50 protein-coding genes and 1 pseudogene (1 of these 51 running past the window's edge) are annotated in these 57671 nt (G+C 69.4%); 28 read left to right on the top strand and 23 right to left on the bottom strand.

Annotation, left to right across the window (positions count from 1 at the left end):
• The coding region (locus VGZ32_RS19220) for a fascin domain-containing protein (protein ID WP_414642566.1) at positions 1-343 on the top strand (343 nt) is incomplete at its 5' end.
• A 204-nt stretch (positions 344-547) separates the two neighbouring features.
• Here VGZ32_RS19220 and VGZ32_RS19225 read toward each other — a convergent pair.
• The 3 genes from VGZ32_RS19225 to VGZ32_RS19235 all read right to left on the bottom strand — a co-directional run bounded on the left by VGZ32_RS19225 (position 548) and on the right by VGZ32_RS19235 (position 5379).
• A complete protein-coding gene (locus VGZ32_RS19225) occupies positions 548-2431 on the bottom strand; it encodes a glycoside hydrolase family 76 protein (protein WP_326887467.1) in 1884 nt (627 codons plus the stop codon).
• 117 nt (positions 2432-2548) lie between these two features.
• Positions 2549-4387, bottom strand: a complete 1839-nt coding sequence (locus VGZ32_RS19230) for an arabinofuranosidase catalytic domain-containing protein (RefSeq protein ID WP_326887468.1) — start codon at positions 4385-4387, stop codon at positions 2549-2551.
• Positions 4388-4683: 296 nt separating this feature from the next.
• Positions 4684-5379 carry a DeoR/GlpR family DNA-binding transcription regulator gene (locus VGZ32_RS19235; RefSeq protein ID WP_326887469.1) on the bottom strand — a complete coding sequence of 232 codons (696 nt, stop codon included), beginning with the start codon at positions 5377-5379 and terminating at the stop codon, positions 4684-4686.
• Positions 5380-6177: 798 nt separating this feature from the next.
• On the opposite strand from VGZ32_RS19235, the gene VGZ32_RS19240 reads away from it, so the two are divergent.
• The 4 genes from VGZ32_RS19240 to VGZ32_RS19255 all read left to right on the top strand — a co-directional run bounded on the left by VGZ32_RS19240 (position 6178) and on the right by VGZ32_RS19255 (position 11042).
• Positions 6178-7284 (top strand): ABC transporter substrate-binding protein, encoded by a 1107-nt coding sequence (locus tag VGZ32_RS19240; protein ID WP_326887470.1) that lies wholly within the window; start codon positions 6178-6180, stop codon positions 7282-7284.
• 163 nt (positions 7285-7447) lie between these two features.
• Positions 7448-9064, top strand: coding sequence for a sugar ABC transporter ATP-binding protein (locus VGZ32_RS19245; RefSeq protein WP_326887471.1), 1617 nt, complete (start codon positions 7448-7450; stop codon positions 9062-9064).
• On the top strand, positions 9061-10026 hold the full coding sequence (locus tag VGZ32_RS19250) for an ABC transporter permease (RefSeq protein ID WP_326887472.1): 966 nt from the start codon (positions 9061-9063) through the stop codon (positions 10024-10026). Before VGZ32_RS19245 ends, VGZ32_RS19250 begins: the two co-directional genes overlap by 4 nt.
• Positions 10023-11042 (top strand): ABC transporter permease, encoded by a 1020-nt coding sequence (locus VGZ32_RS19255; protein ID WP_326887473.1) that lies wholly within the window; start codon positions 10023-10025, stop codon positions 11040-11042. The genes VGZ32_RS19250 and VGZ32_RS19255 overlap by 4 nt, the downstream gene beginning before the upstream one ends.
• 24 nt (positions 11043-11066) lie before the next feature.
• Here VGZ32_RS19255 and VGZ32_RS19260 read toward each other — a convergent pair whose 3' ends face one another.
• The 8 genes from VGZ32_RS19260 to VGZ32_RS19295 form a co-directional block, all read right to left on the bottom strand.
• Positions 11067-12056: a LacI family DNA-binding transcriptional regulator gene (locus VGZ32_RS19260; protein ID WP_326887474.1), complete on the bottom strand. Its 990-nt coding sequence runs from the start codon at positions 12054-12056 to the stop codon at positions 11067-11069.
• A 621-nt stretch (positions 12057-12677) separates the two neighbouring features.
• The gene (locus VGZ32_RS19265) at positions 12678-15794 is read right to left on the bottom strand and encodes a carbohydrate-binding protein (protein ID WP_326887475.1); all 3117 of its coding nucleotides are present in this window, start codon (positions 15792-15794) and stop codon (positions 12678-12680) included.
• Between the two features lie 428 nt (positions 15795-16222).
• Positions 16223-17779, bottom strand: coding sequence for a sugar ABC transporter ATP-binding protein (locus tag VGZ32_RS19270; RefSeq protein WP_326887476.1), 1557 nt, complete (start codon positions 17777-17779; stop codon positions 16223-16225).
• Complete coding sequence (locus tag VGZ32_RS19275; RefSeq protein ID WP_326887477.1) at positions 17776-18780, bottom strand: ABC transporter permease; 1005 nt, start codon at positions 18778-18780, stop codon at positions 17776-17778. Before VGZ32_RS19275 ends, VGZ32_RS19270 begins: the two co-directional genes overlap by 4 nt.
• The gene (locus VGZ32_RS19280) at positions 18777-19865 is read right to left on the bottom strand and encodes an ABC transporter permease (RefSeq protein WP_326887478.1); all 1089 of its coding nucleotides are present in this window, start codon (positions 19863-19865) and stop codon (positions 18777-18779) included. Before VGZ32_RS19280 ends, VGZ32_RS19275 begins: the two co-directional genes overlap by 4 nt.
• A 3-nt stretch (positions 19866-19868) precedes the next feature.
• Positions 19869-20957: a mandelate racemase/muconate lactonizing enzyme family protein gene (locus VGZ32_RS19285; protein ID WP_326887479.1), complete on the bottom strand. Its 1089-nt coding sequence runs from the start codon at positions 20955-20957 to the stop codon at positions 19869-19871.
• Between the two features lie 50 nt (positions 20958-21007).
• Complete coding sequence (locus VGZ32_RS19290; RefSeq protein ID WP_326887480.1) at positions 21008-22084, bottom strand: sugar ABC transporter substrate-binding protein; 1077 nt, start codon at positions 22082-22084, stop codon at positions 21008-21010.
• Positions 22085-22121: 37 nt separating this feature from the next.
• Positions 22122-23231 (bottom strand): enolase C-terminal domain-like protein, encoded by a 1110-nt coding sequence (locus tag VGZ32_RS19295; RefSeq protein ID WP_326887481.1) that lies wholly within the window; start codon positions 23229-23231, stop codon positions 22122-22124.
• 323 nt (positions 23232-23554) lie between these two features.
• Here VGZ32_RS19295 and VGZ32_RS19300 point away from each other — a divergent pair, with 323 nt between their 5' ends.
• Positions 23555-24367, top strand: coding sequence for a FadR/GntR family transcriptional regulator (locus VGZ32_RS19300; protein ID WP_326887482.1), 813 nt, complete (start codon positions 23555-23557; stop codon positions 24365-24367).
• A 53-nt stretch (positions 24368-24420) separates the two neighbouring features.
• Here the strand turns inward: VGZ32_RS19300 and VGZ32_RS19305 are convergent, their stop codons facing one another.
• Entirely contained in the window at positions 24421-24918 is a 498-nt protein-coding gene (locus VGZ32_RS19305; protein WP_326887483.1) for a VOC family protein, read from the bottom strand.
• Positions 24919-25064: 146 nt separating this feature from the next.
• Between VGZ32_RS19305 and VGZ32_RS19310 the strand changes: the two genes are divergently transcribed.
• The 5 genes from VGZ32_RS19310 to VGZ32_RS19330 all read left to right on the top strand — a co-directional run bounded on the left by VGZ32_RS19310 (position 25065) and on the right by VGZ32_RS19330 (position 28214).
• Entirely contained in the window at positions 25065-25796 is a 732-nt protein-coding gene (locus VGZ32_RS19310; RefSeq protein WP_414642567.1) for an AraC family transcriptional regulator, read from the top strand.
• A 161-nt stretch (positions 25797-25957) separates the two neighbouring features.
• Entirely contained in the window at positions 25958-26128 is a 171-nt protein-coding gene (locus tag VGZ32_RS19315; RefSeq protein WP_326887485.1) for a hypothetical protein, read from the top strand.
• Between the two features lie 174 nt (positions 26129-26302).
• The gene (locus tag VGZ32_RS19320; protein ID WP_326887486.1) at positions 26303-26758 is read left to right on the top strand and encodes a hypothetical protein; all 456 of its coding nucleotides are present in this window, start codon (positions 26303-26305) and stop codon (positions 26756-26758) included.
• An 8-nt stretch (positions 26759-26766) separates the two neighbouring features.
• Positions 26767-27228: a nucleoside deaminase gene (locus tag VGZ32_RS19325; protein WP_349263664.1), complete on the top strand. Its 462-nt coding sequence runs from the start codon at positions 26767-26769 to the stop codon at positions 27226-27228.
• Between the two features lie 191 nt (positions 27229-27419).
• Positions 27420-28214 carry a class I SAM-dependent methyltransferase gene (locus VGZ32_RS19330; RefSeq protein WP_326887489.1) on the top strand — a complete coding sequence of 265 codons (795 nt, stop codon included), beginning with the start codon at positions 27420-27422 and terminating at the stop codon, positions 28212-28214.
• Positions 28215-28321: 107 nt separating this feature from the next.
• On the opposite strand, the gene VGZ32_RS19335 is transcribed toward VGZ32_RS19330, so the two are convergent.
• The 8 genes from VGZ32_RS19335 to VGZ32_RS19370 all read right to left on the bottom strand — a co-directional run bounded on the left by VGZ32_RS19335 (position 28322) and on the right by VGZ32_RS19370 (position 34557).
• On the bottom strand, positions 28322-28837 hold the full coding sequence (locus tag VGZ32_RS19335; RefSeq protein WP_326887490.1) for an SRPBCC family protein: 516 nt from the start codon (positions 28835-28837) through the stop codon (positions 28322-28324).
• Positions 28834-29154: a metalloregulator ArsR/SmtB family transcription factor gene (locus tag VGZ32_RS19340; RefSeq protein ID WP_326887491.1), complete on the bottom strand. Its 321-nt coding sequence runs from the start codon at positions 29152-29154 to the stop codon at positions 28834-28836. Before VGZ32_RS19340 ends, VGZ32_RS19335 begins: the two co-directional genes overlap by 4 nt.
• A gap of 69 nt (positions 29155-29223) precedes the next feature.
• On the bottom strand, positions 29224-29934 hold the full coding sequence (locus VGZ32_RS19345; RefSeq protein WP_326887492.1) for a hypothetical protein: 711 nt from the start codon (positions 29932-29934) through the stop codon (positions 29224-29226).
• A 133-nt stretch (positions 29935-30067) separates the two neighbouring features.
• A complete protein-coding gene (locus VGZ32_RS19350; RefSeq protein ID WP_326887493.1) occupies positions 30068-30202 on the bottom strand; it encodes a hypothetical protein in 135 nt (44 codons plus the stop codon).
• Between the two features lie 42 nt (positions 30203-30244).
• Positions 30245-31300 carry a LacI family DNA-binding transcriptional regulator gene (locus tag VGZ32_RS19355; RefSeq protein WP_326887494.1) on the bottom strand — a complete coding sequence of 352 codons (1056 nt, stop codon included), beginning with the start codon at positions 31298-31300 and terminating at the stop codon, positions 30245-30247.
• Between the two features lie 22 nt (positions 31301-31322).
• Positions 31323-32243 carry a sugar phosphate isomerase/epimerase family protein gene (locus VGZ32_RS19360; RefSeq protein ID WP_326887495.1) on the bottom strand — a complete coding sequence of 307 codons (921 nt, stop codon included), beginning with the start codon at positions 32241-32243 and terminating at the stop codon, positions 31323-31325.
• A complete protein-coding gene (locus VGZ32_RS19365; RefSeq protein ID WP_326887496.1) occupies positions 32240-33436 on the bottom strand; it encodes a dihydrodipicolinate synthase family protein in 1197 nt (398 codons plus the stop codon). Before VGZ32_RS19365 ends, VGZ32_RS19360 begins: the two co-directional genes overlap by 4 nt.
• The gene (locus VGZ32_RS19370) at positions 33433-34557 is read right to left on the bottom strand and encodes a Gfo/Idh/MocA family oxidoreductase (protein WP_349263666.1); all 1125 of its coding nucleotides are present in this window, start codon (positions 34555-34557) and stop codon (positions 33433-33435) included. The genes VGZ32_RS19365 and VGZ32_RS19370 overlap by 4 nt, the downstream gene beginning before the upstream one ends.
• 320 nt (positions 34558-34877) lie before the next feature.
• Here VGZ32_RS19370 and VGZ32_RS19375 point away from each other — a divergent pair, with 320 nt between their 5' ends.
• From VGZ32_RS19375 to VGZ32_RS19405, 7 genes and pseudogenes are all read left to right on the top strand, one after another.
• Positions 34878-36311 (top strand): aldehyde dehydrogenase family protein, encoded by a 1434-nt coding sequence (locus VGZ32_RS19375; protein ID WP_326887498.1) that lies wholly within the window; start codon positions 34878-34880, stop codon positions 36309-36311.
• A gap of 127 nt (positions 36312-36438) precedes the next feature.
• Entirely contained in the window at positions 36439-37752 is a 1314-nt protein-coding gene (locus tag VGZ32_RS19380; RefSeq protein WP_326887499.1) for an ABC transporter substrate-binding protein, read from the top strand.
• Between the two features lie 50 nt (positions 37753-37802).
• The gene (locus VGZ32_RS19385; protein WP_326887500.1) at positions 37803-38795 is read left to right on the top strand and encodes a sugar ABC transporter permease; all 993 of its coding nucleotides are present in this window, start codon (positions 37803-37805) and stop codon (positions 38793-38795) included.
• Positions 38792-39688 (top strand): carbohydrate ABC transporter permease, encoded by an 897-nt coding sequence (locus tag VGZ32_RS19390; protein WP_326887501.1) that lies wholly within the window; start codon positions 38792-38794, stop codon positions 39686-39688. Before VGZ32_RS19385 ends, VGZ32_RS19390 begins: the two co-directional genes overlap by 4 nt.
• On the top strand, positions 39685-40638 hold the full coding sequence (locus VGZ32_RS19395) for an aldo/keto reductase (protein ID WP_326887502.1): 954 nt from the start codon (positions 39685-39687) through the stop codon (positions 40636-40638). The genes VGZ32_RS19390 and VGZ32_RS19395 overlap by 4 nt, the downstream gene beginning before the upstream one ends.
• A gap of 139 nt (positions 40639-40777) precedes the next feature.
• A pseudogene (locus VGZ32_RS19400) lies at positions 40778-40873 on the top strand (VOC family protein); the annotation flags it as partial.
• Positions 40874-41015: 142 nt separating this feature from the next.
• Entirely contained in the window at positions 41016-41840 is an 825-nt protein-coding gene (locus VGZ32_RS19405) for an SAM-dependent methyltransferase (RefSeq protein WP_326887504.1), read from the top strand.
• Between the two features lie 123 nt (positions 41841-41963).
• Here VGZ32_RS19405 and VGZ32_RS19410 read toward each other — a convergent pair whose 3' ends face one another.
• On the bottom strand, positions 41964-42212 hold the full coding sequence (locus VGZ32_RS19410; protein WP_326887505.1) for a hypothetical protein: 249 nt from the start codon (positions 42210-42212) through the stop codon (positions 41964-41966).
• Positions 42213-42272: 60 nt separating this feature from the next.
• On the bottom strand, positions 42273-44951 hold the full coding sequence (locus tag VGZ32_RS19415) for a LuxR C-terminal-related transcriptional regulator (protein WP_326887506.1): 2679 nt from the start codon (positions 44949-44951) through the stop codon (positions 42273-42275).
• A 209-nt stretch (positions 44952-45160) separates the two neighbouring features.
• Here VGZ32_RS19415 and VGZ32_RS19420 point away from each other — a divergent pair, with 209 nt between their 5' ends.
• The 4 genes from VGZ32_RS19420 to VGZ32_RS19435 all read left to right on the top strand — a co-directional run bounded on the left by VGZ32_RS19420 (position 45161) and on the right by VGZ32_RS19435 (position 50084).
• Entirely contained in the window at positions 45161-45841 is a 681-nt protein-coding gene (locus VGZ32_RS19420) for an SDR family oxidoreductase (protein ID WP_326887507.1), read from the top strand.
• A 274-nt stretch (positions 45842-46115) separates the two neighbouring features.
• Complete coding sequence (locus tag VGZ32_RS19425) at positions 46116-47177, top strand: MBL fold metallo-hydrolase (RefSeq protein ID WP_326887508.1); 1062 nt, start codon at positions 46116-46118, stop codon at positions 47175-47177.
• Positions 47178-47277: 100 nt separating this feature from the next.
• Positions 47278-48162, top strand: a complete 885-nt coding sequence (locus tag VGZ32_RS19430) for an oxidoreductase (protein ID WP_326887509.1) — start codon at positions 47278-47280, stop codon at positions 48160-48162.
• A gap of 509 nt (positions 48163-48671) precedes the next feature.
• Positions 48672-50084: a ricin-type beta-trefoil lectin domain protein gene (locus tag VGZ32_RS19435; protein ID WP_326887510.1), complete on the top strand. Its 1413-nt coding sequence runs from the start codon at positions 48672-48674 to the stop codon at positions 50082-50084.
• Between the two features lie 135 nt (positions 50085-50219).
• Here the strand turns inward: VGZ32_RS19435 and VGZ32_RS19440 are convergent, their stop codons facing one another.
• Positions 50220-51149: a DUF3048 domain-containing protein gene (locus VGZ32_RS19440; RefSeq protein WP_326887512.1), complete on the bottom strand. Its 930-nt coding sequence runs from the start codon at positions 51147-51149 to the stop codon at positions 50220-50222.
• Between the two features lie 368 nt (positions 51150-51517).
• Between VGZ32_RS19440 and VGZ32_RS19445 the strand changes: the two genes are divergently transcribed.
• The 6 genes from VGZ32_RS19445 to VGZ32_RS19470 all read left to right on the top strand — a co-directional run.
• Positions 51518-52495, top strand: coding sequence for a LysR family transcriptional regulator (locus VGZ32_RS19445; protein WP_326887513.1), 978 nt, complete (start codon positions 51518-51520; stop codon positions 52493-52495).
• Positions 52496-52668: 173 nt separating this feature from the next.
• Positions 52669-53661: an amidohydrolase family protein gene (locus VGZ32_RS19450; RefSeq protein WP_326887514.1), complete on the top strand. Its 993-nt coding sequence runs from the start codon at positions 52669-52671 to the stop codon at positions 53659-53661.
• Positions 53662-53711: 50 nt separating this feature from the next.
• Positions 53712-55172, top strand: coding sequence for an aldehyde dehydrogenase family protein (locus VGZ32_RS19455; RefSeq protein WP_326887515.1), 1461 nt, complete (start codon positions 53712-53714; stop codon positions 55170-55172).
• A gap of 456 nt (positions 55173-55628) precedes the next feature.
• Complete coding sequence (locus VGZ32_RS19460; protein WP_326887516.1) at positions 55629-56705, top strand: aminotransferase class V-fold PLP-dependent enzyme; 1077 nt, start codon at positions 55629-55631, stop codon at positions 56703-56705.
• 521 nt (positions 56706-57226) lie between these two features.
• On the top strand, positions 57227-57556 hold the full coding sequence (locus VGZ32_RS19465; RefSeq protein ID WP_326887517.1) for a cytochrome P450: 330 nt from the start codon (positions 57227-57229) through the stop codon (positions 57554-57556).
• A gap of 107 nt (positions 57557-57663) precedes the next feature.
• On the top strand, positions 57664-57671 hold the start of the coding sequence (locus VGZ32_RS19470) for a FadR/GntR family transcriptional regulator (protein ID WP_326887518.1). It continues 724 nt past the right edge of the window; 8 of the gene's 732 nt are visible here — the first part of the coding sequence; its start codon is at positions 57664-57666; its stop codon lies beyond the right edge, outside the window.

Genomic DNA, 57671 nt, shown 5'->3' on the forward strand with positions numbered 1-57671 from the left:
CAACGCCGGCGCGTCGCCGCTGATCGCGAACCGCACCGCGATCGGCGGGTGGGAGACCTTCGACCTGATTCAGAACAGCGACGGCAGCATCAGCCTGCGCGCGCACGCCAACGGTGACATCGTCACCGCCGACAACGCGGGAGCTTCACCCCTGATCGCGAACCGCACCGCCATCGGACCGTGGGAAGAGTTCACCCTCATCGCGAACAACGACGGGAGCGTCAGCTTCCGCGCGCACGCGAACAACGACATCGTCACCGCCGACAACGCCGGTGCGTCGCCGCTGATCGCGAACCGGACGACTATCGGACCGTGGGAGGAGTTCGACCTCATCTTCGACTGATCGGATGAGCTGCGGAAGATACTGCTCGCCGACGGTGCGGCGTCGGCCGAGCAGGGAGAAGCAGTTCAGCGCGGTATTAGTTGATCATCCAGTATTCGTCGGTGCTGCCGTTGCAGGCGTAGATGTCTGCGATGGTTCCGCCAGCGGTCAGGCCCCACCGACTTCAGATCGGTGGGGCCTGACCGCTCATCCGGTGGCCGTCTGTCAGGGTTCTGATGTGGCGGCGAGGAGGGCTTCCAGGGCGCTCGCCTGGGTGCGCCAGTCGCGGATGTTGGGATCGGCGCTGGAGTCCTGGCCGGACCAGCGCTCACCGAACTGGTCGAGGGTGTTGCGGTCGGCGTTCCAGAGCGAGCCGGCCTGCGCCGAGATGAACCCGTTGTAGGCCCCTGCGGTGGCTGAGTTCAGATCGCCGAGGTACCGCATGAAGATGCCCTTGAACTGCTTCTGGTTGTCGTCGCAGGTGGCGTTGAGACTGTCGCAGGACTCTGTAAGCAGTCCGCCGGAGACCAATGCGGTGGAGTTGATCGCGGAGTCGGCGAGATGGCGCGCCTCGGTCAGATCCGCGGCGGCGCCGGTGGCGCGGTACATCTCGACGGCCGCTCCGATCGCAAGGCCCTGGTTGTAGCTCCACACGGTGCCGCCGTTGTTCCCGCACGACGAGGTCAGTCCGTCGTTGACCAGCCCGGAAGAGTTGATCATTCCGCTGGACAGGAACCAGTTCCACGCCCTGCTCGCCTGCCCGAGCCAGGTCGTGTCGCCCGGGATGCGGTCGTGCAGCGAGGCGGTCAGCCGTACGTACAAGCCGTTGGTGATCGCGTTCTTGTACACCCGCTGCTGATCCGACCACAGGCCGCCGCCGCAGCTGCTCGGGTCCCACAGGGTGCTGACGTGGTTGGCGATGGTGACCGCTTCGTTGAGGTACGCCGGGTTGCGGGTCAGGTCGTACGCGTCGATCCAGGCGAGCCCCCACCACTCCGTGTCGTCGGTCGCCTGGCTGATGAAGTCGCCCTGGATGGGGTCGCTGCTGCGCGCCCCGGCCGGGAAGGCGACCTTGTTGACCTGGAAGGTGTGGTCCACGATCCACGAGTACCGGGTGTCCCCGGTCTGCCGGAGGTAGTCGATCACGCTGGTCAGCGCGACGGCTGAGTTCCACCAGCTCGACGGCCACCAGGCGTTGTAGGGGTCGTACGACCACATCAGGGCGTCCGCGGCCGCGCTCGCCTGGTTGGAGCTGGCGCGCGCCCACGCGGTGCAGCTGCCGTTCTCGCCGGTGACGGCCCGGCCGCAGGCGCGCACGGCCCCGCCGTACAGCTTCCCGAGCGGGTCGTCGATGTTGATCTCGACGGTGTTGGTGCCGGTCGCGCCCGCGGGCACGCTGACCCGTCCCTTGGACGAGCCGTCGGGCCAGCTGTTGCCGCCGTCCCAGGAGCGGTCCATCCAGATCTCGTCGCCGGGCGCGCCGTTGGAGATGGTCGCCCACGCCATCCCGCTGTCGTCGACGTGCAGCGCGATGTCGCGCCCGTTCAGGGTCGTGTCGGGCACCGGTTGGTGATTGCCGCTGGCGGTGGCGGGATTGGCGCCGTCGCAGCGTGCCGCGCACACGGACAGGTGGGCCCAGCTGGTGCAGACGACTCCCTGCGCGTCGCCGCACGCGCGTACGACCGCGCGCCGGTGGTTTGAGGGGTCGTACATGTTGTACATGAGGGTGCGAGTACCGGTCCAGGTGCCTGGTATCCAGGCCTTGCCGAGCAGGCCGTCCCAGGTGTTGCCGCCGTCCCAGGACCGGTCGATCCACACCGAGTCGTTGAGGACGCCGTTGTCGATGCTCGCCCAGGCCATCCCGTCCGGGTCCGAGACGTGCAGCTCGATGACCCGCCCGTTCTCGTACATGTTGGGGACGGGGAAGGTCTCCTGCTGCGCGAGCGACGGGTCGCGGGTGTCGCAATAGACGGCGCAGACGGTGGTCGCCGCCGCGGCGACCGGGAGCGTCGCGTGCAGCGGCGCGAGGGTCGAGACGACGGCGGTCAGCAGGGTCAGGACTCTGAATCCGAGGGTGTTCTTGCTCTTACGTGCCTTTCTGAATGGCATCGGTCACTCCAGGCGTTATAGAGCGCTCCGGCTGCGCCGATGCCGAGTGCTTGATGATGGGTGAGCTGCTGTGTTCGGGCGCCTTCCGCCGGGAGGCGCCCGAACACGTCAGCGTTGTCAGGTCAGGTGGAACTGCTGTGCAGGGGTGCCGTTGCAGGTGTAGATCTGTAGACGGATGCCGTTGGAGGTGTTGGCGCCCGGGTCGTCCAGGCAGAGTCCTGACTGGGGATTGAGCAGCGATCCGTTGGATTGCTGCTGCCAGACCTGGCCGCCGACGTTGTTGCAGTCGTACAGCTCCACCTGGGTGCCGACCGCGGTGCCGTCGCCGTTGATGTCCAGGCAGCGGCCGAGGGTCTCCAGCGAGCCGTTGGCGTTGTGGTACCAGTGCTGGTCGACCGCGTAGACCTGGCAGTCCCACAGCTGGACGGGAGTGAGGTTGACGCCGGTGTCGTCGCCGGCCACGTCGACGCACTGGCCGCCGGGGCTGTTGATCACGCCGCCGCCGTTGACGGAGAACTGTTGTGCGGGGGTGCCATTGCAGGTGTAGATCTGCAGACGGATGCCGTTGGAGGTGTTGGCGCCCGGGTCGTCGAGGCAGAGTCCTGACTGCGGGTTGAGCAGCGATCCGTTGGGCTGCTGGACCCACTTCTGGCCGCCGACGCCGTTGCAGTCCCACAGTTCGACCGGAGTGCCTACGGCGGTGCCGTCGCCGTCGATGTCCAGGCAGCGGCCGAGTGTCGAGAGCGAGAGGTCGGAGTTGTGGGTCCAGTGCTGGTCGACCGCGTAGGACTGGCAGTCCCACATCTGGACTTGGGTATAGTCGCCGCCGGTGTCGTCGCCGGACACGTCGACGCACTTGCCGGCGGGAGCGCCGATCGTGGCGGCGGTGGCGGGCTTCGCGCTGTTGCCCGAGTACCCGACCGAGTCGATGTTCGCCTGCACCGCGTTGTCAGCCGCGTCGGACGGATACCCGGCCGTCATCACGCCTTCGAAGAAGGATCCGATCGAGCCGTTGCTGTTGTCGCCGCCGGTGCCCAGCACGATCGAGCCCTCCTGATGCATGGGCTGATATCCGTTGCTCGGCAGGGGGCCGTTGTACCACGTGGATAAGCCTCCGCCTTGTGCGTTGCCTCCCTTGAGCGCGAAGGTCCGCTGACCGTCGTTCTTGAGCATGGCGGTGACGAACATGCTGGTGTTGCCTTGGTCGTTCGTGTTGGAGCCGGCCCCCTGGTACAGGCCGTTCTCCAGGTCGGCCGCGACCCACGGCGCCGTGCCGGAGCACGGTGGGAAGAAGCAGGTGGTGCCGAAGTTGACCGCGTCCATGTGGCCGTTGCCGTTGTCCGAGATCGTCGCCTCGACGTTGCCGTAGTCGAAGCAGCAGCCGTTGTTGACGTGCGTGCCGCTGGCCACCATGTACATGCCCTCGGGCTGGCCGTTCTGCGCCACGCCGGACCCGACGTGGTGGCGGTAGCCGGTGCCCGGGCCGATGTAGACCCCGAACACCTTCTGGCCGCCCGCCACGATGGGCAGCGCCGCGCCGTTGGACCCGACGTCCTGGCCGCCGGCCGCGCCCGGACCCTCGATCGTCAGGTCGTTGTGTTGCGGGGACTGGTCGTAGATGGTCGTGATCACGCAGTTGGTGTTGGCGCAGAACACGTCTTGCGTCGCGGCGTTGGCGTATCCGCCGGGCGACAGCGTGCCGATGTCGGTCGTGGCGCCGTCCGAGTGGCGTTGGACCTGGTAGAGCCGTCCGCTGTAGTTCGCGTAGAGGGCGCGCACGGTGCTGTGCGCCGCCGCGCACGGGGTGCCCGCGGAGCCGTAGATGTCACACGGCAGCGATGTGGCCGCCTGGGCGGCGGACGGGATGGCGACCAGCAGGGCGACGAGCATGGCCAGGATCGTCCCGGCGGAGGATATGCGCCATCGCCAGCGCGGGACGCGCGGGAAAGCGACCATGGTGGACCTCTTTCTGGTGTGGGTGATTCGGGTTCAGGGCGCGCGAAAGCAACGCCCGTCGCACTGCGCGGCGCCGTGGGTCGCAGGGGCTTGCGATGTTTTCGTGCTCTGGTGGTGGCGAGACGGGCGCCGCTGCGCGGCAGCCGCCGACGGGGTAGGTTCCGGCGGCTGCCGCGGGCGCCGGCGCTCCCGGGTTTGCGGCCCCTGGGCAGCAGGGGCGCGGAGCGCGCGGATGCCGACGTCGCTGTCGGGTCGGATGGTGGACGGTTCGTGGGCTGAGTTGGCGGATTACTGGCTCAGTGGTTGATCACCTCGCAGAAGTCTGTGAGCGCGCCGAAGCTGCGGAGCCCGCGTGTGCCGAGCCGGGCGGGTTCGACCAGCAGGACGTTGCGTCGGGAGAGCTGGATCGACGTCTTGCGCAGCTCGGCTTCACCGAGGTCGTCGACGGTCGCGCCGGTCAGCGGGTCCAGCCCGACGCAGTCGAAGTAGGACGCGTCCAACCGCAGTCCGCGCAGCGAGGCGGCCGCCGGGCTGCCGTAGACCGTGCCGGACGGAGACAGCACGCCGCTCAGCAGCACGACCTCCGGTTCGCGCCGCTCGTGCGCGCCGTCGACGGCCTGGGCCACCGCGAGCGAGTTCGTGACGATGCGCAGGTCCGCGCGGTGGCTCAAGCGGTGGGCGAGCGCCTGGATCACCTGGCCGCCGAACAGCCCGACGGATTCGTGCTGCGTGACGGTACGCGCGGCCGACGCGGCGATGGCCTCTCGTTCGGGCTTCCGCTGTCCGAATGCGCGGTCGCCGGGCAGCAGCGCTCCGCCGTGCACGTTGACCGCGTCTCCGGCGTCGATGAGGGCGCACAGATCGCGGCGCACGGTCGCCCGCGACACTCCGAAGCGGTGTGCCAGGTCTCTGATGCGCACGCCGCCGGAGCGCGCGAGTTCGGCGCGGATGAACTCATGGCGCAGTTTGGTCGGGGCGCGGCCACCTCCCATCGTTCTTCATCCCTCTCGTCGGCTGGCGGCACCGCCGCCCCGCGGCCGCCGTCGTAGGGCCGGTTGTCGGACGCGCCGCCGGCGCCGGACCGGGTGGGTGCCGAAGTCCTCTGTCGCGTGCGCTCGGGCACATCGGGCCGTCGGGTATCGCGGCAGTTGGATTTCGACCGGACCGGGGCAGGCGTCATCAGCTCGGCACGAGGCGTCTCACGCACGCGCTTCGTGGGCGCGGCGCGGGACGGCTCTGGCAGAGCTCCCGGTTCCGGTCTGGCGTGGGCAGAAAGACGGCGTGGGGCGGTGCACCGCGTGGATTGGCCGTCACGCGGCGGGTGGTCACTACATCGTTGTAACGCCTCATTGAGGCACCGCCGACGGCGGGCGTCAAGGCCGGTCCGGCGAGGCGGTGGTGGGGCACCGCAAGTATGGCTCCGGAAACGTTTGCGGTAAAGACCGAAGTTTTCGATAATGCCGTCACCAGTACGGACTGCGCGCGCGGCGATGACAATCCGCCTCCGGTGTCGGCGCGTGCGAGCTGCTTCGATGTCCGCTGAATGGGTATCTATCACCTCAAAGAACTACATAGCGACCAACTCGGAAGGCGCCCGTGCATCTCGGTTCGGTCTCATTTGGCCCCGGCCCAGCGCGCTTGTCCGGCGACCAGTTGACAGCGCTGGGTGAGCATGCCTCAATGAAGCCCGTTACATCGTTGGAACACGTGGCTACGTCGGACGGCCGCCGCCTTGCCACGTACTCGCCCCCGCTACCCACAAGCAGCATCGACGAGGATGTGATCGGCGTATGAGCGCATTCCCACGAGGCAAGGCCGTCCCGGCAACTGCCCTGGCTGCCCTATGTTTGGCCGCTACCGCGTGTACCAATTCCGGAAGCACGGGCACGGGGAACACCGCCGCGGCCGGCAACAACTCCGCGGCCGCGCAGCAGGTGGCGAGCCCCACGGCGAGCGCCGGTCCCGCCTGCACGGACCAGACGTACAACGGCGGGGTCCCGCAGCTGAACATCACCGACGGCAAGACGATCGTCGGCTTCTCGCAGTCGGAGTCCACCAGCAACCCGTTCCGGGCCACCGAGACCGCGAGCATCGAGGAGCAGGCCAAGTCGCTCGGCGTCAAGCTGATCGAGCGCAACGCGAACGCCGACGTCAACGCGCAGAACTCGCAGATCGAGGACATGATCGCGCAGGGTGCGCAGGTGCTGATCGTGGCCCCGGAGAACTCCGCCGGGCTCGGCCCCGCGCTGGCCGAGGCGAAGGCGAAGAAGATCCCGGTGCTGACCATCGACCGCACGGTCACCGGCACCGCCTGCTCCGACTTCATCGCCTTCATCGGCTCGAACTTCTACGGGCAGGCCCAGATCGCCGCCGACGACCTCGCACAGGCCACCGGGAGCACCGCCAAGGTCGCGATCCTGTCGGGTACCCCCGGAAACAACGTCTCCACCGACCGGACCGACGGCTTCACCGCCGAGCTGAAGGCGAAGTACCCGAACATGACGGTCGTCGCGTCGCAGACCGCGAACTTCGACCAGACCGACGGCCAGAAGGTCATGGAACAGCTGCTCCAGGCGCACCCCGACATCAACGCGGTCTACGCGGAGAACGACGAGATGGCGCTCGGCGCGATCCAGGCGATCACCGCTGCGGGCAAGACCCCCGGCAAGGACGTCAAGATCGTCTCGATCGACGGCATCCAGCAGGCCGTGCAGGACGTGGCGGACGGCAAGGTCGTCGCCGACATCGAGACCAACCCGCGCTTCGGCCCGCTCGCCTTCCAGTCGCTGCAGAACTTCTACGGCACCACCGGCGTCCAGCCCAAGGTCATCATCAAGGACAACCACTTCACCGACGCCAACGCCCAGACCGCGCTGAACGGCGGCCTCGTGTACTGACGCGGACACGCGGAAAATAAGACGACCGGCCGTTGTAGGCCGGTCAGCGCACAGCGGGCGATCGACCTGAGACGACCGGTCGTCTCAAAGGGCGCGGCGGGTCGTCCGGTGTGTCGCGTGGCTCCTGGCGCCGCGTCCGCCGACAGCAATCGAGGGAGGAACGATGCCGGAACCCCCGGAACCCGCCGCCGGCGCGGACAGCCCCGTGCTGGAGGCGGTGGGGCTCGGCAAGAGCTTCGCGGGCGTGCGCGCGCTGCGCGGCGTGGACTTCAGCCTGCGCTCGGGTGAGGTGCACGCGCTGGTCGGCGAGAACGGAGCGGGCAAGTCCACGCTGATCAAGGTGATCACCGGCGTGTACCGGCCCGACTCGGGCACGGTGCGGCTGTCGGGGGCGCCGCGCTCGTTCCGGAACCCGCTGGAGGCGCAGGCCGCCGGGATCTCGACGATCTACCAGGAGGTCAACCTCATCCCCCTGATGTCCGTCGCGCGCAACCTCTTCCTCGGCCGCGAGCCGCGCCGCTTCGGACTGGTCGATCTTCGGGCCATGAACCGCTTGGCGACGGAGACGCTTTCGCGGTATGGCGTGCGCGTGGACGTGACCCGTCCGCTGCACACGCTCGGGCTCGGCGCGCAGCAGATGGTCGCCCTCGCCCGGGCCGTGCAGCTCGAGTCGCGCGTCGTCATCATGGACGAGCCCACCTCCTCGCTCGAGCCGCGCGAGGTGAAAACGCTCTTCTCCGTCATCAGCGCCCTGCGTTCACAGGGCATCGCGGTGGTCTTCGTCAGCCACCGACTGGACGAACTGTACGAGATCTGCGACCGGGTCACCGTGCTGCGCGACGGCGCGGTGGTGCACACCGGGGAGCTGGCCGGATTCGGCCGGCTCGAGCTGATCTCCCTCATGCTCGGCCGCGAGCTGTCCGAGGTGCGCGCGGAGGGCGCGACCGCCTTCGACACGGCTGGCCACGCGGCGCACGGCGGCCAGCCCGCGCTGCGCGCCACCGGGCTCGAGATGCGGCACCGGCTGCACGGCGTCAGCCTGGACGTACACCCGGGCGAGGTCGTCGGCCTCGGCGGCTTGCTCGGCGCCGGGCGCAGCGAGACAGCCAAGGCGATTATCGGCGCACTGCCCACCGACGGCGGAAGCGTCGAGGTCGACGGCAAGCGGCTGCACCAGCGCAGCCCGGCGTCCGCGATGCGCGCAGGCGTGGTGATGCTCGCCGAGGACCGCAAGGCGGAGGGGATCATCCCGAGCCTGTCGGTGCGCGAGAACATCGTGCTGGCTGCTCTGCCGCGGATGTCCCGCGCGGGTGTGGTCTCGGCGAAGAAGCAGGATGCCGTCGTCAAACTGTTCATGGACCGACTGCGCATCAAGGCATCCAGCCCCGAACAGCGGGTCAGCGACCTGTCCGGCGGCAACCAGCAGAAGGTGCTGCTGGCCCGCTGGCTGTGTATGAACCCGAAGGTGCTGCTGCTCGACGAGCCGACCCGCGGTATCGACGTGGGTGCCAAGGCCGAGGTGCAGGCGCTGATCGACGAGCTTGCCCGCGAGGGCCTGGCCGTGCTGCTGATCTCCTCCGAGCTGGAGGAACTGATCGAGGGCTCGGACCGGATCGTCGTGCTCAAGGAGGGCGCGGTGATCGGCCGGCTCGACGGCGACGAGGTCACGGAGGAACGGCTGATGCGGACCCTCGCTGCAGAGGCGCCGTCGGATGCCTCGGATAGCTCGGCAGTCGAGGCGCACGCGGAGCAGACCGGCGACGAGGAGCGCGAGCGATGAGTTCGATCACGTGGGCACCCGAACGCGTCAGCCGCGACCGGCTGCTGCGCTGGTTGCAGGACTACGGCGTCTACGGGGCCTTAGTCGTTTTGCTGGTCGTCGCGGTGGCTCTGAACACGAACTTCCTGTCGGCGTCCAACTGGCGGGTCCAGCTCTTCCAGCTCGCCCCGACCCTCCTGGTCGCACTCGGGATGGCGCTGGTCATCGGCACGGAGGGGATCGATCTGTCGGTCGGCGCGGTCATCGCGCTGGCGGCGGCGGCGATCCCGCTCTACATCGGCTACGGCCCCTGGGCGGCGATAGGCATCGCGCTGCTGCTCGGCGCTGCGTCCGGGATCGTCGGCGGGTCGATGGTGGCCATTGCGGGCGTTCAGCCGATCGTGGCCACGCTGTCGCTGATGATCGGCGTGCGCGGCCTGGCGAACCTGATGAACGGCGACGTCGCCAAGCCGGTCGGTGACAGCACCCTGCTGGGCCTCGGCGAGAACACCGTGCTGGGCGTCCCGGTGATGGCGTGGATCGCGCTGGCCGCGGCCGCGGTCACCGGCCTGGTCATGCGGCTGACCACGTTCGGGCGGCAGCTGGTCGCGATCGGGGACAACCGCCCGGCCAGCCGGCTGGCCGGGCTTCCGGTACGCAGGGTGCTGATCACGGTCTACGTCGTCTCCGGCGTGCTGTCCGCGCTCGCCGGCGTGCTGATCGTCGGGCACGGAGCGGAGGCCGACCCGGCGAATCAGGGCTTGAGCATGGAGTTGAACGCGATCACCGCGGTGGTGGTCGGCGGCACGCCGCTGACCGGCGGCCGGGTGCGAGTGCTCGGCACTGTCGCGGGCGCGCTGTTCATGCAGCTGATCACCGCGGTGCTGACGCAGCACAACGTGCACGAGTCCTACACCCAGATCGTGGAAGCGGCCATCATCTGCTTCGCCGTCTATGCATCGCGGGAGCGTGGCACCCGATGAGCAGCAGCACCTTGAACCGAACGCTGCCACCGGGTCCCGCGGCGCAGCCGGCCGAGTCGGCGCAGGCGCCCACCCTGCGCGAGCGGATCTCGTACCAGGTGCAGCGGCGCGGCGCACTCGCCGTGCTGGTCCTGGTCGCGGCGCTCGCCTCGGCGCTCTCGCCGACCTTCCCCACCTGGTCGAACATCAGCAGCATCCTGGGAAACAACGCCTTCGTCTGGCTGCTCGCGCTCGCCATGACGTTCGTGATCACCACCGGCGGCATCGACCTGTCGGTCGGCTCGCTCTACGCGCTCGGCGGAGTGCTCGCCGCCCGCGGCGCGCAGACCGGCGCCTGGGCGGCGGTCCTGCTGCCGCTCGTGGTGTGCGCGGCCTGGGGCGCGGTCCAAGGCCTGTTGGTGGCCAAGGCGCGGATGGCGCCGTTCATCGTCACGCTGGCCGGACTGCTCGGCGCGCGCGGCCTGCTGCAGGCGATCACGAATGAGGGCTCGACGACATACCTGGTACCGCAGGGCTCGTGGTTCCGCGACCTCGGTCAGGGCACGTGGACGCCCGTGCTGATCGTCACGGCGCTCTTCGTCCTCGGCTGGCTCCTGCTGGAGCGCACCCGCTTCGGGGCCTCGCTCACCGCCATCGGCGGCAACGAGACCGCGTCCAGGCTGCTGGGCTTGCCGGTCGACCGGGCGAAGGTGCTGGTCTACCTGCTGTCCGGGACACTGGCGGGAATGGCCGGCGCGCTGGGCGGCTCGCGCCTCGGCTCCGGGGTGACCACGATCGGCCTCGGCTACGAACTGACCGCCATCGCCTCCGTGGTGATCGGCGGCACTCTGCTGACCGGCGGCTTCGGCTCGGTCGGCGGCACCGTCTGCGGCGTGCTGCTGCTCGCGGTGATCCACAACCTGATCGACCACTACTTCTCGCAGTACGGCTCCGCGTTCACCGACGCGGTCAACGGCGGCTTCCTCGCCGCCGTGGTCCTGCTGCAGACCGCGCTCAGCCGAATGCGCCGACTCTGACTCGGGGCGGGAGCGCGGACGCCGTCACCGGCGGCGGCTGCTCTCCCGCACCACCAGCCGATAGCCCGGCTGGATGAGCCGACCGGCCTCCTCATAGCCGTCATTGATCCGCCTGAGCAGCGCGCCGACCGCCTCCTCCGCGATCTTGGTCTTGTCCGGGGCGATCGTGGTGAGCGAGGGGATGGCGTACTCCGCCTCTTCCACGTCGTCGAAGCCGACGAGCGCGATGTCGTCGGGCACGCGCAACCCGGCGTCGTAGATCGCCCGCATCGCGCCGAGCGCCATCATGTCGTTGAAGCAGAACACCGCGTCCGGCAGCTGCGGAAGCTTGAGCAGCCGGCGCATCGCCTCCGCGCCGTCGGGGCGGCGGTAGGACCGCACCGGAGGGAAGAGCGCTTGATCCACCAGCAGCCCGGCGTCGCGCAGCGCCTCGGTGTATCCGAGCAGCCTCTGCTGCGCAGTCGCGCGCGGCGAAGGGTCCTGCCAGCCGATCGCCCCGATCCGGCGGTAGCCCCCGTCGATCAGGTGCCGCGTCACGTCGCGGGCCGCGGCGACGTTGTCGATGTGGACGTGGTCGCACACCAGCCCGTAGTCCGCTTCGCCGAGCAGCACCAGCGGGACGCTGCGGTCGCGCGAGGCCAGCTCGTTCTGGTCGAGGCTCAGCGGGCTGAGGATCACCCCGTCGATCATCGGGTCGCCGAGGCCGGAGGCGATGCGCAGCTCCGCGGCCGCGTCGCCGGCGGTGTCGTCCATCAGGACGGTGCAGCCGTGCCGCCGGGCCGCGGCGATGACCTCGACGGCCAGCTCGGCGAAATAGGGGTTCGGCATCTCCGGGAACGCGAGGGCCAGTACGCCGCTGCGGCCGGTGCGCAGCCGGCGCGCCATCATGTTCGGGTGGTAGCCGAGCGCGTCGATGGCCTGCTGCACGCGTCGGCGGGTCTCGTCGGCCACCCTCGCGGTACCGTTGACCACGTTCGACACGGTCTTGACGGAGACCCCCGCGGCTACCGCCACGTCTCGCAGGCGCGCGGCGCCCGGACGCGCCAGTGCCCGATCGGCGCTCACACGCGCCCCGTCCGCGCAGTGCGGGCGGGGGCGGACGGCGTCGCAGAACGTGCCGCGGAGCGGTGGGCCGTCCGAGCGCCGTTTCCTGAGGTCATCACGCCTGTGCTCCGTCCGATCCGTCTCCGCGAGGAGGTCGTGGCTGTGCGGTGACCCGCGGGCCTCGCTGTCCCGATTATCGGCCATACGCGGGCTTTGCGCACAGGAAAACATCCGATCACCGCTACTCGGATTACAACGTTAGAATACCCGGTCCGCTGGCTTCCGCGCCAATGTTGTGCTGGTTGCGAAGGACTATTTGGCGTGTGCTGGCCGGATTGCCTGCTTTACATCGATTACCGAGCGACAGGCTTCGCGCCCGCAGTGGTCAACCGGCGGATATGAGCAGTGCTGCCTACGGTACTGCGCCAGGATCGCCGACCCGCACCCGGCCGGTTCGCTATCCGACCCGACGACTAACGCATCGGCGCCTGCACCCGACGAATCGGGTGCAGGCGCCTGCGCTGTCTCGTTGATCTCTTGCTGGCGCCAGTCGGCGGGTGCCGGTGCGGAACCGCTGACAGGCGGGATGGGTTACGGGTAACTGGTCAGGTCGTTAGCCGAGGTGTTGGTCGGTGTCGGACCGCCCACACCGTTGATGATGTTCTCGATCGCGCCGGCGTTGGTGATCGACACGGTCACCAGGTCGTGCCAGTTGGCGCCTGAGGCGGACGAGGTGAACGCGTTGTCGGAGACCACGCTGTTGTTCGTGCTGAAGAAGCAGTACACGCCGAGGCCGTAGCCCTGGAAGCCCGTGGCCGAGCCGGACACGGCGAACGACGGGTAGCCGCGCGCCGAGCCGTCCATCCACGCGCTCTGATTCGGCGGGTCGTACGGCATTTCGCTCTGGTAGAAGTAGTCCTTTCCACCGCTGCCGTTCCACTGCACCTGGACCTGCTGGTAGTGCTCCACCGCCAGGCCGTACATGGCGACGTTGGCGCCGTTGACCACCAGACCGTTGGCGGCTGTGTTGGTGTTCCAGCCGACCGTTCCGCCATTACCGTGGTCCGCTCGCCACAGCCACAGGTCGTCGCCGATCACGTTGTTGCTGTTGACCACGAGGGTCTGGTTGGCGCTGCCGACCGTCGCGCCGCCGATCCGGGCGAACACGTCAGAGAGCACGGTCGGGTCGGAGGCGTGGCTCGCGCTCGACCCGGGCGGGCCGATCTGCACGAGCACCTGCGAGTTGGTCGTGCCGGCGTCGAAGATCAGCCCGCCGATCCGGATGCCGTTGACGTCCGCGGTGGACAGGATCGTGTTGCCGCCGTTGGACACCAGCGTGGCCAGGCCGAGACCGAGCACCACGGTGTCCGGGTTGGTCACGTTGATGGTGCCGTTGATCTGGTAGATGCCCGGGGTGAACAGGAGGTTCTGTCCAGCCGCGAGCGCGGCGTTGATCTGCGCCACGGTGTTGCTCGGGTTGGCGATGAAGAAGGAGCTGATCGGCAGCGAGCTGCCGGGGGTGTTGCCGTTGCTCCAGCTGGCGCCCTGCCGGTTGGCCTGGTTGCCGGGCACGAACACGTTCCAGTTGCCGGAGGAGTCGACGTAGAGGTAGGGCTTCTCCGAGATGTTGGGCGTGGTGTTGACGGTGGTGAACGGCGGATTCGGGAAGCTCTGGCCGGGCACGCCGGTGGAACCGGTGAACACCATGTTCCAGTTCGAACCCGTCCAGGAGCCGAACTGGTCGTTGCGCAGCATGTACTGCTGCTGGCTGCCGGAGCTGACCTGGCCGGTGACCACCGAGTCGCCGACGAAGCCGCCCGACGAGTAACCGTTGAGCGACAGCGCCAGCGAACCGTTGATGTCCATCCGCCGCAGCGGAGTGGCCTGCGAGGTCGCCCACACGGTGTTGCCGGAGGACGGCGAGTCGGTCAGGTTCTCCGCGTCGCGCCAGAAGTTGATGGTCGCGTTGCCGCCGTTCCAGTTGGCGTCCGCGTGCACGCCGCCGCCGGTGATCGTGGTCTGCGTCGGGGACTGCCCGAGCCCGAGCACCTGGGTGTAGAAGCCGACCGGGACGTCCACGTTGTACGATCCGGGCTTGAACAGCATGGCGTAGCGTCCGGTGCCCATCTCGCTGCTCTGCTGGCTGTTGAAGACCGAGTTGATGTCGTTCTGGATCGTCGCGCTCGACATCGACGGGTCGAAGACGTACACGTTCGGACCGAAGTTCGGCGTACCGCCGCAGCTGTTTCCGCAGCCGCCGCTCGGCACCACGAGGCTGAACGCCTGGGCGGCGGTGCCGTTGCAGGTGTACTGCTCAAGCTGCACGCCGCTCGTCGTCGAAGCGCCGGGAGTGTCGATGCACAGACCGGAGTTGTCGGCCACGAAGGTGTAGTTGCCGTTGGACTGCTGGTTGGCCGCGAACAGCTCGTTGGTGTTGCTGGTGCCGCCGTAGGCCCACATCTGCAGCAGGGCCCCGCTGGCGGTGGCCGTCACTCCTCCGGTGATGTTCCATGCCTCGCCGGCGCCCTGAGCGTTCTGGTTGAGCACCTCGTATTCGCCGGTTGCCACCGGGACGAACTGCCACAGCTGGCTCGAGGCCCCGGTGCAGGAGAGCTGCTCTACGGCGGTGCCGCTCGCCGTGCCGCCGTTCGCGGCGCTGGCGCACAGGCCCGAGTTCTGGTTCACCACTTCATACCAGGCCGACGTGTTGATCCCGGCCGAACCGAAGGACAGGTAGTTGATGTTCCAGCCGCCGTTGTCCTGGTTCAGGGTCAGCGTTTGTGTTCCGGCCGGGAGGGTGACGCTGGCGGTGACTGTCGTCCAGGTCTGCCATCCGCCGGTCGCCGGGACGTTGATGTTGCCGGACAGGTTGGTGCCGGAACTGTTGGCGATGTGCAGGCCGTCCGTCACGCCGTTGGGTGAGGCCAGGCGCACGCCGAGCGAATAAGTGCCCGCAGAAGCCACGTTGACGGTGTACTTGAACCACTGACCGGCCGCGGTCCAGCCCACGTCATCGCCGCCGCCGGTGTCCGTGGTGGCCTCAAGATCCACCCCGTCCGGCCGGTAGCTGTTGGCCGAGCCGTTGGTGGACGTGACGTTGTAGGCGACTCCCTGGCCGCCGGTGTCATAGTTCTCGGCCTGCACCGTGCCGGGCACCGGAGCGGCCGTCCCGTTGAAGGGGCCCTCGTTGCTGCCGTTGCTGGCAAAGGTCAGGTAGTTGATGTTCCAGCCGCCGTTGTCCTGGTTCAGGGTCAGCGTTTGTGTTCCGGCCGGGAGGGTGACGCTGGCGGTGACTGTCGTCCAGGTCTGCCATCCGCCGGTCGCCGGGACGTTGATGCTGCCCGAGAGGTTGGTGCCCGAGCTGTTGGCGATGTGCAAGCCGTCCGTCACGCCGTTGGGCGAGGCGAGCCTGACGCTCACCGTGTACGACCCGGCCGACGCGGCGTTGACGGTATAGTTGAACCACTGTCCGGCCGCGGTCCATCCGACGTCATAGCCGCCGCCGGTGTCTGTGGTGGCTTCCAGGTCGACGCCGTCGGAGCGGTAGTTGTTGCCCGAGCCGTTCACGGTCGCGACGTTGTAGGCGACTCCCTGGCCGCCGGTATCGTAATTCTCGGCCTGCACTGTGCCGGGCACTGCGGCAGCCGTCCCGCCATAGGGAGAGCCGGTGGCGGCGTGGGCGACGGTGGGACCGCCGATCAGTGCCAAGGCGGAAACGACCGCCAAGGCTATGGTCGCGCGTCCCGCGCTGCTGGCCCGACGCGGTCTCGCGTGTCCAGGCGCGAGGATTCGCGCGATACGGAAGTGTCTCATCTTCTCCTGCCTCATACCGGACTACGTTGTCCTTCGACTTCTGGAGCAGTCTGAGTTCCGCGGCGCGGGATCACCGGATCCGCGTCGGGGGGAAAGCCGTGGAGCATCGGGCATCGGCCGCGCCCCGGCCGGCCCGCAACCGCTGCGCCAAGCGGCTGGAGAACTGCGGTGAGCGCCCCGCATAGTGCGGTGAGCTGGACAGCAGCACTTAATTCAAGATGTGATTTAACGCGCGATTCATTGGCGCGTCAAGAGATTGGGGGCTCGAACATGTGATGTTTGGCCGCGTGCGTTTTTGCGCAATGTCGGGGTTTCGGCTTCGGTCAGACGGCCGCTCCGGAGTGAATCAGATTGATGACGGCCTGGCTGGTCGCCCGGTAGTCGTGGTCGTTGTCGAGTTCGCCGACGACGCGGTAGTCGTTCATCACGTCGATGCGGTCGGCGAGCGTGACCATCTCCGGCAGGTCGGAGGAGATGAGCAGGATGGCGAGGCCGGTGTCCGCGAGGGCGAGGATCAGTTCGTGGAACGCCGCCTTGGTGCGCACGTCGATGCCGACGGTGGGTTCGTCGATCACCAGGATGTCGCAGTCGGCGGCCAGCCATTTGGCCAGGCTCACCTTCTGCTGGTTGCCGCCGGAGAGCTGGCCCGCCAGCTGGCGGGGGTCGGCGATGCGCATGCCGAGCCGCTCCCGGTAGGTCTCGACCAGGGACCGCTCGTCGGACTCGCGCACCAGGCCCGCGCGCGCGATGCGCCGCCACACGGTGACCGCGACGTTGCGGGTGATCGGCTGGTCGAGGAAAATCCCTTCCTCCTTGCGGTTCTCCGTGACGTAGCCGATGCGGTAGCGGTGCAGGGCGTCGCCGACGCTGCGGATGCGGGCCGGCTCTCCGTGCACACTCAGCGTGCCGGAGGTGATCCGGTCCAGCCCGAGCACGGCGCGAATCAGTTCACTGCGGCCCGCGCCGACCAGGCCGTAGAGGCCGAGGATCTCGCCGGGCTGCACGTGCAGCGACACGTCGCGGTGCCCTGATTCGGTCGAGACCTCGCGCAGTTCCAGCGCGGCAGTCGCCTGCCGCTCGACGCGGCGGGTCTGCAGTGTCAGGTCCGCGTGCGCGCGGCCGACCATCAGGCTGACGATCTGGTCGCGGGAGTAGTCGGCGAGCGGCTTCGCCTCGGCGACGCTGCGCCCGTCGCGCAGGACGGTCACCGTGTCGGCGACCGCGAAGACCTCCTCGAGCTTGTGGCTGACCAGCACGACGCTGTGGCCCTGGTCGCGCAGCCGGCGCACCACCGTGAACAGCCGGTCGGCCTCGTCGCCGGTCAGCGACGCGGTCGGTTCGTCGAGCAGCAGCACGGTGCTGTCGACGGCCAGCGACTTGGCGATCTCGACCAGCTGCATCTGGGCCACCGACAGCGACCCGACCGGCCGGTCGACGTCGAGGTGCACGTCGAGCTGGTCGAGGCAGCGGCGGGCCAGCGCCCGCATGGCCGGGCGGTCGACGAAGCCGAAGCGGGTGGAGACGGCCTGCAGCGCGATGTTCTCGGCGACGGAGAACGCGGGGATGAGGTTGCGCTCCTGGTGCACCACGCCGATCCCGGCGCGCTGGGCGTCATGCGGCCGGGCGAAGCGGACCGGCGTCAGACCGCCCGCGCCGTCGGAGACCAGCAGTCGGCCGCCGTCGGGCTGGTAGACCCCGGTCACGATCTTGATCAGGGTGCTCTTGCCGGCCCCGTTCTCGCCGAGCAGCGCGTGGACCCTGCCGGGCTCGAGGGCGAGCGACGCCTCGTCGAGGGCGCGCACCCCGGGAAACGTCTTGACCAGCTTCTCGGCGACGAATCTCGTGCCCGGACTCGTGTCCTCGGTCATGTCTCCAGTCATGTCCCGGTCCCCTTGTGCCGCGTCCGGAGCTGGGTGAGCAGCACGGCGCCGAGCACCACGGCGCCGACGATGAGGCTTACCCAGCTGGGGTCGATGGAGTACTGCGCCTGCGCGACGTCGACCAGCCGAATGATCAGCGCGGCGAGGCAGGTGCCGGCCACGCTGACCGCGCCGCCGACCAGCGCCACGCCCCCGATGATCGGGGCGGCGAAGCTCGGCAGCAGCAGGTCGTCGCCGATGGTGGCGTTGACGGAACCGGACAGCGCGACCTCGACCACCCCGGCGATGCCCGCGAGCAGCCCGGACAGCAGGTGCGCGAGCACGATCGAGCGGTCATTGGAGATGCCGGACAGCCGCGCCGCGAGCGGATTGCCGCCGGTGGCGAGCAGCTGGCGGCCGAGGGCGGCCCGGCGGAAGAAGAGCGCGACCAGCACGGCGACGATCACCGCGACAAGGAACGGGTTCGGCACGCCCAGGATCGAGCCCTGGCCGAGGCGGACCAGGTCGGGGGAGTAGCCCTGGAACGTGGAGGTGCCGTGCACCCCGTAGCGCAGCCCGTCGATGATGGTCATGGTCGCCAGGGTCACGATGAACCCGTTGATCCGGGTCAGCACGACCACCAGCCCGTTGACCGCGCCGACCGCCGCGCCGACCAGCACCGCCGCGACGACCGCGACGCCGGCCGGCAGCCCGGCCCGGACCATCAGCCACGCCGCGATCATCGAGCAGAAGCCGGTGAGCACCCCGACGCTGAGGTTCATCTGCCCGACGCCGAGCACCGCCATCTGTGCGAGGCCGACCAGGATCGGCACGGCCAGGTACTGGAAGACAGACCTGAGCGTGTCGCCGTGCAGCAGGTTGCCGTGGGTCGTGCTCGCCAGCGCGGTGAAACCCACGACCGCGATGAGGGCGAGAGTGAACTCCGGAGTGCGCACGAGCTCCCGCAGCCGCGCGCGCCGGAAGTCGGGCGGCAGGCCGGCGTTGCCGGTGGCGGTGGTCATGGTCGGCTCCCTCGCCGCTCGGCGATCACGTGGCGCAGCCGGTCCAGCGACAGCGCGGCCACCAGGACCAGGCCGATGTAGATGTTGAGCGCCTGGACCGAGAAGTTCAGCAGGTTCAGCCCGGTGCGGATGACCTCGGTCAGCGCGGCGCCGAGCACCGTGCCCAGGACGCTCACGGCCCCTCCGGCCAGCAGCGTCCCGCCCAGCACCGGGGAGAGGAACGACGGCAGCAGGAAGGAGTTGCCGATGTCGGCGGAGAACGCGCCGCTGTTGATCGCGAGCAGGAAGCCGGCCAGCGCGGACAGCAGCCCGGACATCGCGTGCGCCTGGATGATCCGGCGCGAGGTGGGGATGCCGGACAGCTGCGCGGCCTTCAGGTTCGAGCCGGTCATCAGCATCTCCCGGCCCACCCGGGAGACCCGGAAGAGCAGCCCGACCGCGATGACGGCGACGAGCGCGATCGGAACGATCAACGGCACCGGCGGCCCGCAGACGTTGCCCATGCAGTAGTTGCTGAAGGTGTCGATGCGCAGCGTATCCATGCCCGCGGGGTGGACGCTGAACGCCACCCCGTCGCCGACGTGGCTGTAGAGCAGCGAGACCAGCCCGACCAGTGCGAAATCCAGCGCGAGGGTGACCACGAAGGAGTTCGCGCCGGTCGTCACGATGATCCATCCGGCGGCCGCGCCGACAGCCGTGCCGACCACGAGGCCGACCACCATTCCGGGCCACAGTGGCAGGTTCAAGTGCTGATATGACCAGCCCATCGCGAACGCGGAGATCGCCGCCATGCGGGGGACCGCGAGATTCATGTGCCCGAGGGAGAGCACGCAGAGCTGGGCGAGCCCGACCACCGCGAACACGCTCAGGTCGGCCTGCATCGGCACGAGCGTGAGGTACGTGTTGAGGAACGACGGGCGCAGCGAGGAGAAGACCAGGACGAGCACGACGAGGACCGCGAACAGGCCGAAGCGCGGGTTCGCCCAGAACGGCAGGCCGCGCCGGGCCGCGGCGGCGGACTGCGTCGGCGGCGGCTCGCTGTCCGGCGGGGTCGCGACGTCGGGCTCGGGCAGGGACGCGGGCATCGCTCAGGCCACCCGGCGGTCGTCGATGGCGTCTAGGTCCCAGGCGATGCCCAGCCCCGGAGCGGTCGGCACGAGGGCGTGTCCGTCCTCGACGGTGAGCCGCGTGGTGGTGATCGCGGTCAGCTGCGGGATGTACTCGAGGTAGCGGCCGTTCGGCACCGCGGCGCACAGGCTCACGTGCAGCTCCATCAGGAAGTGCGGGCAGATCGGGATGTTGTGCGCCTCGGCGAGGTGCGCCGCCTTCAGCCACGGGGTGATGCCGCCGATGCGCGCGGCGTCGGCCTGCACGATGCCGGCCGCGCGCCGCTGGATGTACTCGGCGAACTGGCCGACCGAGTACAGCGATTCGCCGACGGCCACCGGGATGCTGGTCGACGCGGCCAGGCGCGCGTGCCCGTCGACGTCGTCGGCGGGCAGCGGCTCTTCCAGCCAGTAGACGTCGACCGGTTCGAGCAGCCGGGCGATCCGGATGGCGTCCGCGGCGGTCAGCGACTGGTTGGCGTCCACCATCAGGTCGACGCCCGGCCCCACCGCCTCGCGCACCGCGGTCAGCCGCTCGACGTCCTGCGCGGGATCGGGCTTGCCGATCTTGATCTTGACGCCGCCGCGGCCCGCCGCGACCGCCGCCTTGGCGCCGCCGATCAGCTCGTCGACCGTCAGATGCAGCCAGCCGACTTCGGTGTCGTACAGCGGGACGCGGTCGCGGGCGCCGCCGGCGGCGATCCACAGCGGCAGATCCGCGCGGCGGCAGCGCCAGTCCCACAGCGCGGTGTCCACGGCGGCCAGCGCGAGCGAGGTGATCGCGCCGACCGCCGTGGCCCGCGTCGAGCCGAACAGGTCGTGCCAGATCGCCTCGATCTGGCGCGCGTCGCGGCCGTGGAGCCTCGGCAGCAGGTAGTCGCGCAGCAGCGCGAGGATCGCGGTGCCCCCGGTGCCGATCGTGTAGCAGTAGCCGCGCCCGGAGAGCCCGTCGGCGGTCGTGATCTCGACGAAGACGGTCTCCTGTTTGAGGAAGGCCTGCACCGCGTCGGTGCGGACCGCCTCGACGGGCAGATCGACGAGATACGCCTGGGCGTCGGTGATCGTGGACACGGACCTCTCCGGAAGGGCCTTGAGGGGCTCGGCTGCTTCGACCTCTGCTTTTATTGCTTGCAGGACAGGTACGTGCTGTCGAAGGCGGCCTTCAACTGCGCGGTCTTGGCCTGCCGTTCGGCGTCGTACGAGTCGACGTTGGCCTTGGTCACCACGAACGAACCCGAGTCGATGGCCACGCCCGGGGTCTTCATGGTGCAGCCGCCGGCCAGCTTCATCAGGCCGTAGGCGCCGACGTAGGCCTGGCCGACCGGGTTCTGCACCACCGTCGCGGCCACCGAGCCGCTCTTGATGCCGGCGATGATCGTCGGGTCGTCGTCGATCGCGATGACCTTGATCGGCAGGTGCGCCTGGGCGACCGCCGCCGCGGAGGCGACGGCGGGGTTGTAGGCGGTGTTGACGATCGCGTTGATCTGCGAGCCCTTGGCGGCCAGCAGGTCGCTCACGGCCTTCTGCGCGGTCTGCAGGTCGGTGTCGATGTCGGTGACCGTCTGCAGCAGCTTGACCTTGCCGCCGGTCTCCGCCACCGCCTTCTCCACGCCCGCGATGCGCCGCTGCGTGTTGGAGTCGGTGTTGTTGCCGGTCAGGTGCACGAGGTTGCCAGATCCGCCCATCTGCGCGATCGCCGTCTTGGCCGCCTCGTACGCGGCGGTCTCGACATCGGTGGACAGGCAGAAGTCCGCGGCGTCGTAGTTGCCGGCCGGGCAAGAGCCCAGCGAGGCGACGAGCAGGTGCTTGCTGGTCAGATCGCTGAAGGTGGAGTTGATGTTGTCGGGCGAGACGCCGAAGACGCCGAACGCGTCGTAGCCCTGGGCGGCCAGCGACTGCAGCAGGTCGTTCTGCTTGGTCTGGTCCCAGCCGGCCGTCTCGTTGAAGGTCACGCCGCCGAGCCCGAAGTCGGTCTTCGCCTGCTGCATAGCGGTCTTCCACGGCTGGAAGTACGGATGCGGTCCGCCGGGTACGAACGCGACCTTGACCTGGGCGGGAGACATCGAGTCGGCCGGGGCGCCGCCCGCCGAGCCGGTGGTGGTCTGCTTGGCGCAGCCGGCCGCGGCCAGCGCCGCGGACAGGAGTAGGGCGGCGAGCGCTGTGAAGCGTTTGCGCGTGGACGGGATCGGGCTGCGCATGACAGTACCTCTCTGTAGTGACTGCGCGGGTCGGAGACTATTCAGATGTAGATGTTCCGTCCTCGACATAAGCTGCCAGAGTCCGTGGATACGCCAGGCCCGCGGGCAGGGCGATCCCCGGGTCGAGTGGTGCGTGGACGTAGCCGGCCTTGTCGACCTCCGGCTTCTTGACCACCGGGTTGGCCGTGACCATGGATTCGTGGAAGGTGGTGTTCGGGATCGTCATCGACAGGTGCCGGCTGGGCATCTCGTCGCCGAGCACCTCCGCGCGCAGATGGAACGCCTCCGCGAGATGGGCGGTGCGGATCGCCCCGGTGATGCCGCCCCGCATCGACGCGCTGGCCCGCACCCCGAAGGTGGCGGCGCCCGCGACGATGAAGTCGGCGGTGTTCATGTGCGCGCCGTCCGAGGTCTCCGCCACCAGCAGCGGGATTTCGACAGCCCCTGCGAGGCGCTGGTACGCGCTCACGCTGAACTCACGCATCGGCTCCTCGTACCAGAGGAAGCCGGCGTCGGCGAGCGCGCGCCCGAGGTGGACCGCGTCCGGCAGGTCGAAGCCCGCCGAGCCGTCGTACATCAGGGGGACGTCGTCGCCGACGTGCGCGCGCAGCCGGTGCGCCAGCTCCGCGTCGGCGCGTACGTCGCCCCAGGCGTGCAGCTTGATCGCCTGGTAGCCCAGTTCCAGGCACTGGGTCGCCACGTCGAGGTACTCGGCGACGTCCCGGAAGGTGACGGTGGAGGCGTAGGCGGGGATCCGCTCGCGGAATCCGCCGAGCAGCCGCCAGGCCGGCTCGCCGGCCAGCCGGCCGGCGAGGTCCCACAGGGCTATGTCCACCAGGCCCAGGGCGGGCAGCGGCAGCTCCTCGGTGCGGTCGATCTCCCAGATGCGGCGCCAGAGGTACTCGCGCTGCAGCGGATCGGCGCCGACCAGCTGCTCGCGCAGCACCCGGTCGACCAGGTCCTCCACGGCCGACGCCATGCCGGGGCGGGTGGCGAGCGCGACTCCCGCCACGCCGTCGTCGGTGCCGATGCGCAGCACCGCGGCTTCGCCGTCGGGGGCCGATCCGAGCAGGCCGTGCCGCCAGACGAACGGGGGGCGGGCGCCGGGCAGCGGGACGCGGAAGCTCTCGACATGAGTGATGCGCATCGGTGGTATGCCCTTCGCGAGGTCGTCAGGTGCGGCGTCGTCAGGTGCGGCGTCGGCGGGTCGCCGTGCGGGGATTCGTCAGGGCAGCGGAGACTGGTCTGTCTGCCGTGGAGGCCGCGTTGTGTGCGGCTCTCCACAGCGCGGCGTCTGCCTTACGAGCTGATACGGAGCATGAAGTCACCTGCCGCAGCGGGCGTTTGCGATGGTCTTGCCCGCTGCGGTTGGCCAGAACGTAATTCGTAATATGTATCATGTCAAGGGTGTCGCACAGACTTACGACTTCTATGCTGTAGCCGTCGGCTGAGAGCGGTGGGTGGAGCAGGGTGAGCACTTCGAGCGCGTTTCACGATCAAGCGGACGGGGCGCCGGGCGGTGCGGCCCCGTTGTTGGGCTGGCCGCGCCGGCCGCAGCGGCTCGCCACGGCGGTCGTGTCCGATCTCGCCGACCGCATCGTCGGTGGTGAGCTGCCCGTCGGCAGCGCCCTTCCCATCGAGCCGGTGCTGTGCGAGATGTTCGCGGTCAGCCGCACCGTCATCCGCGAGGCGGTGAAGTCGCTGGAGGGGATGCGGCTGGTCACCGTGCAGCAGGGCTTCGGCACGACGGTGCGCGACGCCGACGACTGGGACCTTCTGGACCCGGTCGTGCTGGCGGCGTCCATCCGCCACGACAACGAGCAGGCCATCCTGGAAGACCTCGTCGACGTGCGCTGCACGCTGGAGAGCCACATGGCTAGCCAGGCCGCGCTGCGCGCGGACGAGGAGCAGATGCGGCTCATCCGGGCCGCCCTCGACCAGCTCTACGCCGAGGAGGGCGACCCGGCCCGGTTCCTGCGCGCGGACCTGGAGTTCCACTACGCGATCATGGCCGCGTCCGGGAACCGGCTCGGGCGGGCCGTCGTGCAGACCATCAACGCACAGGCGTTCCAGAGCCTGCGCTACATCGGCGAGCCCACCCTCGACGACCTGCGGGAATCAAACGTCGCGCACCAGGCCGTCTTCGACCAGTTGGCGGCCAAGGACGAGCAGGCTGCGGCGAAGGCGATGACCGATCACATTCGCGGCTCGTGGGTTAAGCGGCGACCGGACACGCGTGGCCGGGCGGGGAGCCGCGCGCGAGACGCTCACGGGAGGCCGTAAGCGAGGAGCCCTGCACCGTTCGTACGGTGCAGGGCGCCATCGTCCGGTTGGTCTCAGGCCTGCTGCTCGGCCCACTCGGCCACCCGCCGGGCACTCTCCTCTTCCGACAGGTCCTCGATCCGGGTCATGATCGACCATCGCACGCCGAATGGGTCGCGGATGCTGGCGAAACGATCGCCGGACACGAACGTCGACGGCGCTTCGCGGACGGTCGCACCGGCGGCCTCAGCCCGGGCGACCACCGCATCGACGTCGGGACAGTAGAGACCGAGCGAGTAGCAGTCGCCCTCTCCGTCAGGAGCGGCCACCAGACCGAAGTCCTTCATCGGTTCACCCAGTTGGAGCAGTCCGTTCCCGAAGTCGAGCACCGCGTGCCCGACGATCCCGCCTATTTCCGTCACGTCCACGACACGCGCGCCGAAGACGTCGCGGTAGAAGCCGATCGCCCCGCGTGCGTCCGGGATGACGAGGAACGGGGTCAGGCTGGTGGCGCCGTGCGGCGTTCCGTTGCTGGTGTGCTCGCCGTGGGCGGCTTGGAAAGTCTCTGTCATGGGCCGTGAGCCTAGGTGCGTCCACCGCGGGCGGGCTTGGAAATACGCGACAACCGCGTAGCGTGGGGCGGGTGAGCCTGGTGCATCGCGGGGTGCTGTATCCGGCGCGGCTTCCGACGTTCCACCGCATCCCGGCGCCCGAGCGCGTGGCCTCGCTGGTGCGGTGGTTCTGGATTCCCGAGTGGCAGATCGCACCGGGCCGCTCCTCCCGGCAACATCTGATCGCATTCCCGGCCTGCAACCTTGTAGTTGAACCGGACACGGTCGGATTGGCCGGTCCCTCGACCCGTAGCTCCCATCGCGATCTCACCGGCACCGGCTGGGCCGTCGGAGCCCTTCTGCGGCCTGCGGCGGTGCCCTCCTTCGCCGAAGACCCCGCGGCCATACGCGATCGCTACCAACCGATGGAACTCACCGCGCTGCACGACCGCGTATCCCAGGCGATGAACGGATCATCTGATCAAGCAACGCGCCACCGTCTGGCCGTCGACGCATTCGCGGACTGGCTGATCGAAACCGTTCCGGCGCCGACGCGGGATGCGCTGCTGGCCAACGCCATGGCCGAACTCATCGACAGCGATCCGGACGTGCTGCGGGTTGAGGACGCCGCCGCGCTGCTGAACGTGTCCGCCAGGACGCTTCAGCGACTCGCGCGCCGCTATGTCGGACTGCCGCCGTTGATGATGATCCGCCGGCGGAGGCTCCAGGAAGCAGCCGAACGCCTTCGCACCGACCCGAGCATGAACCTGGCGGCCGTCGCCGCAGACCTCGGCTACACGGACCACGCCCACCTGGCCAACGAGTTCCGCTCGGTCCTCGGGCTGACCCTCAGCACCTATAGACAGCAGGTTTCGCCAGCCGCCCAGTCACTCGAGTGAACGGGCAGCTGCGTCAGCATCGAAATGCCGTCCCTTGCACGGTTCATGGCCCCGCTCTCCCGGTGGTACTTCGTGCCTCGCCTGGTGATCGATGGCAGCGTGCTGCTCCTCGGCGGCATCGGCTTCGCGCTGGCCCAGCGCCCTCGTCAGTCACCCGCCGCATGACCGGCTCGGTTTCCCCCAGCAGCACCGGCCATCCCGCCATCGGGCTCAACGACATCGTCGTCACCCTGACCGGCGCGGGCCGGGCCGCCCTGGCCGAGGAGATAAACCAGCTCAAGCGCCTGATCAGCCAGATCGAACGCACCGACGCCCTGCCGGAGCCGGAATAGGCCGTCATCGCGCAGTGCGGTGCCCGGCCCGCCGCAAACGGCCATTGGTTTGTCAGGGATCGGTGACGGGTAATCACGCGTTGTCGAGGCGCCCCGGAGCATCGAAATCCGCAAGCGGTTCGCGCGACTCCTGTGGGGATTCGAATGCTGCAACCTCGCCGCCTTCGGCCTTGGTTGTACGAAGGCGTCTACGACAAGGCCGACCGCCAACGACATCTGCGGTCCATTCGGCAGTTGAAAGAACGCGATTCGATGGCCTTCGAGCACGATTACCTGTATTCGTGCCTGTCGATCCTGGACACGAAAGCGCAGTCGCTGCTCTCGTTCGACGCGATCGTCCTGGCGGCCTCGTCGATCGCGCTCGGCACTTCGCCGAATCCGTTCGGCGTCGGCGATGCGCTGATCGTGCTCGCACTCGTGATGAGCGGGATTTCCTCGTCGCTGTGCCTTCTCGTGGTCGCGATATATTGGACCGAAACCTCGCAGCTCGAAGACGAGGAAGAAGTCTTCTACCATCTCCTGCACATCCGGAATTCGCGGACGATCGCGTACCGGGTATCGTGGCTGACGGCGCAGTTCGCCGGGTTCATCCTGGTCCTCGGTGTCATCCTCGCCAAAGTTGGAGCGTGACGGTAGCGATGAGCGGCGACCCCAGCGCGGAGGAAATCCGCCTTTTCGAGCTCGCGCTGGCCGAAGCGCGAAGCGGTTTGACAGAAGGCGGTATCCCCATCGGGGCGGCGCTCGCGGCCGGCGGGGACGTCCTCGCGGTCGGACGCAACGAGCGGGTCCAGCGCGACGATCCCATCGCACACGGCGAGATGTCCTGCCTGCGCAACGCGGGCCGACAGAAGTCGTACCGGGACATGACGCTCTTCACGACCCTGTCCCCGTGCCCGATGTGCACCGGCGCGGTGCTGCTGTTCGGAATCCCGCGCCTCATTGTCGGCGAGGCGCGCACGTTCGCCGGGGACCTATCGGTGTTCCAGCGCAATGGCGTCGAGGTCGTGCTGCTCGACGACAAGCGCTGCGTCAGCCTGATGGAGGAATTCCAGCAGCGTTACCCGGCAGTCTGGGCGGAGGACATCGGGGTCCCCGCCTGAGCGGCCTGCCCCGGAGCATGAGTCGGATCGCCGAAACCGCCCGAACGCCGTGATGTCAGCGGTTGGTGTCGGCGGTGATGTGCTCGAAGAGGCCCGCCTGGATACGGGTGCGTACGCCTGTCGTCTCGGCGAACGTGTCCCACATGCGGGCGGCTCGCGAGCGCACCAGATCGCGGACCTATGGTGGTGTCGTGGTCGATGACACCTGGGCTGGTTTGGCTGACCAATTCGCCGACGGGGCCTATGCCTCCGTGAAGGGGCGCGTGCGCACCTATGTGATCCACCAGCAGTTGCTGGAGCACCTGCCGCCGCCTCCCGCAGCCGTGCTCGACGTCGGCGGTGGCGCGGGCCATCAATCCTTTCCGCTGGCCCAAGCCGGCTACGACGTGACGTTGCTCGACCCGTCGCCGGGCATGCTGGACAAGGCCCGGCAGCGACTCCAGCGGCTGCCTGCCGAGACGCAGCGACGCGTGACGTTCGTGCACGCCGACGGCGCGAACGCCGACGAGGCGGTGCAGGGTCGACGCTTCGACGCCGTGCTGTGCCATGGCGTGCTCGGATACCTCGAGCAGCCGGAGCCGGTCATCGACCAGCTGTGCCGGTGCGCCGCTGACGGCGGCATCGTCTCGATCATGGCGGGCAACGCCAACGCCGCGGCAGTGCGCCCGGCCCTGGAACGACGCTGGGACGACGCCCTGGCGTCGTTCGATGCCAGGAGCGAGATCGGCGTGCTGGGACTGCCGACTCGCGCCGACACGGTGGAGGAACTCAGCGAACTGGTGAGCAGCCGCGGCGTGGAGCCGCTGCGCTGGTACGGGGTCTGGCTGTTCGTCGACTGGCTCGACTTCAGCGGCGCCGAGCTGGACCCGGGCGATTCACAGCAGGTGGCGGCCGCGGCCGCGGTCGAACTCGAAGCCAGCCGGCGAGACCCCTACCGCCAGCTGAGCCGCATCTTCCACCTCGTCGGACGCAAAGGCCCGAGCTGACCCGGCATCAGCAGCGTGCTGCAGTCAGCCCGCGCGTGCCCGCCGCGCCGAAATCGGGTCGAGATGACGTCGGCGCGATCCGCGACGAGAGGCGCGCGCTGCCGTGCCTACTGCGCCAGCGTCTTGCCGGTCTCCAGAAGGCTCTTCAGGTCGCTGAGGATCCACGGCCAGCCGCCGCCGGCGCCCTGGGTCTCGCCCTCGCCCGCGACGAGCGCCGCCAGCTGCGGTGCGCCGGCGAGTTCGTGCACGACGGTCAGCCGGGTCGCCGCGCCGACGGGCTCAAGCTCGTAGGTCAGCCGGGTGAAGCCTTCGGTGGCTACCGCGGGGTCCATCAGCAGTCGCCAGGTCATCACGAGCCGCCGGGGCTGGTCGACTTCGACGATCTCGCCGTCGATGATGACGTCGGGCACGGGCCAGGGTGCGTCGACGGCGGCCTCGACCATCGCCTCGCTCGGCCGCGTCTGGTACGGGGCCCCGGCGCGCAGGTCGAAGTCGGTGCGGCCGCCATAGCCGAACCGGTCCGTCCACTCGGGCTTGGTGATCGCGTCCCACACCTGCTCGGGCGTGGCCTTGATGTACACGCGGTAGACCTGGGTGGTGTCCGCGTGGCGCGTCTCGCTCATGATTCCCGCTCCAATTCCGTCTTGAGATCGACGAGCGCCGTGGCCTGGCGCTCGGTGTACTTGTCGATCCACCGGTCGTGAATCATCCGAATCGGCACGGGGTTGAGATAGTGCAGTTTCTCCCGGCCGGACCGGCGGCTGACCACCAGGCCGGCGTCCTCGAGCACGCGCAGGTGCTTCATCACTCCGAAGCGCGTCATCTCCAGGTCCGACTCGAGTTCGGTCAGCGTGAGCCCGTCCCGCGTGAAGAGCTTGTCCAGCAACAGGCGGCGGGTCGGGTCGGCCAGCGCCTTGAACACGAGGTCGTCGTCGGCCATGCCACAAGAATAGGTGACAAAATGGTCACGTGTCCAGTGCGGCGCGCGAACTCAGCGCCGACGGCCGCCCTAGTGCAGGTTCGCGGCCAGCAGCTTGGCAAGCGCGATCTCACGCTCGAGCTTGAGGTCTCCCGGGCCGACTTCGATGTAGAGGTCGCCCTTGAGCGCGACGACGACCGTGTCGCCGCCCGTCTGCGTCATGGTGAGGGCCGAGTCGCCGATGCCGGGGGTGGCGGCGGCTGCCCACTTGCAGTCGCCGATGCAGCCGCGCTCCGAGCGGGGCATCGACTGGGTCTTGGTGTCCGCGAAGTCCTGCGCCGCGGTCTCGTTCGTCCAGGTGGTCGGATCGGTGCCGATCACCACGGACACGTCGAGCTGGCCGCCGCCGCCCGGGGTCGTGAACTGATACCGGCAGCCCTCGTAGCCGCGGAAGCCGAGCGCGGACTGGGTGTCCAGCACCGCGCTGCTCACCGGGAAGCCGACTGCGGTGCCGAGTTGGTCGAGGCTCACCTCGGACGGCCCCGGCGAGCCGTAATCGCCTTGGGCCGTCAGGGAGGCGCAAGCGACCGGAAACGCTGCGGCGCCAGAGCTCTGAGGCGCCGCGGGCGTCGAAGCGGACTCACTCGGCGCGGTACCACCCGGCGCGGGCGGGCTCGCCGAGAGCGAGACATGAGTGTCGGCGATCGGCGTCCCGCTACCGGTCGCGCAACCCGCTGCCAAGACGCTGACGCACGCGCCGAGTACCGCCGACCACGTGACGAACCGGACTGTCGCTGCCACAGCGCCTCCCACCCTCAACAACGCTTCGTCGTCCACGGCACACTACGAGGCGCAGACGCCGGACCCCCCGGATGAGCGGCATCAATGTCCGAAGAGGCAGCGCACCAGACACGAGCGGGCAGCGGTGTGGACCCTACTGCGCGTCGCGTCGCGCTAAGGCCTCCATGACGACCAGTTCTTCCCGCTCATGCCAGGCCAGCCGCCGAAGCAGCTTGGTGCTCGTCCATACCTGGCCGCCCTCGCGCCGCTGCCGCGTTCCCGCGCCCACGCCCCCTGCCCGCGGGCGTGCGCAGGGGGGCGTGGGCGCGGGTTACGGCTCGGCGCGATTGGCGGTGGGGTTTGTGCTCTCGCGCATGATCACCCTTCCGCTCACGCGGGTGACCGACTGCTCGCCGGTGTCCGACGCCAGCGCCATCTCGATCGCCCGGCGTCCCATCTCCTGGAGGGGGAGCGCGACCGTGGTGAGGCCGGGTTCGTGGTCGCGCAGGGTCGGGATGTCGTCGAACCCTGCGACCTGGACGTCTCGGGGCGTGCGCAGACCGGCCTCCCGCAGGGCGGCGATCGCGCCCAGCGCCATCACGTCGTTGACCGCGAAGATGCAGGCGCCCCAGCGGCGTTGCGGGTTCAGCGACGCCACGACCTGCTGCGCCGCCTCATAACCGCCGTCACGGGTGAATTCGCCCGGCACGACTGCCAGGGGCTTGATTCCCTCGCGGCGCAGCTCGCGCAGGAAACCGGCGGTACGGTCGACCGCGGTGGCCAGTTTGGGCGGGCCGGCCAGCACGACGAACTGCCGGGGCGCGTCGGCCTCGGCGGTCAGGGCTTTGGCGAGCGCGGCGGCCCCCGCACGGTTGTCCGGCGCGATGGTGTGCGTGCCGGGCAGCGGCTGGCCGATGACCGCGACTCTGCCGCCCAGCCCTCGATAGCGGTCCAGCAAGCCGGTCAGCCGCTCCTGGTCGCGCAGGCCGTCGTCGGTGTTCAGCCGCGATCCCACGAGCACGATCGCGTCGGTGCGGTGGCCGATGAACGCGTTCACCGCGCGGATCTCCTGCTCGGTGCTGCGCAGCGTGGTGGCGAGCAGCACTTGGCGGTCGCGCTGGTACGCCTCTGCCTGCACTCCCGCCGCGATGGAGGAGAAGTAGGGGTCTGCGATGTCGTGGACGACCAGGCCGACGAGGCCGGTCTGGGACCGCGCGAGGGCCTGCGCTTGGGCGTTCGAGATGTAGCCGAGTTCGTCCGCCGCCCGGCGCACCGCCTCGACGACCGCGGGGGAGGGCCGGCGAGCGGAACCGTTGAGCACGCGGGAGGCCGTCGGCTGGGACACGCCCGCACGCAAGGCCACGTCGGTGAGCGTCACCCCTCGCACTGAGCCCGCCTTCCCGCGCTGGTCATTGGGGAATCAATGTATCGCTGTCGGCGGAGGGGGCGGGGTTCTCGTGATTGGTGGTCGGCAGGAGGCTGGGCGCGACGAGGTCGAGGTAGCGGTCGACCAGGGTGGCGATCACCTCGTGACCGTCGGCCGCCCAGATGTCCTCGTTGAAGATCTCCACCTCCACGTCGCCGGTGTATCCGGCCTCGGAGACCCATCGGCCGATGGTGTCGAAGTCGATGTAGCCATCGCCCATCATGCCCCTCGACAGAAGGGCGTCGGGCGCGATCGGGAGATTCCAGTCAGACACCTGATAGCAGGCCAGCCGGCCCCCCGCGCCGGCCCGGGCGATCTCCGTTTCGAGCCCGGGATCCCACCACACGTGGAAGGTGTCGACGACGACACCGACGACCTGCGGCTCGTGCGGCGCGGCGAGGTCGAGCGCCTGCCGCAGCGTGGAGATCACCGCGCGGTCGGCGCAGTACATGGGATGCAAGGGTTCGAGTACGAGGCGAACCCGGCGTTCGGCGGCGTAGGGGGCGAGGTCGGCGACGAGCTCGGCGACGCGCTGACGCGCGCCGACGATGTCACGGCTGCCCTGCGGCAACCCGCCGACGACCATGATGAGTTCCGAGGTGCCGAGCGCGGCGGCCTCGTCGATGGCTGCTCTGTTGTCGTCCAGAGCGGCGCGACGTCCCTCGGGGTCCCGTGCGGTAAGGAAGCCGCCTCGGCAGAGGGACGAGACGCGCAGCCCTGCGTCCCTGACGACGCGCACGGCGGTCGAGAGTCCGGCTTCTGCTACGCGGTCTCGCCAGAGGCCGACTGCTGGCAGGCCGGCGCGTGCGGCTCCGTCAACCGCCTCCTTCAACGTCCAGCGCTTGGTGGTGGCGGTGTTGAGGGAGAGCCTGGATAGGGGAGAGGCGGAGGTGGTGGTGGTCATGCGGGCCACCCGTGGACGGCTAGCAGGGTGCGCATGCGGTGCGCGGCCAGTTCCGGATCGCACAGCAGTCCCGCCTGATCGGTCTGCCGGAAGACCTCGACCAGGTGCGCGAGCGGCCGGGCTCCGTGCAGGCCGTCGAGCATCGTGAAGCCGGGTTGGTGGCCGTTGAGCCAGGACACGAAGGCGATGCCGGTCTTGTAGTAGCGCGTGGGGGCGGCGAAGATCGTGCGGCTGAGGGCTTGTGTCGAATCGAGGATCTTGCGCGCCTGCTCGCTGTCGCCTGCGTCGAGCGCCTGCACGGCCGCCGACGCCGCGGGGTAGGTCGCGGCGAAAATGCCCAGCAGTGCGTCGGAATGGTGCGTACCGTCGCCGACGATCAGCTCGGGGTAGTTGAAGTCGTCGCCGGTGTAGAGCCGCACACCGGCCGGGAGCCTGCGCCGCAGGGTGGTCTCGTGGGCGGCGTCGAGCAGGCTGACTTTGATGCCGGCGACCTTGTCAGCGTGTGAGTTGATGAGTTCGACGACCGTCGAGGTCGCGGTGCTCACGTCGGGCGAGCCCCAGTATCCGGCGAGTGCGGGATCGAACATCTCGCCGAGCCAGTGCAGGATCACCGGCTGGTCGACTTCGTCGAGGAGGCGCCCATAGACCCGGAGGTAGTCGTTGGCGGACGTTGCGACGCGCGCCAGTGCGCGCGAGGCCATGAGCACGACGCCGGCCCCGGCTTCGCGCACGACCGCGATCTGCTCGCGGTAAGCATCGGCGACGCGGTCGAGGCCGGCCGAGCCGGAGGGCGGTGCGCTGTCCGCGAGTTGGTCGGTACCGGCGCCGCACACCAGCGCTCCACCAGCGTATTTAGCGGCGGCCGCGCTGCGTACGATCAACTGACGCGTGGCGGCCCAGTCCAGCCCCATGCCGCGCTGGGCGGTGTCCATGGCGTCGGCGACGCCCAGGCCGTACGACCAGATCTCGTGACGGTAGGCGAGGGTCGCGTCCCAATCGAGGTCGCCCGGCGCGCCGGGCGTCGTGTCAGCCCACGTACGCGGGATGACGTGTGCGGCGGCGTAGACGCTGCGGCTGGCGAGGGGCCGGGACGGCCGGGGCCAGGCGGCGGGCGGGCCAAGCCGCACGAGCTCCGGGTTTCCCTCGCGGTCGGGGAGCAGGACCGATGCCGGCGCGGCGTTCGCGGCGGTCACAGGGCGATCTCCGGAATCTCCACCCGGCGGCCCTCCCTGGACGACTTCAACGCCAGTTCGGCCAGTTGTACGCCGCGTGCGGCCGACAACAGGTCGTGGCGGTGCGGGCGGCCGGCCGCCACGTCGCACAGGAACTCCTCCCACTGCACCTTGAAACCGTTGTCCAGGTCGGCGTTGTCCGGCACTTCCAGCCACTGCGCCCGGAACTGCTCGGTGGCGGGCAGGTCCGGATTCCACACCGGCCGCGGGGTTTGCGAGCGTTGCTGGGCCACGCACCTGCGCAGCCCGGCGACCGCCGATCCGAGCGTGCCGTCGAGCTGGAACTCCACCAGTTCGTCGCGGTGCACCCGAACCGCCCAGGAGGAGTTGATCTGCGCGATGACCCCGCCTTCGATCTCGAAGATGCCGTACGCGGCGTCGTCCGCGGTCGCGCGGTACTCGAGCCCCTCCTCGTCCCAGCGGACCGGGATGTGCGTGACGGCCTTGGCGGTGACCGCGCGGACCGTTCCGAGCAGGTTCTCCATGACGTAGTTCCAGTGGCTGTACATGTCGACCGTGATGCCGCCGCCGTCTTCGGCGCGGTAGTTCCACGACGGGCGCTGGGCCGGCTGGACGTCGCCCTCGAAGACCCAGTAGCCGAACTCCCCGCGCAAGGAGAGCGCACGCCCGAAGAAGCCCTCTTCGACCAGCCGGCGCAGCTTGACCAGGCCGGGCAGGTAGATCTTGTCGTGCACGACTCCCGCCACGACGCCGGCCTCGCGCGCGAGCGAGGCCAACTCGACGGCCTCCGCGAGTGTCGGGGCGGTCGGCTTCTCGGTGAAGACGTGCTTGCCGGCCGCGATCGCGTTCTTCACCGCAGCCGGGCGCTGCGCGGTGACCTGGGCGTCGAAGTAGACGTCGATCGACGGGTCGTCGAGCACCGCGGACAGGTCGGTGGTCCAGTGCTGCAGTTGATGGCGCTGCGCGATCTCGCGCAGGCGATCCTCGTTGCGCCCGACGAGTACCGGCTCCACCCCCAGCCGCGTGCCGTCGGGCAGCAGAACCCCGCCCTGCTCGCGGATCTGCAGGATCGAGCGGGTCAGATGCTGCCGGTAGCCCATGCGGCCGGTCACGCCGTTCATGGCGATGCGCACGGGCCTTGAGGCAGATGTCGCCGTCACAATACCTCCGCCGGGCCGATTGGGAATGCGAATTCCACGTTAGGCGTGCCGCGCCACGCCCGTCAACATGATGTCTTACGCGGCAGGATGTTTTCATGCGCCGTACTTGTGACGTTCGTCCTGGTGTGAGGCGCGATCACGCCATCGGGCCGCTACCTCTTGACACGTCTCGGCCACGCCGAATACGTTTCCGGGAAGGCGCATTCCGGAGCCGCCTGAGCAATCCGCAGTGAACACATCCGCAGTGCACATACCCACAGTGAACACGCAGAGGTGTCCCGATGAGTTCTCCGAGTACCGGGGCGGCGCAGTACACGGCTGAGGTCTACATAGGCGGCCGGTTCGAACCGCCCGCCTCCGACTGGCTGCCGGTCCTCGACAAGGCGGCGGGCCAGCCGTTGGGCCGGTACGGCAACGCGTCCGCGGAGCAGGTGGATCGCGCCGTCGCCACCGCGCGGCGGGCTCAGCCGGAGTGGGCGGACACCGACGCGAACACCCGCTGCGACGTCCTGCGCGCGTTCGCCGCGGAGCTGGAGCGGCGCCGCGACGAGCTGCTGACGCTGATCATCCGGGAAACCGGCGGAACCGCGGAGAAGGCCGACGAGGAGCTCGGGCAGTCGATCAACCAGCTGCTCAACTCCGCGACGCAGCTCACGGAGAACGCCGGGTCGATCCTGCCTCCCTACAAGCAGGGCAAGATGTCGCTGTCGCGCGCCGTCCCGCTCGGCGTCATCGGCCTCATCGTCCCCTGGAACTACCCGATGAGCCTGGCTATGCGCGCACTGGCACCGGGCCTGGCCTACGGCAACGCGGTGGTGCTCAAGCCCGCTGAGCTCACGCCGATCGCGGGCGGCCAAGTGCTCGCCGAAGCCGCGCACGCCGCCGGTGTGCCGCACGGCCTGTTCGCGGTGCTGCCGGGCGACGGGCCGACGACGGGCAGCACCCTTTACCACCACCCCGGCCTGGACCTGATCCACTTCACCGGCTCCTTCGAAGTCGGCGCCGCGATCACCGAGTACGCCGGGCGCGTGGGCAAGCCGGCTGTCACCGAGCTCGGCGGGGACAACGCCTTCGTCGTGCTCGATGACGCGGACGTCGACCAAGCCGCCAGTTGCGCGCTGTGGACCTCGCTCTGGTACCAGGGGCAGACCTGTATCAGCGCTGGACGACACATCGTGCACCGGTCGGTCGCCGACGCCTACACCGAAGCCGTCGTGGAGCGGGTAAGGAAGCTGCGAGTCGGCGATCCCCTGCGCGACACCGTCGACCTCGGTCCGGTGATCACCGCCGGGCAGCTCGCCCGCTTCCACGAAGGGCTCGTCGAGCCGTCGATCGCGGCCGGGGCGAAGGTCGCCGTCGGCGGCGGGCACGACGGCCTGTTCTACCAGCCGACGGTGCTGACCGACGTCACGGCGGACATGCCGATCTTCCGCGAGGAGACCTTCGGTCCGGTCATGCCGATCACCGTGGTGGACTCGGAGGCCGAGGCCCTGGAGCTGGTCAACCGCCACAGGACCCTGATGAACTCGGTGTTCACCGGCGACCCGCTGCGCGGGTACGCCTTCGCGCAGCGCGTCGCGAGCAACGAAGTGCACGTCAACGACGGCTACGCGCGCCACGGCGGTGAGGGGCAGCTCGCCTCGTACACCCGGCGGCAGTGGATCGGCGTGCAGACCACGCCCGTGACCTATCCGACCTGGGCGCAGGGCTCCTGATCCCGCGGCGGACCCCGCTAGCAGGGCGCCGAAGCCCGCGACATCACAGCTCGCGACATCACAGCTCGCGACATCACAGTCCACGTGGGGGGACCCCTAGCACGTCACTGTCAAAGGAGACATCGAAGTGCGCAAGACTCACGCGAGGACCGCCGCGGTCCTCGGCCTGGCCGTCACGGCGGCGGTTCCCTCGGTAGCGGGCTGCAGCTCGTCCGGCTCATCGCCCGCGAGCAGCGGCCCGGTGACGCTGGCCTTTGTCAACTGGGACGGCGGTATGCAGGCCGTGGTGGACCAGTGGAACAAGGAGAACCCGAACATCCAGGTGAAGCTGAGCAAGCCCGCGGGCACCGGGTACACCCTCTACAACAAGCTGATCACCAACAACGCCGCCGGCACAAACCCGGACGTCACCGAGGTCGAGTACCAGGCCCTGCCGGCGCTGATCTCGAACAAGGTGATCGTGCCGGTCGACCAGTACGTCGGCGACCTCTCCGGCCAGTTCAGCAAGGCCTCGCTCGCGCAGGTGCAGTTCGAGGGCAAGACCTACGGAGTCCCGCAGAACATCTGCCCGATGGTGTTCTTCTACCGCAAGGACATCTTCGACCAGCTCGGGCTCACCGCCCCGACCACCTGGGCGCAGTACGCCCAGGACGCGGCCGCCGTCCACGCCCACAACCCCAAGCAGTACATCGGCAACTTCTCCGCGGTCGACTCGGGCTGGTTCGCCGGGCTGGCCCAGCAGGCGGGCGCCAACTGGTGGACGGCCTCCGGCACGACGTGGAACGTCGGCATCGACGACGCGGCCACCCAGAAGGTCGCCGACTACTGGAGCAACCTGATCCAGCAGGGACTGGTCAGCCCCGAGCCCAACTGGTCGCCGCAGTGGAGCACCGACATGGACAACGGCACCATCATCGGCTGGGTCAGCGCGCAGTGGGCCCCCAACCAGCTGCCGTCCATCGCCAAGGACACGGCCGGCAAGTGGGTCGCCGCGGCGCTGCCCGCCTGGACCGCGGGCGACTCGACCGTCGGCATCTGGGGCGGCGAGACCGAGGCGGTGACGTCGAACTCGAAGCACCCGGCCGAGGCGGCGAAGTTCGTGAAGTGGATGAACTCCTCCGCGGAGGGCGTCAAGCTGCTGATCCAGAACGTCGACGTGTTCCCCGCGTCGCTCGCGAACCAGAGCCAGGACGCCCTCAAGACCCCGCCGCCGTTCATGTCGGACCAGCCCGACTACAACACGCTGATGGCGCAGGCGGCGCAGAACGTGCGCACCTTCCAGATCTGGGGTCCGAACGCGAACGTGACCTTCGACGCGTACTCGAACGACTTCGCCGCGGCCCTGCAGAACAAGAGCCCGCTGTCCGGGGCGCTGACGCAGATGCAGCAGGCGACCGTCAGCGACATGAGGCAGCGCGGCTTCAACGTCACCACCAGCTGAGCCGAACCGCGCGCCACGCCACGACACGGGAAGGAAAGCAACTTCAGATCATGAGCGCCATCGGAGACCGGTCCGGCACGCCGCCCCCACCGCAGACGCTGCTCGACAGTGCGAGCGTCCAGCCGGTCTCCGACAGCCCCGAGCCGCCCGCCCGGGTCCGGCGCCGACGGCACCGGTCGCTGCTGCCGCTGTTCCTGCTCGCGCCCGCCGTGCTGCTCTTCCTGCTGTTCACGGTCGCCCCCGGCGGCTACGCGATCTATCTCAGCTTCATGAGGATGAAGGTCGGCGGCGGCCTGCTCGGCGACCAGAACCCGACGCAGGTCTTCGCCGGACTGCAGAACTACCACGCCGCCTTCGCGGACTCGGAGTTCTGGCACAGCATCCTGCGGATGTTGTTCGTCGCGGTTATCGGCGTGCCGGCGACGATCGTCTTCTCCACGCTGTTCGCCCTCTGCCTCGACGCGAAACGGGCGCGGCTGGTCGGCTTCGCGCGCTTGGCGATCTTCCTGCCGTACGCCGTGCCCGGTGTGGTCGCGACGCTGCTGTGGGGCTTCATCTACCTGCCCGCCACGAGCCCGATCGGCGGCGCCACCTTCGACTACTTCGGTTCGCGGTCGGTGTTCTTCTCCGTGGCGAACGTCGCGGTGTGGGGAGTTCTCGGCTTCAACATGGTGGTCGTCTACACCTCGCTGCGCGGCCTGCCCCGCGAACTGTTCGAGGCGGCCGAGATCGACGGCGCGAGCGAGCTGCAGATCGCGCTGCGCGTCAAGCTGCCGCTGCTCGCCCCGACGCTCACGCTGGTCACGGTCTTCTCCCTGATCGGCGCGCTGCAGCTGTTCAACGAGCCGAACACGCTGAAACCCATCACTAACGCGATCAGCTCCACCTGGGTGCCATTGATGCGGGTCTACACCGACGCCTTCGTCACCAACGACATCTACAAGGGCGCGGCCGCCTCGTTCCTGCTGATCGTCCTGACCGTCACGGCCACGGTGCTCGCCAACGCGGTACTGCGCCGGATCTCGCGAAGGAGTGAGCGATGACGGCCGTCGCGACCGCCCTGCGACCCGCCCCGCCGGCCCGCCGGGCGCCGGCGCACCGCTCGCGGACCAACCTGATCCCCACGGTCATCCTGCTGGTCGGCGCGCTGTACTGCGTCCTGCCCGTGGTGTGGATCCTGATCGCCTCCACCAAGACCAACGGCGAGCTGTTCTCCACCCCGCCGTTCGAGCCGACCTTCCACGGCGGCTTCGTCACGAACATGCGGGCGCTGTTCACCTACGACAACGGCATCTTCTACCGCTGGGCGATCAACTCGGTCATCTACGCCGTCGGCGGCGCCGCGCTCTCCACGATCGTCTGCGGCGCCGCGGGCTACGCCCTCGGCAAGTACCGGTTCCCGGGCAGCGTGGTGCTCTTCCGGCTCATCGTCGCGGCGGTGTTGCTCCCGCAGATCATGCTGGCGATTCCGCAGTTCCTACTGCTGGCGAAGTTCGGGATGACCAACAACTACGCCGCGGTGCTCCTGCCGCAGCTGGTCAGCCCGTTCGCCATCTATCTGTGCAAGATCTACGCCGAGGCCTCGGTCAACGACGAGGTGATCGAGGCGGCCCGGGTCGACGGGGCGACGGAGTGGCGGATCTTCCTGTCCATCGGCGCGCGGTTGTTGTCCCCGGCGCTGGTGACTGTCTTCCTGCTGCAGTTCATCGGCATCTGGAACAACTTCCTGCTGCCCTATGTGATGCTCAACAGGGATCAGCTCTTCCCGCTCACAGAAGGGCTGTACGGGCTGCTGATCATCACCGGCGGCCAGGCGGCGCAGTACTCGATCGTCATCGCGGGCGTGCTCGTGTCGATCGTCCCGCTGGCCATCCTGTTCCTCTCGTTGCAGCGGTACTGGCGGGTCGATCTCATCTCCGGAGGCGTGAAGGCATGACGGCAGAGCCCGGCGAGCGCATGCGGGAACTCCCTCGCGTCGGCTTCGGCGCCGCCGCCATCACATACCCGAACGTCCCCGCCGCGCAGGCCGAGGATTGTCTCGAGGCGGCCTGGGAGAGCGGGATGCGCTACTTCGACACCGCCCCCATGTACGGTGGCGGACGGTCGGAACGCCTCCTGGGCTCGATGCTGCGCAGTCGGCCGCGCGGCGAGTACCTGTTGAGCACCAAGGTCGGTCGCCTGGTGCGGCCCGGCCATCCCGACACCGCGCGCACCGGTGCGGAGTGGATCTACGACTACAGCCGAGACGGCGTGCTGGCCTCGCTGGAGGAGAGCCTTCAGCGGCTGGGCGTCGACCGCGTGGACATGGTCTTCATCCACGACCCCGACAGCCACTGGCAAGAAGCCCTCGACGGCGCGTGGCCGACCCTGGCCAAGCTTCGGGACGAAGGCGTGATCCGCGCGGCCGGAGTCGGCATGACGCAGGCGCCGATGCTGGCCCGGTTCATCCGCGAGACAGACCTCGACGTCGTCCTCGAGGCCGGCGTCTATTCGCTGCTTGACATGCAGGCCCGCCTGGAGCTGCTCCCCGAGGCCGAGCGCCGCGGAGTCACCGTCATCGCGGCCCAGGCCATGCACGGCGGGCTGATCGACGGCGCGCCGAATCCGCAGTTCCGGTACCGTCCGGTCGACGAGGAGATCCGGGCGAAGGTGGCGCGGATCGCCGGGATCTGCCACGAGTACGGCGTGCCCACCGCGGCCGCGGCCATCCAGTTCCCGCTGGGACATCCGATGGTCGGCTGCGTCCTGACCGGCCCCGGGTCGCGGGAGCAGCTGAGGGAGAATCTGGCGTGGGCCGCGCTGCCGATCCCGCCGGCCGTCTGGGCGCGGCTGCGGGAGGAGGGGCTGCTGCCGCCGGACGTCCCGGTGCCCTCCGCGAGCGCGTGATCGCCTGCTACGGCCGCCGGTGATCCGGTGGCGGCCGTCGAGACGCAGAGCAGAGATATGCCTCTACGGCGCGCGTCAGTCGGGGCTGGTCAGATCCTGACGACGACTTTTCCTTGGCATGGTCGGCGGGCACGGCATGGCGCACATGCCGCTGGGCAACTATGGCTTCAGCGCCAAGTTCGGTTGGGCCGACGACCGGTTCGGCGTCTCCTGGCAGCTGAATCTGGCGGCGTGAAGGCGCGTCGGCGTCGTTCAAGGGACCAATCTCGGCCAAGCTTTCCCTATCCCGTTTCCGTGGTCGTATGATCGCAGTGCGTGCCGACCGCCCGCACGGGGGCGCGGTGCGGAGATCCGCGACGCGAACGAGGGGAGCGGGCGTGCTGGGTCACCACCGGCCGGTCTGGGCGCCGGACGACGTCGACATCGAGACGCCGTCGGCCGCGCGAATGTATGACTACTACCTGGGCGGCAGCCACAACTTCGCCGCCGACCGCGAGTTGGCCGAGCAGACGATCCAGGCGTGGCCGGATGCGCCGCACCTGTGCCGGGCGAACCGGGCGTTGCTGCGGCGCGTCGTCGGGTACCTGGCGGGCGGGGTGGACCAGTTCGTCGATCTGGGCTCGGGCATCCCGACCGTGGGCGCGGTGCACGAGGTGGCCCGGGAGCTCAATCCGGACGCCCGCACGGTCTACGTGGACTCGGATGCGGTGGCGGTGGCGCACAGTCGCGCCCTGCTGGACGGCGTGCCGTACGCCGCGGTGGTCCATGAGGATCTTCGGGAGCCGGACCGGGTGCTGGCTGATCCGGAACTGACCGGTCTGCTCGATCTGAGTCGGCCGGTGGCGGTGCTGATGTTCGCGGTCCTGCCGTTCGTGCCCGACGAGGACGACCCGGCGGCGGTCGTGGCCGCCTACCGCGATGCGACCGCGCCCGGCTCGTACCTGGCGATGAGCCACGGCACCGACGATTACCGGCCGGTGGCCGCGCATCGGGTCGTCGATGTCTACACCCGGGCCAGCCACTCGATGACGCTGCGCAGCCGGGAGCGGATCGGGTCGCTGCTGGAGGGTTACGAGCTGGTGCCGCCGGGCCTGGTGGACATGATCCACTGGCGGCCCGAGCCGGAGGGCGCACTGCCCGATCCGCTCGGCGGCGACGTCACCCGCTACTCGATGCTCGCCGCGGTCGGCCGCCGCGCCTGATCGCAGCGGTGGATCAACGGGCCCGAACCATGAGCCGGGAGTTCCGCGACTTGTCTCGTGGCCACAGGCTCTCGGTGAGACAGGTAAGCGGCCATCGCCCGGATCTGGTCAGTCGGCGCCGTGTCACGCCGGGGACGTCGGGCCGGGCTGCGCCGACGGGCACGGCGGGCTTGACCTGCTCACCTCGACCAGGTCTATCCCGAGCATCTCCAACTGCGCCAGCACCCCGTACAGCGCCGAGCTGTCCAGGAAGCCGACCAGCACGGTCTGCGTGACCTCTTGCTCGGCCGACAGCGAGGGGAACGCGGACAGCACGGTGGCGCCGAGGTGGCCGTCGACGCGGATCGTGTACAAGGCTGGCTCAGCGTGCATACGGGCATGCTCGACCGCGGGCAGGTGAAAGCGCCATCACCGGGATCTGGTGAGCCCGCGCTACCGCGGGGAGCCGGTCGCGAGCAGCCGGAGTTCCCGCGCCCGCTCGACGGCCGAGGACCGGTCGGTGGCTTGAAGCTTGGCGTAGATGTTGCGGACGTGGGTGTTGACGGTGTTCACCGAGATGGACAGTTCTCGGGCGATCTCGGGCCGGGAGAGGTTGGTCGGGAGGTAGCGCAGGACCCGTCGTTCGGTGGAGCTCAGTTCCTGGGCCGCCGGCAGGGGAGGAGTCGTCGCCGACGAGGACCCTCCGTGGATCACGTCGAGGATGTCGGTGAGCAGGGCTGCATGAGCCGTCTGATTTCGCGGCATCGCTTCGAGCAGTTCGCCCGCACCGGTCATGACGAACGGAAGGATGATCCTTCCGGGCTCGGCGAGCTCGAGGGCCTGTTCGATCCCGTCCTGCGCCTGCTTCAGCTCGCCGAGCGCGTGATTCGCGAGCGCGGCCAGGAGCCGCGCCTCGATGACGGTGGCCAGGTGGACGACGGGGGCGTGTCCGTCGATGACTCCTGCGACGGCGGCGAGCGCACCGGCGGGGTCGCCTTCCCCAAGGCAGATCACCGCCCGGGCGTTGCGGAACTCGCCCGAGTCGATCAGTGGGCTGTCGAGCGTGGCGAGAGAGCTGCGGCCGTCGGCGGCGTACCCGAGGCGGGCCTGGGTGGCGAGCAGCCACCCGGTGACGTTGCTGGCCAGGGCATGCGGGTCGGAGAGCCGTGATTGCAGTTCGTGCGCCGTGGCGAATTCCTCGGCGGCCTCGCGGAGCCGACCGCGACCGGCGTGGAGCATCCCTTTCGCGAGGTGGAGCAGTGTTCCGATGCCCGGTCCGCAGTCTGCCCGGAGGGCCACGTCAGCACGCTGCAATATACGTTCCGCGTCGTCGAACTCTCCCATCCAGACCATCGACCCGGCCAGGGTCACCAGGGCCGGGGCGAGGATGAACGCGCTACCCCAGCCGTGTTCCTCGGCGAGCGCGATCGCCTCCTCACAACGCTTTCGCGCGTACCTGATACCGGAAAGCCGCACCGCGAATCCGAGCTGGGCCCGGCAGGCCACCTCCAGATACGGCCGGCCGATCTTCCGGGCGAGATCCGCGCCTTCCTGGAGATGGCGCACCCCGTCGGAGCGGCCGAGCGACCAGGCTTCGACGGTGCCCAGGTTCATCAGGGCCACGACGCGCAGGTCGTTGCCCAGTGCGAACTCCTCTTCGCGCACGACGCTCGGCGGGGTGTTGAGGAACTCCGCGTGGCGTATGACATCCGCCAGGTTCCCGCGCCGCCGGGCCAGCGACAGGTTCAGCGACGCGATCGCGGCACGAAGCCGGTACCGGCGGTCTTCAGGCACCCACGCCAAGGATGAGTCGGTGACCGCCAGGTGCGCGGCGGCCTCGTCCAGGCGACCGTGAACCAGGTCGACCATCGTCCGCACGACGCTCAGGTCCGGGAACGTGACGCCGTTCTGCGGGAAGGCCTCGAGCAGCGTCTGCATCGACTCTTCCTGGCCGTCGAGCATCATCCCGAAGGCGTGATCGCTGAGCACCGCCGCGGCGTCGGACCAGTCGTCGGCCGCCTGCAGGTGCCGTACGGCTTCGATGATCAGGCCCTTGTCGGTGAGCCAGCCTGCCGCCCGCCGGTGAAGGGTGCGCACTTCGTCCGGCAGGATCCTGCGCAGTTCCAGCCGCAGGAGGTCGGCGAACAGGTGGTGATACCGGAACCAGGTCCGCTCCGGGTCGAGGGAGACGACGAACGCGTTCGCGTCTTCGAGGCCGAGCAGGATGCGCTCCGAGCCGGGGCGACCGGTGAGCAGGTCGGCCAGCTCACCGTTGACCCGCTGCAGGATCGAGGTCCGCAGAAGCAGGTTCTGCACGTCCTGCGGCAGCCGCTCCAGCATCTCGGCGACCAGATACTCCGCGACGGTCCTGCTGCTGCCGGTGAACTCCGCGACGAAACGCTCCGGGTCCGGGTGATCGGTCAGCGATATCGCGGCGAGCCGCAGACCCGCGGCCCATCCCTCCGTGCGCTCATGCAGCCGAGCCACGGCGGTGTCGGACAACGCGATGCCGGACGCGCTGAGCAGCGCGCGAGTCTCCGCCTCGCTGAAGCGCAGGTCCGCTGCGCGCAGCTCAGCCAAGTCGCCGGCCAGCCGCAGCTGGTGCAGGCGCAGTGGCAGATCCCGGCGGGTCGCCAGGATCGCGTGGACGTCCTGCGGCAGATTCGTCAGCAGGCGGGTCAGCTGCGCGAAGGTCTCCGGCGAGGCCAGCTCGTGGACATCGTCGATCACGAGGCTGACACGCTCGGCCTGTCCGGTCAGCTCCGACAGGATGCGGTCCACCATCGCCGCGCCGCTGAAGTCGGGCGACGCGGTCGACGGCTCCGCGCCGACGGGATCGCCTGACACGCCTCGCACGGCCTTGAGCAGGGCGAGCCAGAAGAGCTGGGCGTCCTGCTGGTCGCGCTGCACCTGGACGATCGCCAGCCGGTGCTGCTTGTCCTGACGGTCGGCCCACGCTCGCAGGAGCGTCGACTTCCCGCTGCCGGCCGGCGCGGCGATGATCGTCACCGCGGCCGTGGCCGCCCGGTCCAGCCCGGCCAGGAGTTCGTCCCGGTCGATTCGCCGCGGGTGCCCAGGATCTCTCGAGTGCGGGCGGGCCCCGGGACCTCGCTTCCCTGTCTTGGGCGACACGATCCACTCGTAACAGCCGCTCGCGCCGCGTGTCAACGGCACACCGAATCACCAGGTTCTGGTGATGGGCGCTCACCTGCCTCGGCGGCAGCCTTGAGCCACGGCACGACGGCGTCCGGCCTGGAGACCCGAACATACGCTCGACCTGAACATCGGCTCGCAGACGCCCCCGGCCGCTCCACGTTCTTCAAGCGAACGGAGTCGAAGCCATGAGTGATCGAGTGGCGGTCGTGGCCGGTGCGGGCGGTCCGCTGGGCCACGCGGTGGCGGTGAAGCTGGCGTCCTCGGGATTCAGCGTCGTCGGCGTCGACCGCAACGAGGACGGCCTGCGGGAACTGCCAGACACCATCCGCCGGGTGCCCGGCGATACGACCGATCCGGCGGTTCCCAAGGCAGTCCTCGAACAGGTCGTCGCCGAGGTTGGGCCGCCGGAGGTACTAGTGAACACGATTGGCACGTTCGTGTTGGGGGACGCGCTCTCGGTGACGCCCGACGAACTGCGGAGGTTGATCGATATCAACGTCGGCGCGGCGCTGTGGCTGACCCAGGCCGTCGTGCCGCACATGCTGCAGCGGGGCGGCGGCTCCCTCGTGCACGTGTCCGCCCGCCCGGCGGCCGTGCCGACTGCGGGCATGGCCGCGTACAGCCTGAGCAAGGCGGCGCTCAGCCACCTGGTCCGCGTGCTCGACACGGAGCTGCGCCCGCAGGGAATCCGCGTGAATGCGGTCGCGCCGCAGCTGATCGACACCCCGAAGAACCGAAGCTTCCTCCCGCCGGACGCGCTGGCGCACGCGGTCACGCCCGAGGCGGTCGCCGAGCTGATCGTGTTCCTCGCGAGCGACGCCTCTGCGCCCGTCAGCGGAGCCATCCTGCCCGCTTACGGCGCCTAGGGCGTTTCAAGAGGCATCGCCGGGCCTGCGACGCCTGCTGTGTGTTCGAGCGGCACGTTCGCTGCGTGGGCGAAGCACCCGGTGCCGCCAGGCACCTGCGGTTCACAGCTTCTCGATATGAGGGAGCTGCGCCGCCTTGCGCATCACACGCGTCAGACGCCGCAGGCTAATCCGACGCTCCTCCATAAACACGCCCTAGCCGCACCTGGAACTTCCCCCACCCTGATTCCGTCCCGCACCATCGCCTCAGACGCCTCAGAAAGGCAGTGCAGCCATGTCCCTGCGCGACGCTCCCACTGACCGCCGCTCGTTCCTGACCCGCTCCGCGGCCGTCGCCGCTGTACCCGCGCTGGTCGCGGTAGCCGGTGGTGCGTTGGCAGGCCCGGCAGCCGCTGATTCGCTTCCGGACTACGCGCCGATCCCGCCCTCGGCGCTCGGCCCCGCGGTCAACGCCAAGGGCTACTACGTCGGCCGGGTCGAGCGGAACCTGTACTGGGTCACCGACGGCACCTACCAGGCCGCGTTCCTGACCACCGAAGACGGCGTCGTGCTGTTCGACGCACCGCCGTCCATCGGCCACAACCTGCAGCGCGCCATCGACGAGATCGCTGCGGCCAACGACGTGTCCAACAAGGTCACCCACATGGTCTACTCGCACCACCACGCCGACCACCTCGGCGCCTCGTTCCTGTTCGGCGACGACGTGGAGCGCATCGGCCACGCCGAGACCCGCACCCTGCTGCTGCGCGACAACGACCCCGCGCGTCCGGCCCCTGACGTCACCTTCGAGGATCGCAAGACCCTGCACGTCGGCGGCGAGCGGATCGAGCTGGCGCACCTGGGTACCAACCACACCCCCGACAACATCTACATCCACTTCCCCGACCACGACACGCTGATGCTGGTCGACATCAACCTGCCCGGCTGGGTGCCCTTCGACAGCTTCAACCTGAACGAGGACGTGCCCGGCTCGGTCGCCGCCTCGGACAAGGCCCTGGCCTACCCGTGGACGCACTACATCGGCGGGCACATGGGCCGCCTGGGCACCCGCCAGGACATGGCCGTCTACCAGCAGTACGTCGCAGACCTCATCGCCGGAGTGAAGGCCGCGCTGGTCAACGTCGACCCGGCCCCGTTCTTCGCCAAGTACGGCGACAACGAGTGGGCCGCGGTCAAGACCTACCAGGACGCGCAGACCAAGTACGCTTCTGATCCGGTGATCCAGAAGTACCTCGGCGTCCTGGCCGCAGCCGACGTGTACACCCAGAGCACTGCGTTCGTACTCCTGGAATCCGTCCGGCTCGACCTCGGGATCGGCTCGCAGGTCCACGCCTGACCGCCGACCACCTGCCGCCTTCGCAGGTCGCGGGGCCGCCGCAGTTCACGCGGCGGCCCCGCGATCCCGACCACTCTCGAACCGCTCTCCAGGAGACACCGTGTCAGACCGCGTGTACGCCATCGATTCCGCCGGGTCGTTCGCCCTGGGCCCCTGGACGGTGCGCCGGGTCGGATATGGCGCCATGCAGCTGGCCGGCGACAACGTCTTCGGGCCGCCGCGAGACCGCGACGAGGCGCTGAGCGTGCTGCGCGCCGCGGTCGAGGCCGGCGTCAATCACATCGACACCGCGCAGTACTACGGACCCGGCGTCGTGAACGAACTCATCCGCGAGGCCTTGTACCCCTATCCGGCCGACCTGGCCATCGTCAGCAAGCTCGGCGCCCGCCGCGACGCCAACGGCGCGGTGCTGCTGTTCGACGAACCCGACCAGCTGCGCCAGGGCCTCGAGGACAACCTGGCCACCCTCGGCGTCGACCGGCTGCCCGCCGTGAACCTGCGCATGATCGACCAGGCCAAGCCCGGCAAGAAGTTCGACGCCCAGCTCGCCAGTCTGGTGCGGGCCCGCGAGGAGGGCCTGATCGACGGGATCGGCCTGAGCAACATCTCCCTGGAACAACTGCTGCGGGCGGTCGAGCAGACGGACGTCGTCTGCGTGCAGAACCTGTTCAACCTGGTCGATCAGAGCTCCGCGGACGTCCTCGAGGAATGCGCGAGGCGCGGCATCGCATTCGTCCCCTTCTTCCCGATCGGCGGCCAGAACCGGCTCCTGAGCAGCCGGGTGATCGCGGCACTGGGAGCGAGACTGCGGGCCACGCCGGCCCAGATCGCCCTCGCCTGGCTGCTCGACCTCGCCCCGAACATCCTTCTGATCCCCGGCACCCGCACGCGGACCCACCTCGCGGAGAACCTCGAAGCCGCCACCGTCGAGCTCGACGACGCCGCCCGCGCCGAGCTGGCCGAGCATTTCCCGGCCGCCCGATGAAGTCCGCTGACCCGCGCAGGTACGTACGTGGTGGACTGCGGTCGCGGCTGGTGAGCGTTTGCGTTCAACCGCGTTGACGAGGCCTCTGTGACCGATCCGTTATAAAGCGGGCGCTTGACGTCGCCATTGGTCTAGTCCACTTTGATACTCGATGCCGACCGCGGTGGTCGACGACCAGCGCATCAGCTCAATCGCTCTCCGGCGCTCTACTTCCGCGAGACGCGGCTCGGCTCTCACTACAGCAGGTGAAAAGGCGTCCGGCGCACGCCGTTTCCCCGCCCTGGTGGTGTACCTAGGGAGGCAGGGAGCGGAGCTTGGTGCGCCGATCCGGAGAGCCGTCATGGCCGACGCCTGTATCAGGCGTCTGCCGTCGGCGCCGTTCGCCGCTGATCCACCGCACTCTCCTTCTGCACGAGTCCAGCGCAGTTCAGCCTCGTCCGTCGCGGTCTCCGTCGACGGAAATGCGCCCTGGACCGCCGATTGGCTGGAATCTCGAGCGAAGGTGACATATGAGAGTTCTCAATCTGCGCGGCGGGCCGCGCCTGGTCGCCGCCGGATCCTCGGTGCTGTTGGCGACCTCCGGCATCATGGCGGCCTCGATCGTCTCCGCGGCGCCCGCCCATGCGTCGGTGGGGCAGGTCGCGCCGTACGTCGACATGTCCAACTCGCAGGAAGGCGTGCTGAACACCGTTATCTCCCAGGACGGTCTGCGCTCCTTCACCGCGGCTTTCGCCATCGGCGAGGGCTGCAGCGACATCTGGGGTGACACCCTGCCGATCGGCAACGACCCGACCATCGGCGGGGAGATCTCCTCGGCGAAGGCGGCCGGGGCGTCGCTGATCGTCTCCTCCGGCGGCGCGGCGGGCGAGCCGATCTCGTTCACCTGCACCAACCAGGGCACGATCGACGCCGCCTACCAAGCCATCATCAACGACTACGGCACCAGGCAGCTCGACTTCGACATCGAGGGCGCCGCCATCGCCGACACCGGCGGCATCGACCGGACCTTCCAGGCCATGAAGGACCTGCAGGGCTCGAACCCCGGCCTCCAGTGGTCGGTCACCGTCCCGGTCACGCCCACCGGTCTCGACTACAACGGCACGGGCCTGCTGCAGGACGCCGCGAACATGGGCGTGACCATCCCGTTGGTCAACATCATGACGATGGACTACTACCAGGGCACCGGCACCGAGATGGGCAACGCGGCGATCAGCGCGGCCCAGGGCACCTTGAACCAGATGAGGGCGGTCAACGGCTCGTATTCGTACGCCAACATCGGGATCACCCCGGACATCGGCATCAACGACGACGGCTCCACCTTCACGCTCTCAGACGCCTCGTCGGTGGCTGGCTGGGCCAGCGGCAACGGCATCGGCCGACTCGCCTTCTGGTCGGTCGACCGCGACCAGCCCTGCCCTGGCGGCAACGGCGGCGCTTCCTCGCCCACCTGCAGCGGCGTCTCCGAGAACACCGGCCAGTTCACCGGTTCGTTCACCGGCGCCGGAGGCGGAAACCCGCCGCCCCCACCCCCGCCGCCGCCCGGCTCCGGCCCGGTCAAGCTGGCCTACAACGGCCTGTGCCTGGACGACCGCAGCGCCAGCACCACCAACTTCAACCCCATCCAGGTCTACACCTGCAACGGCACCAACGCGCAGCAGTGGACTTACACCTCTAGCAACCAGCTGATGGTGCTCGGCAAGTGCCTCGACGTGAACGGCGCGGGCACCGCCAATGGGACCACAGTCGACCTCTACGACTGCAACGGCACGGGTGCGCAGGTCTGGCAACACCAGTCCAACGGCTCCTACCTCAACCCCAATTCCGGCAAGTGCCTCGACGACACCGGCTGGGGCGGCTCCGGCACCCAATCTCAGATCTGGGCCTGCTCCGGCAACTCGAACCAGTCCTGGAGCCTGCCGTAACCGCGTAGCACCTAGCACCCGTTAAGCGCGAAATCGGGGCGGGTATCCGGTATTAGCACCGGATACCCGCCCCGATCCGTGTTCGAATGTCCGGCTCACCGGCCGCCGCGCTGGCCGCGACGAGCGGGCGGGCGCTCAGCCCTCCAGGACGATCCAGGTGCGTCCCGGCGTCAGGCGCATGGGGACGCCCGCGACGGTGTAGCTCGTGGGCGATCCGTCAGTGGGCTTGGACCACTGCCCGTGCCAGACCTCGCCGTCGCGGTAGAAGTCCGCCGCGCCCTGGCCGGTGGTCTGCGAGAAGACCTCGTTGTCGGGATGGCCGGCGTTGTAGTCGGTGTATTTGCCCGGCACGACGGAGACATGTTGGATGATCACGTTGTCCGTGGCGGTGGGTCCCTGATCGGTCGTCGCTGCCTGCCTTCCGTCCACGGTCACCAGCCACCGGTCGCCGGAGGCGGTGAAGGTGAACGAGGCGGCCGGCATGCGGGCCGCGGCGGAGGAGGCCGGCTGACCTCCTGCGGGCGCCGCGCCGAAGCGCAGGCCGACGTCCTGGGTCTGCGCCAGGTCGGGATAGGCGGCGAACACCGCGGCCGGGCTGATGTACGTGGGGGAGCTGCCGCCATTGCTGAACAGCGTCGGTGCGCGGCTCGGGGTGATGTTCTCCAGGTTCGCAGCGGCCAGGTCGGGCAGCAGGCCCGAAATCGCCCCCGAGTAGGCCAGCCCGACCTTGCCGAAGGAGGCCAGAAGGGGGATGTCGGTCTGCCGTGCGCTGCGCACCGGCCCCACGCGCCCAGGAGCGCTCGAGCTGTCGAAAACGGCCAGGTAGCGGCTCAGCCCGCCCTCGACCTGAACGACGTAGACCAGGTCGGCGGAGTTCAGCCCGGTCTGTTGGGTCTGTGCCGCGCCAACGTTGTCGATCTTGACGGCGAGGACGTGGCCGCCGGGGCCCATCCCGGTCAGCTGGTTGATCACCGGCTTGGGCGGCGGCGGAGGTGCGGGCTTGTTGCTCGAACATCCGGACGTGCCGAGCAGCAGGCCCCCGAGCACACCCAGGGCCGCGACCACCGCTAGGACACGCGGCGCACGCCCGCGCGGTCGACGACCGCCGCCGAAGCTTCGCACGTCAGTAATCCGTCCTTCCCGTGCTTGCGGAGTCTGCGCAGTCGGTCGGCTCGCCATGGTCACTCGCCACCGCCTCCACTGTGGCATGGCCAGCGCGTCACTGCCGGACAGCCTGTTTCAGGAGTGACGGGTGTTAGTGCAGGAGGCTGACGGACGAGCTGGAGCGGGCCAGCCAATAGCATCGCCGTCGGCTCCATGGTCTCTGCAGCGTGCGACATCTACGCGCCCGGCCCGGTTACTGTGGCCGCAGGCGATCCGCGGATCGCGACCCCTGCCCCGCTCGCCAAGCCCCGTCAGATCCGGAACATACCGTGGACGCCGATGCCGACCGCGCCGCAGTCCCCGCCGACGCGCTGCGGAACCTGAACCTCAACCTGCTGCTGCACCTAGACGCGCTGCTCGCGCATCGCAGCGTCTCGCAGGCGGCCAGGCACCTCGGGCTGAGCCAGCCGACTGTGTCCGCCGCGCTGCACCGGCTGCGCCGCCAGTTCGGTGACGAACTGCTGGTGCGCAGCGGCGCGCAGACCGAGCTCACGCCGCTCGGCCTGCAACTACAGCCGTTGACCGCCGCCGCGCTCACCTCGGTCGAACGGGTCTTCACCAGCACCAACGTCTTCGATCCAGCCGCCTCGAACCGCGAGTTCTCGCTGCTCGGCATCGACTACTGGGTCGCCTCGGTCGGCTCGGCACTGACCGCGCAGGTCGCCCGGGTCGCCCCTGCGGTCCGGCTGCGTTTCTGCCGGCCGAGCGGGGAGTTGTTCTCCGGCATCACGGACACGCTGCGCACCGTGGACGGCGTGCTCGGCCCGCACGGCGTGCTGCACGGAGTCAGCCATACGGACCTTTACTCCGACGAATGGGTCTGCGTCGTCGACGCCGGCAACCGTCGGGTGGGCGAGCGGCTCACCTTGGCCGAGCTGAGCGCCCTGCCGTGGGTCGTCGCGATGAACGAGTCGACCGCGGACGCCGGGCTTCGGGAGCCGCTCGGCATGCGGCAGCTGCGCCTGGCGGGTATCGAACCGCGGATCACGGCCGCGGTGGAGTCCTACCTCGCAGTGCCCTGGTTCGTCGCCGGCAGCGAGCGGATCGCGATCACACACCGCCGGTTCGCCGAGAAGATCGCCGGCGCCACGGGCCTACGCGTTCTGGACTGCCCGATCCCGCTGCGGCCGCTGAGACTGGCGCTGTGGTGGCATCCTCAGTTCGAGCGGGACGCCGGCCACCGCTGGCTGCGCGAGACGCTGCGCTCGCTGTACGACGAACCGACACAGAAGCAGGGTGAACCGTAGGCGTATATCCACTTGCGTAGATATTAGTTGTCATCAAAGCAATGTGAAGCGTCGTCGAACATAGACGGCGTCGATGCCGTCCATAGGAAGTTCGCAGTTCCGCGGGCCGCGCGCGACCAGCAGGCTGGAACCGATCCGGGGGCACCCGGCGGCCGGCGAGAGGGCGACGCGCCATGGCAGGCGACGAACAGCAGGCCGGCGAAACCGAGTTCGGTCCCGCGTTCACCGACGTCCACTACCACTTCGTGCCCGCCGAGGTCCGACGGCTCGTCGAGGAGCGTGCCGAGGGCAACCCGGACGCGCGCTTCTTCAAGATCCTGCTCGACGCCTTCCCGGACCTGGCGACGCCGTCGGCCGAGCGCGAGCTGACCGCGGAGTCCGGGCGCGCGGTGATCTCCTTGCCGACCGCCGTCGGGCCCGGGGTGATCGGCCTCGGCGACACGGCCGACCTGGTGCGGATCTGCAACGACGAGATGATCGCGGCGGTCGCGGCCGAGGACGCGTACGCGTCGACGATGATCACCCTTCCCTGGGACGATCCGCGGGCCGCGCGCGCCGAGGTCGAGCGGGTCGGTGCGAATCCGGCCGTGTCGGCCGTCATCGTCCACGTCGGCCTCGAGCAGACCCGGCTGGTCGACGAGCCGGATCTGGAGCCGGTCTACCGGGCGATCGCCGGGCACGGCCTGCCGCTTTTCGTGCATCCCGTGCAAGAGGCGCCGCCGAACGGGATGGCGCAGTGGTTCCTGTCCAACGTCCTCGCGTCGCCGATGGCGACCAGCCTCGCCGCGGCGCGCCTCATGTTGTCCGGGATGCTCGACCGAGTACCGGACCTGACACTCATCATCCCGCAACTCGGAGGCACGCTGCCTTACCTCGCCCAGCGGCTGGCGGACCAGAGTGGGAAGGGCAACGCAGAGCACGACATCCCGTACTACCTGCGTACCCGCACATACTTCGACACCTGCTCCTTCCATGCGCCGGCGCTGGACTGCGCGATCGCCACCGTCGGCGCCGACCAACTCCTGCTCGGCTCGGACTTCCCGTTCCGCGGACCGGTGCGCCGAGCGGTGGAGGGCGTCGAGTCAGGGCTCGACCTCGACGGCGCCGAGCTCGTGCTGAGCGCCAATCTCGCGCTGCTCCAGGACACGTCGCGCGCGGTCCGGTAACGACCTCAACCCGCTTCGAGAACATCCGGAACATCCAGAGAGGCAAGACCATGACCACCGAAGCCGTCACCACTCCCTGGTCGTCGGACCGCGAGAGCGACCGATTCGCCGTCGAGAATCCCGCGTATGGCACCGTCCTCGCCTACGTCCAGGGCGCCGGTCCGGACGAGGTGGACAAGGCCGCTCACGCCGCGCAGGCCGGGTTCGAGCGCTGGAGCCGCCGCTCCGCCATCGAGCGGGGCACGCTGCTGCTCGAGGCGGCCCGGGTCATCCGGGAGAACGCCGACGAACTCGCCGCGCTGGAGTCGGCGGAGAACGGCAAGCCGGTGCGCTACGCCCGCGCCTTCGACATCGAGACCTGCATCGCGATCTTCGAGTTCTTCGGCCGCGCCGTGCGCGTCTTCCACGGCGAGGCGCGCGACTCGGGCACGATGCTGGACTTCACCGAGCAGGTCCCCTACGGCGTCGTCGGCGCGATCGTCCCGTTCAACTGGCCGCCGATCCACACCGCCGGCAAGATCGCGCCCGCGCTCGCGGCCGGCAACGCCGTGCTCATCAAGCCCGGCGAGCAGGCCCCACTGGCCTCCATGCGGGTCGCGGAACTGGTGCGGCAGGTGCTGCCGGACGACGTCGTGCACGTCGTGCCGGGTCGTGCAGAGACGGGCGCGGCTATCGCGTCGCACCCCCTCGTCCGCAAGATCTCCTTCACCGGCGCCCCGACGACCGGCACGGCGGTGATCCGCTCGGCGGCCGCGAACCTCACCCCGACCCTGATGGAGCTCGGCGGCAAGAACCCCTTCGTCGTGTTCGAAGACGCCGACCTGGACAGCGCGGCGCGCTGGGCGCTCGACGCGGGCTTTTACAACCAGGGCGAGGCGTGCACCGCGGGGTCGCGGCTGATCGTGCAGCGCTCGGTGTACGACGAGTTCGTCGAGCGGCTCGCGCCGCAGGTCGCGAAGCTGGTCGTCGGCGACGGCTCGAAGCCCGGCACGCACGTCGGACCGCTGGTGACCAAGGCGCAGATGGACCGGGTCCTGGGCTATCTCAAGATCGGCGCGGACGAGGGAGCCGTCGTCGCGGCCGAGGCCGCGCTGCCGACCGACCCGGAACTGGCCGACGGCTTCTTCGTGGCGCCGACGCTGCTCACCGGCGTGCACCCGGACATGCGGGTGGCCAAGGAGGAGATCTTCGGCCCGGTCGCGGTCGTCATCCCCTTCGACGACGAGGAGGACGCCGTGCGCATCGCGAACGGCACCGACTTCGGCCTCGTCGGCGGGGTGTTCTCCGGCGACCAGCCGCGCGCGATCCGGGTCGGCCGCCGCATCGAGGCCGGCCTGATGTACGTCAACCACTACAACCGCATGGCGGTCGGAACGCCCTTCGGGGGAACGAAGCACTCCGGCTTCGGCCGCGAGCACACGCTGGATACGCTGCGCGAGTTCACCTACGCGAAGACGCTGCGCATCCCGTCGGGCGAAGGCGAGATCACCGGCGTGATGGACGCCGTCTGACCCCTGATCCCACCGGGTCAGACGGCGGTCTGCCGTCAACGCCCTGCCCGCGGTGTCTAGCCCATGCCGACCTGTTGAACCGAGGGTTCGATGAGTGCGACAACACGCTCCTCGCCACGCGGGTAGGGCTGCCCGGTGTAACTGATCTGGATCCGATCGATGATCTCCCAGGCGGCGTCTCCGTCGAGCCACTCGACCAATGCGCCGCGGAGGATGACGGGGGTGAAGGTTGTCCGGCGGCGTGAGGGACAGGGCGACGCGCGGGTCGCGGCGCAGGTTTCGCGCCTTGCGGGCCGGAGGCGGCGCTGCACGTGCTGCAGTTCGACCTCGTGCGCCGCCAGACGCGCACGCCACCTCCGGACGTGCTCGTGGCCGAGGCCGCGCGGCGGCTGATGCCGTGGCAGCCGACCGGAATCTCGGTGGACCGCAATCGAGCCGCGTGTGCAGGATGTCCGTATGTCGTTGCGAGATCTGGCGGCCGTCGAGTTCGCGGCCGAGACCACCTACCTCAACACGGCGTCCATAGGGCTACCTCCGGCCAGAACGCTCGAGGCGATGCGGTCGGCACACGAGGAGTGGGCCCGCGGACGGGCGTCCGCCCCGGCATACGACGCGGTGGTCGCCGCCGCGCGCGCGTCGTTCGCCCGGCTCGTCGGCACTGGCCCGGAGCGCGTGGCGATCGGCACGACTGCTTCGACGGAGGTCGGCTTGGTGGCCGGTTCGCTGCCGGCCGGGGCCGAAGTCGTAGTGGCCGAGGGGGATTTCAGTTCGCTGATCCAGCCCTTCGCCGGGCGTGGCGACCTGGCGCTTCGCACGGTGCCGCTCGACGATGTCGCCGCCGCGGTGCGGCCCGGTACCGCGCTGGTCGCGGTCAGCGCGGCGCAGTCCGCCGACGGTCGGGTCGCCGACTTGGCCGCGATCCGCGCCGCCGCAAGTGCTCACGGCGCGCTGACGTTGATCGACGCGACTCAGTCTCTGGGGTGGATGCCGCTTTCGGCCGATCACTGGGACTACGTGGTCTGCAACACCTACAAGTGGCTGCTGTGCCCTCGGGGTGTGTCCTTCTTGGTCGTAAGCCCGCGCGGCGCGGAGCTGCTGCGCCCGGCTTACGCCGGCTGGTACGCGGGCGAAGACCCGTGGGACAACTGTTACGGCCCGGTCCGGCTCGCGGATGACGCCCGCCGCTTCGACGCTTCGCCGATCTGGATCGCCTTCGTCGGAGCGGTCCAGTCCCTCGCCCTGATCGAAGAGGCCGGGATCGCGCAGATCGGTGCGCACGACCTCGCGCTCGCCGAGCGATTCCGCGCCGGACTGACCGATTTGGGATACGAGCCCGTCCGCGGCAATTCAGCGATCGTGGCGGTGCGTGGCCTCGGCCATGTCGCCGACCGGCTGGACGCGGCCGACGTCAAGGTCGCGATCCGCGCAGGCGGCCTTCGCGCCTCGTTCCACCTGTACAACACGATCGGCGATGTCGACCGAACGCTCGACGTGCTGGCCAGCGCGCTGGTCGGTCGGCAGGCTCGGCGGTGAAGTGCCCGGCCGCGTCCCGCAAAGGAGACACGCCGTGACCATCAAGGACGCCGACATCGCGCGCGCCCTGATTCCCATCCTGGCCGGAGACCGCGACGCCATAGCCCAGCGACTTCTCGGCCAGCCCGACGGCGTGCACCGCGCGACGCTGCCCGACGGAGCGAACGTCTGGGTCGTCAGCCACCACCAGGATGTCAAAAGGCTGCTGGCCGATCCGGACCTCGCGCTGGACAAGCGCCGATCCCGCAGCGGGTATCAGGGCTTTGGCCTGCCCCCGGCGCTGGACGCGAACCTGCTCAACCTCGACGGCGCCGACCACGCCCGCCTGCGCCGCCTGGTCACCGCCGCCTTCACCGGCCGCCACGTCGAGGCCCTGCGCGACCACATTCAGGCCACCAGCAATACCCTGATCAGCGACCTGCCGCCCTCCGGCGCCGCCGATCTCGTCGCCGCGTACGCCGCAGCCGGCCACCACCGCGATCCGCCGCTTCCCCACCCGCGATCTCCACGTCGGCGACACCGTGATCCCGGCCGGAGACACCGTCCTGCTCGCCGTCATCGCCGCCAACCGCGACCCGATCAGCGACAACGGCCACCTGTCCTTCGGCCACGGCCCGCACTACTGCCTCGGCGCACCCCTGGCCCGCCTCGAGGCCCGCATCGCGATCTGGACACTCCTGCGCCGCCTGCCCGACCTCGCCCTCGCCGTCCCGTACGCGGACCTGGCTTGGAAGAGCGACCACCGCCAGCACGCGCTGACCCGCCTGCCGGTTACCTACACCCCGCCGCCCTCGTTCCCTTCCGGTTCCACCGATGACCCCGTGTCCTCGTGTGACGCCGTGCCCTCGTAGGCTGAGGTCGCGCGATCCCGACGGCCAAGGCCGGTCAGCGTGGACGCGGGTCGGCCCCGGCGGGACAATGGCCGACAAACGGACCTTACGAGAGGAGCGGTCGGGCGGTGGCTGC

The organism is Actinocrinis sp., assembly GCF_035938995.1.
GTDB lineage: Bacteria > Actinomycetota > Actinomycetes > Streptomycetales > Catenulisporaceae > DASZGI01.

Excerpts from the sequence above, each read along its gene's own strand:
- VGZ32_RS19340 (WP_326887491.1), bottom strand. The coding sequence starts at position 29,154 with ATGGCCGACGACGACCTCGTGTTCAAGGCGCTGGCCGACCCGACCCGC.
- VGZ32_RS19250 (WP_326887472.1), top strand. The coding sequence starts at position 9,061 with ATGAGTTCGATCACGTGGGCACCCGAACGCGTCAGCCGCGACCGGCTG.
- VGZ32_RS19435 (WP_326887510.1), top strand. The coding sequence starts at position 48,672 with ATGAGAGTTCTCAATCTGCGCGGCGGGCCGCGCCTGGTCGCCGCCGGA.
- VGZ32_RS19360 (WP_326887495.1), bottom strand. The coding sequence starts at position 32,243 with ATGACCACCACCACCTCCGCCTCTCCCCTATCCAGGCTCTCCCTCAAC.
- VGZ32_RS19270 (WP_326887476.1), bottom strand. The coding sequence starts at position 17,779 with ATGACTGGAGACATGACCGAGGACACGAGTCCGGGCACGAGATTCGTC.
- VGZ32_RS19325 (WP_349263664.1), top strand. The coding sequence starts at position 26,767 with ATGAGCGGCGACCCCAGCGCGGAGGAAATCCGCCTTTTCGAGCTCGCG.
- VGZ32_RS19420 (WP_326887507.1), top strand. The coding sequence starts at position 45,161 with ATGAGTGATCGAGTGGCGGTCGTGGCCGGTGCGGGCGGTCCGCTGGGC.
- VGZ32_RS19385 (WP_326887500.1), top strand. The coding sequence starts at position 37,803 with ATGAGCGCCATCGGAGACCGGTCCGGCACGCCGCCCCCACCGCAGACG.
- VGZ32_RS19230 (WP_326887468.1), bottom strand. The coding sequence starts at position 4,387 with ATGGTCGCTTTCCCGCGCGTCCCGCGCTGGCGATGGCGCATATCCTCC.
- VGZ32_RS19335 (WP_326887490.1), bottom strand. The coding sequence starts at position 28,837 with ATGAGCGAGACGCGCCACGCGGACACCACCCAGGTCTACCGCGTGTAC.
- VGZ32_RS19225 (WP_326887467.1), bottom strand. The coding sequence starts at position 2,431 with ATGCCATTCAGAAAGGCACGTAAGAGCAAGAACACCCTCGGATTCAGA.
- VGZ32_RS19450 (WP_326887514.1), top strand. The coding sequence starts at position 52,669 with ATGGCAGGCGACGAACAGCAGGCCGGCGAAACCGAGTTCGGTCCCGCG.
- VGZ32_RS19295 (WP_326887481.1), bottom strand. The coding sequence starts at position 23,231 with ATGCGCATCACTCATGTCGAGAGCTTCCGCGTCCCGCTGCCCGGCGCC.
- VGZ32_RS19255 (WP_326887473.1), top strand. The coding sequence starts at position 10,023 with ATGAGCAGCAGCACCTTGAACCGAACGCTGCCACCGGGTCCCGCGGCG.
- VGZ32_RS19275 (WP_326887477.1), bottom strand. The coding sequence starts at position 18,780 with ATGACCACCGCCACCGGCAACGCCGGCCTGCCGCCCGACTTCCGGCGC.
- VGZ32_RS19410 (WP_326887505.1), bottom strand. The coding sequence starts at position 42,212 with ATGCACGCTGAGCCAGCCTTGTACACGATCCGCGTCGACGGCCACCTC.
- VGZ32_RS19280 (WP_326887478.1), bottom strand. The coding sequence starts at position 19,865 with ATGCCCGCGTCCCTGCCCGAGCCCGACGTCGCGACCCCGCCGGACAGC.
- VGZ32_RS19235 (WP_326887469.1), bottom strand. The coding sequence starts at position 5,379 with ATGGGAGGTGGCCGCGCCCCGACCAAACTGCGCCATGAGTTCATCCGC.
- VGZ32_RS19315 (WP_326887485.1), top strand. The coding sequence starts at position 25,958 with ATGACCGGCTCGGTTTCCCCCAGCAGCACCGGCCATCCCGCCATCGGG.
- VGZ32_RS19290 (WP_326887480.1), bottom strand. The coding sequence starts at position 22,084 with ATGCGCAGCCCGATCCCGTCCACGCGCAAACGCTTCACAGCGCTCGCC.
- VGZ32_RS19425 (WP_326887508.1), top strand. The coding sequence starts at position 46,116 with ATGTCCCTGCGCGACGCTCCCACTGACCGCCGCTCGTTCCTGACCCGC.
- VGZ32_RS19460 (WP_326887516.1), top strand. The coding sequence starts at position 55,629 with ATGTCGTTGCGAGATCTGGCGGCCGTCGAGTTCGCGGCCGAGACCACC.
- VGZ32_RS19390 (WP_326887501.1), top strand. The coding sequence starts at position 38,792 with ATGACGGCCGTCGCGACCGCCCTGCGACCCGCCCCGCCGGCCCGCCGG.
- VGZ32_RS19370 (WP_349263666.1), bottom strand. The coding sequence starts at position 34,557 with ATGAACGGCGTGACCGGCCGCATGGGCTACCGGCAGCATCTGACCCGC.
- VGZ32_RS19375 (WP_326887498.1), top strand. The coding sequence starts at position 34,878 with ATGAGTTCTCCGAGTACCGGGGCGGCGCAGTACACGGCTGAGGTCTAC.
- VGZ32_RS19245 (WP_326887471.1), top strand. The coding sequence starts at position 7,448 with ATGCCGGAACCCCCGGAACCCGCCGCCGGCGCGGACAGCCCCGTGCTG.
- VGZ32_RS19240 (WP_326887470.1), top strand. The coding sequence starts at position 6,178 with ATGAGCGCATTCCCACGAGGCAAGGCCGTCCCGGCAACTGCCCTGGCT.
- VGZ32_RS19455 (WP_326887515.1), top strand. The coding sequence starts at position 53,712 with ATGACCACCGAAGCCGTCACCACTCCCTGGTCGTCGGACCGCGAGAGC.
- VGZ32_RS19305 (WP_326887483.1), bottom strand. The coding sequence starts at position 24,918 with ATGACAGAGACTTTCCAAGCCGCCCACGGCGAGCACACCAGCAACGGA.
- VGZ32_RS19395 (WP_326887502.1), top strand. The coding sequence starts at position 39,685 with ATGACGGCAGAGCCCGGCGAGCGCATGCGGGAACTCCCTCGCGTCGGC.